Source organism: Rhizobium croatiense (assembly GCF_019793465.1).
Classification (GTDB): domain Bacteria; phylum Pseudomonadota; class Alphaproteobacteria; order Rhizobiales; family Rhizobiaceae; genus Rhizobium; species Rhizobium croatiense.
Genome location: NZ_JAILYJ010000001.1, coordinates 230,008 through 287,678 on the forward strand (window position 1 = coordinate 230,008; position 57,671 = coordinate 287,678).

Here is a 57,671-nt window from a genome sequence, read left to right on the forward strand (position 1 = left end):
ACCGGGGCCATGATGGTCTACGGTCTGAAAGCCAAGCCCCTCTATCGATCACCCCAAATGATGGGAGGGGCTGCATCCATACGCACTCCATCCCGTGCGTATGCCAACTGCCTGTCAGCCTGCCGAAGGCTATCTCGAGCGGTCCACTTTAGAACCTTCGGCAGGCGACTTTTGCATGGCGCATTAATGCGCGCCGTCTGTGCAAGCTGGCTAATCGTTTCATCATCGGATAACCATCAAAAACAGCTGCGCCAAGGCTTGCCAAGTGCTGCCGGCTCTGTCAGTTCCTGCCGACCGGCCAGGAAAGTCCGACCGATGGGCATTATCGATAAAACATTCGAAATCTTCGTTTTTCCGGCACCTGCCAGGTTCGGTCTCGACTCGAATTCGCCTGGCCGAACACCTTTCGACGCCCCCATCCGGTCGAAGCCTGTCCGCTGCGCCGCCACGTGCTGCGCTGAGCCCGCATTTTCGCTAATATGCGCCGAGGCCTCGCACTTCGTTTCATCCAACAGGCCCTGACCAAGCGAGGAGGAGAAGGATAATGACAGCGACTGCGGCCAGAAAGAGGGACGTACATCATCTCGACCGCCGTGCAACCATGCCTTGCGCAGTGTTCGGTCAGGAGAATTGACGGGAACAGCATGACGGAAAACAGCGCAAAGCCATTCTCCTTCCGATTCCATGGTTCGTCCTTCGACAACATGGTGGAAACGCTCGGCGGTGCATTCGGCGCGTTTGATGCCGAGCCTGTCGGCCGCGCCAAAGACTTCCATTGGGGATTGGATTTTTCGGTGGCGGGCAGCGCGGTCCTGCTGACCGGCTATCATGAGGCCGAGTTCCAGTTCAACATCGAGCCGACCGTCAGCACGGCGGAGTATTTGTCGCTCGTCGTCCCGCGCCGCGGCGGCATGGGAGTGACCTATGGCGCGCGCAAGGCCGAGGCCGGGCAAGGGAAATTGCTGCTCTACAACAATTTCGAACCCGATAGCGTTCTCATGCATGGGCAGGGGAATGTCATCGACGAACTGCTGATCAACTGGCCCGTTATCCTCCAGACAATCGGTCAGACTTTCGAAATGCCGTTCAGTGGATCGCTCGACCTGCTGCCGGAACTGGATCTATCGACGCCGGTTGGCCGGACGATCGGCAATCTCACCGAAACGATCATATCGGGAATGCGCGACGACGGCCCCTTGCTGCAGTCGCCGATCGCCATGGCGCACATGACGCAGGCGCTGGCCGATCTGGTCGTGCGCATGGTGCCGCACCGGCTATCGCATTTCCTCGACAAGGGGCCGGCCCTGATCGCCCCGAGGCATGTGCGCAGGGCTATCGAGTTCATGCAGGCCAATATCGATCAGCCTATCACCATGCCGAAGGTTGCCGAAGCGGCCGGCGTCTCGAGCAGGGCGCTCGAAACCGGTTTCCGCGCCTTCAAGGGAACGTCTCCCGCCGCCTATCTGCTGATGCTTCGCCTGCGCGCGGCGCGCCAGGATCTGCTCGACCCGGAAAGCAAGGAGACGATGAAGGCCGTCTGCCTCAAATGGGGCTTCTTTCATTTCGGCCGCTTTTCCGCGGTCTATAAAACGACCTATGGGGAATACCCCTCAGACACGAGGAAGCGCGTGAGCCGTCGATAAGCCGGCCGGTATCGCCGACATCGCAACGCGCTGCAACATATTGCGCGACCTGCTTCAGGACTTCGCCAATCTGTAGAACGCTCGCATCGTCCTCGGATCCCGCTTGACGATCTCAAGCGTGTCATCACGCTCGGCGAGCGCGTTGAGTTCCCGCAGCACGAGCGCATGCGCGATCCCCAGAGTGCGTGCGAAAGAGCGGCTGTCAGATGCGATCATGAGTTCCGCAGCGACGAGCAGGCCGGCCTGTATCGACGTCAGCCCGGCATCCCTGTCTTGCGCTGCAGCGACAAGGGCGAGAAATCGGCGAGCGTCGGATGCCTCTTCGCTCACGCGGCATGTCGCCGACGGAAGGAAACCATGATCGATTTCGAGGTCGGCGTATCGCTTTCCTCGCCGGCGCTGCCAAGCGGCACGAGCACGTTCAGCTCGGGATAATAGCCGGCGATGCTGCCCCGCGGAATGTCGTAGGGCACGAAGCGGAAATCCCGTGCGACGCGCTCGATGCCGTCATCATGCTCGCCAACCACATCGACGCGGTCGCCGGCCTCGGCATTCATCGCCTTCAAGTCCTCCGGATGAATGAAGATGACCTGCCGCTCTCCGTAGACGCCGCGGTATCGGTCGTCGAGGCCGTAGACCGTGGTGTTGTATTGGTCGTGCGAGCGGAACGTCTGCAGGGCGAAGCGTCCCTCGCCTTTTCGCGCCCGCTGATGCACCGTCTGTTCGGGAAGCGCCTGGGAGGAGAATGACGCTTTGCCTGTGGACGTCTGCCAGTCCCGATGGGCGGCGGCATTGCGCAGGTGGAAACCGCGCGGCTTGCGCAGGCGCGCATTGTAGTGTTCGAAGCCGGGAATGGTCGCCTCGATATGATCGCGGATGCGATCGTAGTCCTCGGCAAGTACCGCCCAGTCGACCACGGAAGAGCCGACCGTCGCTTGGGCAATGCCGGCGATGATGGCGACTTCCGAGAGGAGATGCGGTGAGGCCGGACGATTGATGCCGGCGGAACCATGCACCATGCTCATCGAATCCTCGACGCTGACGAGCTGGGAATTGCCGGCGGCGTTGAGGTCCATCTCGGTCCGTCCGAGGCACGGCAGGATAAAGGCCGTCTCGCCAGGCATCAGATGCGAATGGTTCGGCTTGGTTGCGATATGCACCGCCAGTTTCAGCCGCCGAAGCGCTTTCTCGACGAGTGCGCTGTCGGGCGTGGCGCGGGCGAAGTTGCCGCCAAGCCCGATGAAGGCCTCGGCCGAGCCGTCGAGCATCGCGCCGATCGCGCCGAGCACATTGTGGCCGTGCTGGCGCGGAACGGTGAAGCGGAAATGCGTCTCCAGCGCATCGAGGAAATCGTCCGACGGCTGTTCGTTGATGCCGACGGTTCGGTCGCCCTGCACGTTGGAATGGCCGCGCACCGGGCAGAGGCCGGCGCCGGGCCGGCCGATATTGCCGCGCAGGAACATGAAGTTGGCAATCTCTCTGATCGTCGCCACCGAATGCAGATGCTGCGTCACGCCCATCGCCCAAGTGCAGATGACCCGTTCGGCAGCGATATAGACATCGGCGGCCCGTTCGATCTCCTCTCGGCTCAACCCCGACTGGTCTTCGATGTCGGCCCAATTCGTCGCCTCCACAGCTGCGCGGTATTCGGCAAAACCGGCGCAGTGTTCGACAAGAAACGCATGGTCGAGAACCGGCGGCAGACCCGCGGCGACGGCTGCGTCTTCCGCAGCCAGCACGGCCTTTGCCATTCCGCGCACCGCAGCCATGTCGCCGCCGAGTTGCGGCTGGAGATAATGGCTGGCGATATCGGTCGAAGCGCCCCGGAGCATTTCGATCTTGTCCTGCGGATCGGAGAAGCGCTCCAGGCCGCGCTCGCGGATCGGATTGAAGACGACGATGCGCGCGCCGCGAAGTGCCGCCCGGCGCAGATCGCCGAGCATTCTCGGATGGTTGGTGCCTGGGTTCTGCCCGATCACGAAGATCGCGTCGGCCTCTTCGAAATCCTCCAGCAGAACGGTGCCCTTGCCGACGCCGACCGCCTGGCGCATGGCGATGCCGCTGGCCTCGTGGCACATGTTGGAGCAATCGGGAAAATTATTGGTGCCGTAGACGCGTACGAACAGCTGATAGAGGAAGGCGGCCTCGTTGCTGGCCCGGCCGGACGTATAGAACTCCGCACGATCGGGATTATCGAGGCCCTTGAGGATGCTGCCGATCTCGGCAAAGGCATCCTCCCACGCCACCGGCAGGTAGCGGTCGCTTATCGCATCGTATCGCATGGGGTGGGTAAGGCGGCCGTTGAGCTCAAGCTCGTAATCCGACAGCCGGCGAAGCTGCGATACCGTTCTTTCCGCGAAAAAGGCCGGCGTTGCCCGCTTCTCCGTCGCCTCCCAGGCGACGGCCTTGACCCCGTTCTCGCAGAACTCGAACGACGATCCGTGTTCCGGGTCGCCCCAGGCGCAGCCCGGGCAGTCGAACCCATCCGCCTGGTTTGCCCTTAGCATCGTTCGCGCCCCGGCGATCGGCATCCCGCTTTGAAGCAACTGCTTGCCGCAACTCTTCAAAGCGCCCCAGCCTCCGGCCGCCGCCGATTTCTTCCCAATGAATTTTGTGTCCATGCGCCCGTGTATTGTCGAAGCGGGACAAACATCAAGGCCATACAAGCGATGGTTTGATAGAAAAATCCTATCGAGCGCCCCCGAGTCGGGGGAGGTGAACAGGATTTCGGACTAACCGGTTTCCTTCAGCGCATGCCCGTTCTCGCGGGAATGCGCCAGTATGCGGTTGCGACCTTGCGTCTTGGCCTCATAAAGCGCGGCGTCAGCCTCGGCCAGCAGCCGGTTCGGACTGGCCCGCAGCGTTGCCCCTGTCGCGCAGGATATGCCGATACTCGCTGTGACCCGCCCGAATTCGCTGCCGGAATGAAGGATATTCTCCTTGGCCAGGCGGCCGGCGAATTGTTCGGCGACGATCATTGCCCCCTTGGCGCTGGTATCGGGGAGAAATACCACAAATTCCTCGCCGCCGTAGCGCGCGACGATGTCCGCCGGCCGGCTGACTGATTGGCGCAGACATTTGCTGACGACGCGCAGGCACTGGTCGCCGGCCGGATGCCCATAGGTATCGTTATAGGCCTTGAAGCGGTCGATATCGACCATCAGCAGGCTGAACGGCGTGTTTCTCCGGGCGCTGCCGGCGGTCTCGCGCGCGAAGATTTCATCGAAGGCGCGGCGATTGACGATGCCGGTCAGCCCGTCGGTTTCGGCCAGATTCCTCAATTGCTCGGCCGAGAGCCTGAGCGCGATTTCCGCCTGTTTCGTCGCCGTGATGTCCGATACGACAGCCATCGCCGTGCCATCATCTGCCAGTCGCGTCCGGATGCTGCGCCAGTCGCCGTTGTGGAGCTGAACCTCTTCGTCCTTATTGCTGTGCAACGTCGCGCTGGTCAGCTTGATCCACTCTTCCGGATCACCCTCGACGACGCCCGGCCGCTCGCCGGTTTCGACGACACGGCGCAGGATGTCGCTGATATGCGCGCCGACCACCCGGGCATCGCCAGACAGCGGAAAGGCGCTACGGTACTGATCGTTGCAAAAGACCAGAAAACCCTTGCTGTCGTACATGGCGATACCATCGGACATGCCGGCCATTGCATGCGACAAGAGGTTCTTGCTTTCACGCAATTCCCGCTCCAGCGCCGTGCGTTCAGTCACATCGCGTGTCACGCCGGCAAGGCCGATCACTCGGCCCTGCCTGTCCCGGAGCGGCACCTTGGAGGCAAGCAGGATTCTGCCTTCGATATATTCGGTGGAATCGATCAGCGGCACCCCGGTGTCTATGACCTGCTGCTCGAGATAATAGAGTTGCTCGGCGAGCGGTCGCGACATCAGATTGAAATCCGACAATCCGATCATCTCAGCCGTCGTTCTGAACCGGAAGAGGCGGGTCATGTTTTCATTGACGGTGATGAACCGGCTGTTTCGGTCCTTCACATAGAGATAATCGGGCGATTGCGAAAACGCCGTGACCAAAATGCTGCGTTCCAGCTCCCATTGCTGCGTTTTCAAGAGCACGAAGCCGCCCAGCACGGTTGCCAGACAATTCAAAGCGGTGAGGGGAAAACCGACGCCGGCCAGCACATGAGCGGTCACGAGAGTGGGTAGCAGAGCCATGGATAGGACCAATGCAACGCCAAGGGCGAGGCTCAGCAGCGCAACGTCCATGAGCACCGGAGATCTCTTGCGGGTCCAGAAATGACCGGCCACGCCGATGCCGGCGGCAACAGCCATCGTGATGATCCCGTCGACCATCGCCGTGCCGCCGACGGCAAATCGAAAGGCCATCGCCAGCGATGCGGCAAAAGCCGCCGCGATCGGCCCGCCGAACATGCCGGCCAATACAAGCGGCGAAAAACGCAGATCGATATGGATGCCCGGATGAAACTCAACGGCCAGCAATATCGATCCGATGGAGGCGCCGCCGGCAACAATCCCGAATGCGATTTTTTCCTGGTTGAAGGAACGGCGCTGAAACTGGATCGAAAAAAGCGCCCACAGCGAAATCGCCAGGCACACGAAAGAAAGGTTGCCACCGAATTGCGTCCAATTGCCGTTCACCGCGCTGGATCCACCTTCCCAAACCATGTAACGAAGCTGTTATACGACGATACTGGTTTGAGCTTCGTTAAATCGGAAGGTAACGAATTCTGCGTAGTGTTCCACTTGTGTGCGAACATCTCAATTGTCGCCGCAAGGGCTCGTCGGCGCGCGCGGCCGCAATGCGCGGCATCGGCGGTCGCCAATCCCCGTACCAGACGCATGCCGAGCTGCACCGTGCCGGTTTTTGCCCTCCACCTTCTCGGGCGTGCAATCCCAACGCGACAGACCAGCCGGACTTCCACGCCATCCTCCCGGGCATCACGAACGATTTGGGCCGGCGGATAAAAACCGGTCGGCCGACTGCGATCAGTACACTTGCACGCCGCGCCGCCCCAATTCGTCGAAGATATCTTGCGTGGCCGGCTTCGGCGAAAAGCGGCCTGCCTCTTTGAGCGCCGGCAGATCGAGCAATGCATCGACGTTTTCGGACGGGACGTTGATGCTGACGCGCTCGAGCTTTTTCAGCGGAACGAGGGCGCGGATATCGACCTTGTCGATCATAGAGTTGACTGAAAAGTCTTTCAGGTTGGGGCAGAAACGGATACCGGAGAGATCCTTGACATCGAAGGCGTTTTCCTCGCCGCTCCAGAAATACCACGCGAACGGATAGATCGCCGGCCCGCCATCAAGCTCAATATCCTCGACGGAGGCCAGCAGTTCCTCGGTTAGCGGATAGCGGATCAGATAATCCAGCGCTTCCGGAATGAGTTCGTAGCCATCTTTTTCCAGATCGACCGCACGCCCGAGCACATGGGTCGCCAGCTGTTCCGGTGTGCCGAGATCAAGCAGTTTCGCATAGAGAAGCGAGGACAGCACCGCCAGCTTCAGGTTCGGATCCGAGAAAGGCGCGCCGGGAGCGCCGGCCACAGCCGGGTAAGGCGGAGCGCTCGGCTCTGCATATTCTGCTTTTGGATTGAAGATGGCGATATTATAGACCTTGTCGAACGTGATGCGGACGGACAAGGTGCCTTCCGGCAGCTGCTTCTTGCCGAAACGTGCACCCCCACTCGTAGCACTTTCCTGACCGATCTCCATATCCGGCACTTTGGCGCGGAGGTCGGCAAGCGATATCCCCATAGGAATGTCAGCAATGGTATGCATGAAGCGGGAATTGTAATCGACCCTGCCGATCAGCCCTTTTCGGTCGATCCGCACGATGACGCCATGGGTGTTTTCGAGAATGTCGATCACGCCGCCCTTATGCGGCGCCGGCGTGCGCCAAACAGAGCCCATCGCCTTTTCGACCGCCGACATCGGCATACCGGGCCGTAGCGCCGCAAGCGCTGCAACATCCACCGGTTCCTTCGACGCCGCCATGCCTTTACCTCCTGCTGCCAGGGACAGCGCAAGTACACCCGCGCCAATCAGGAATTCCCGCTTTCGCATGAACCTCGCCTCTCGCCGAGCAGACACTGTTTGTGCCGGGGGTTTTCTACCGGCTTTCCCAATTTTTTGAAAGCAGTGCGGTCTCACTTGCCTGGATCTAACGGGCGGAGGCGATGCTTGGGCTGAAATAAAGCCCGACGAGCAGAGCCAGCACCGAAATGGCGATGATATCGACAGCCCGTGTAGGAGCGCCATATTATCTGCCACGTCGCGATAAGTGAGAGCCTGCGGGAGCGTTCGCGGTCGAATCAAACCTCAAACAGGACGATCACTCTTACCGGTGACAGGCAAATCTAGGGTAGTTGCAGTTGACATGAAGACGCGACACTGGGATCGCAGGGGAGACGGCGGGCTCACCTTTACGGAACTCGGGTTTGGCACGGCGCCGCTCGGCAATCTCTATCGAGCAATCACTGATGACGCGGCGAGCGCCGTATTGGATGCAGCCTGGCGACACGGCATCCGCTACTTCGACACCGCGCCGCTTTACGGGCTTGGTCTCGCGGAAAGGCGGGTCGGCCGTTTCCTTGCAACGAAAAAGCGCGAAGACTTCGTGGTGTCGACAAAAGTCGGCCGGATCATGAAGGTCTGCCGACCCGAACAGCGGACCGGCATCGGCAAATTCTTCGATACTCCCAGTCGCCGGGAAGTTTTCGACTACAGCTACGATGGCGTCATGCGATCGTTCGAAGCATCTTTCGAGCGCACCGGTCTCGACAGCTTCGATATTCTGTTCGTACACGATCTGGATGTCTTCAATCACGGCACGCAAGCAGCCTGCGACCACTATGTCGGGCAATTCATGGCCGGTGGATACCAGGCAATGATCTCGCTGCGCGACCAGGGAGTCGTGAAGGCGATCGGTGGCGGTATAAACGAGTGGCAGATGTGTCAGGCGCTTGCCGAACGGGGGGATTTCGATCTGTTCTTGCTTGCCGGACGCTATACTCTGCTCGAGCAGGAGCCGTTGGAATCCTTTCTCCCCATGTGCGAAGCCCGCGATATCGGCATAGTGCTCGGTGGCCCGTATAATTCCGGCATCCTGGCGACGGGGCCGATTGCCGGCGCACAATACAATTACTCCGACGCCCCTTCCGAGATCGTCGACAAGGTCCTTCGAATAGAGCAGGTCTGCCGGAAACACGACGTCGCCCTGGCAGACGCGGCGCTCAACTTTCCGCTCTTCCATCCGGCTGTCGTTTCCGTCATCCCGGGTGGCCAGTCAGTCGATCAAGTGGCGTCAAACGCCCGCGGGCGCAGCACACCTATCCCTTGCGCGCTGTGGCAGGACCTGAAAATGCTTGGCTTGATGCGCGCAGACGCGCCCGTCTGCGAGGGGTCGAACAGAACGCGCTGACCTACCCGTCCCTGGCGCTCGTCGGACCGCAAATCTTTCCGGCGGCCCAATTGCCACGCTGCCGCCTATGAGCGGCGCCGACGCCAGCTTTGCCAAAGCAAGACCATCCAGGGCAGCAAGGTTTAAAAATGTCCTTCGGCGCCGCAGAGCGGCGTGTTTTGACCATGATCCGCCAGCCTGCAGCCAGGGCGTCGGATTATCGCCGCCGGTTCGATGCGCAGCCTGGAGCACCGTCCCGGTCAGTTCCTCCTAATCGACCCGCTTCAGGTCTTTGGGAACGCCATATCCCGATCCATCGTACCGCAGCCGGTGTTTGCGGATCGTCGTCTTATCTTCGCTGTTGCAATCATTATCCGTTCCGACCCTATTGACGGATGTCGTCGTTTTCTCGGTAACAACGATGTCGGCAACCGCGTCTTTCGCCGATGGGACCATCGAAAGGGTGCGCGTGGTTTCGCTAAATTCACCGGCGCAGACGGTATCCCATTCTCCGCGACTTTCGCGAACGACAATGTTGTCGAGAACCGGCTTTAGCCGATCGCCTTCGATCGAAAAAAGCCATAAGGTCGTTTCACCAAATGGATTGGCGCGCGAGCTGCCATCCAGCGAAACACGCAGGCCGAAAGCCGTTCTCTTCGGCGCGAGCTGATAGCGTGCGGTATCGAAGGCGACGCTTCGTACACGAAAGGCGTCGTCGGACATAAGGCCGTCAAGACGCAGCCGCTGCCCTACTTGCAGGTTGGTGCTGTCGACGACGAGCAGTTCGATATCGCCTTCGTTTTCCGAATCCGACTGCTCCGTCATCAACGGAACCGCAATCAGCGTCAGCTGGGGCAGAGCCGGCCAAACCCGGCAGATCACCGCATGCGGATCGCCATCAACACTGTCGCCCTTGGATAGCGTGATGGTTGCCCCCTCGAACAGAAGAGTACCATCGCCGGCATTCGTCGCGCTCGGATAGGCCCGCCGAATGATGTCTGCCGCACGGCCGGCGCATTCATTCTGCCCCGCCAATGCCGCCGGAGCGCCGAGCCCGATCAGGACGATCGATGCGGAGAACAAGGTTCGGACGTTCGAAAACCGCTTCATATTGATCCTCAGCAAAACCGGCCATGCAAAGCGTGACCTGCAGCATACGGATCGCACCAAAGCCAGGCGCACGTCAATTCTCACCGGCTCACCTCCCTTCGCAGAGGGCGTGTCTGGACAGTTGCTGATCGGCCTCCAGATCGACTTTGGAGATCGGCTAATCAAACGTCAGCCAAGGAACTCCTTGCACCAGCCGGCCTCATGCTCGCAGGCATCGCCGAAGCGGGCGATCTTCTTGCCGCCGATATTGGTAACCGACGATTCACTGGTAATGCCGGCTGTCGTCGGAACGCCGGTGCACGTGCATTTATCGCCTAACGTTGCGATTGGCATGCCTTCGACGCAGACGAAAGACTGAGATGTCGCAGACACCGGCCCCCGATATGCGGCCGCAGACCGGGATTAACCATCGGGCAAACACGCATATGGCCCTTGAGAGTAACCGGACTGCCAACAACGTGGAATTCCTCGTCTTCGAAACCGCTTGCGATATTGTCAGTCTTGCCTATGACCCCAACCTCAGAGCATCAGCCTCCAACTGTTCTGACAAGCTTCGGTGGAAATACCGTATTATCCATGAGTTGCATGCGGTGCGCCTGGGCCAGGATTGCCATATGGGGAAGAGCTTCATAAATCTTAATACTGTCAGCAGTCCGGTTACCATTTGCCGCGCGCCTCAAGAAATTCTTCTGCGGTCATGTTTCGTGCACTAACCCCTCGGTTATCTCGGCGATCCGATCTCGCGCACACGTTCGAGCTGCTGACGGCCCCGCGTAACGCCCCCATCGCTCGCGTCCATTGGCAAGCAAATTCATTTAATATCACCCATTTTCAGAGATCAGGGTGTTCAATCCGCTCCCATTCATTCCCGTCGAAGCGAAAGATATCCTTCTGGCCGACAACCCAAAGAATATCGCCGACAGCCCCCGCATAGAAAATATATTCACCGCGCAGCTTCGGCAGCGCGGGAGAAAAACGGCGCAGATCTGATGTGCCGGGGGCGAGTTCGAACAGGCCGCCCGGTCGAACGCTCGAAGGCAATATCAGCTTGCCTCGATAAGGCGTGATCATGTGAAAGAGATTGAGCTGTTGACGCAGATTGATCGGCGTGAACCCGCGTGCGTAGCTGCCGTGCAGCAGCAGGCCTTCGCGTCCGCAGATCCAGACGCTATCCGCATGCTCGATGTGGATGCCGGTCAGCGCGCCTTCCTCAAGGTAGACCTTGAGTTCATGAAGCGCCGATCCGTCCCAGAAGTAGAGAACCGGCCGGGTTCCTTCTGATCCGCAGACATATATCGCATCCTCTGAGGGGCCTTTGATCGCGTTCAAGGAAATATTCTTGGGCGCTTGTTTCTGAAACTCCGTCAGCCACGAGAGGTAATTAGGATCATCGGTGCGAGGTCGCCCTTCCTTCCGCTTTTGATAACTGACCATGTCGAACAGCAATTTATCGGTCAGCAGACTCCAGTTTTCCCGACCTTGTCGCCGATAAATTTGCCCGCCCTGGCCACATGCATAGAGTTTGTCGCCGACCTGGGTGATCGCGGACATCCGTCCATATCCTTTGGCGTCGGCGACCCAGGTTCCCGCGCCGGGGATCTTTTCGCGAAAGTTTCCTTTCCACCAAGCATGGTAAACGTCACCCTCAGACGACAGGTAGGTGAGATAGTCCGTCGTGGCGTCGATTTCCGGATTTCTGAACAAGTTGATATCCTGCATATGGAAATCGAAGTCGTCGAAATACCATTGTTCTCCGATCCGGGCATCGTGTTCAAAGCGGAAGATGCGGGATTCCGGAGCATACACGTCAGATCCAGTCATGACGGCATTAACCACGACGACATCATCGGAGCGAGCACAGGCGCGAGTGAATTCTATGGCGCTGTTGGCGCTCTTAAGGTCTTGCATTTGCACCTCTCTTGGCACCCGTCTGCAACGCGCGAAGCGTGTCACCAGGTAAGGGCGGATATTGTTTGGCACGCAACAACTGGTTGGGGTCCCTCCCCGCGAACTCACCATTTACTGCGGAAAGGATCTGCGCGGCGCAATCCGGCCGGAGGGCAGTCATCGCGTCGATAGAGGCATCCTTAACATCATCCAAAGTCGCGGTGAACGGCGGATTGGAGTTTCTCCCGAGCGCCTCGATCGCGCCGTCGGCCAGATGGGCCTCATGGTGTTCAGTTCCTTGCGTCCTTGCCTGCCCGACGACGCACATGCTCTGCCCTTGCCAGAAACCAGGCATATTCGGAATGCGTTTCTGACCGACGATCGCCTCCTTACGGGTGCCGTAGCGCAAGGTCCAATCAGGCACGATATGGTGGGCCTGCATTCCGATGCTCTTGCAGATCGGCTCCATTTTTTCGTAGGTGTCGATGCGGCATCTTCGCTTTTCACGCTCCTGCTCCACCCGGACATTTTCAGGAAGCGGCAGTGCCGCAGGCGCTCGCCGCTCGCCGATGCGTTCCGCGTTTTTCCGCAGCTGTTCAGCGCTCGGCCACGGCGCCTCAAGCAGATCGGCGAGATCATCTGGGTCCATCGTGCGAAAATCGAGCGGCACGCCAGCCTTTAATGAGAGGATGTCATTTGCGTTGAGGATGGTCGCATTGCCGGAGAACCATTCCCCCATATGCCAGGGCAAATTTCCGATTTGCTGCGCTTGAGGCGACGTGATGGGAACTTGCCCTCGCAAATGGTCCCCGATCGCCCGCGCCATTACGCCATCCGGCCCGACATACCATCGTCCGGCCATGTCGCCGAGTTGGTAGCCGGCTTGCGCAAGGCCGAGCAAACCGAGCACACGTCCCGCTCCCGTCGGCAAAGGCCGTCCGAAGGTTCCTCGACGTTGATAGACGTTATCATTCGCGGCTGGCGGAAAAGGTCGGGTCGTTTGCGGCCGCTGTGGCTGTGGCAGCGGCCTAGCCTGTGTGCCCGGTCTCGGCTGCGCATTTCCCCCGGATTGCTGCGGAGCGACCTTGCGCAAAGCATTTCCGGCATCAGCATATTGAGCGCCCATTATCAGGGGCTCGGGTGACGCGTCGCTCATGACCTTCCCTTGGTCACTGACGTTCCAGCGCAGCGAGCCGGGGATAGGATCGTCGTCTTCCGGCGGTGCGAATGTCTCGGTACCGCGCACGAAAATCGCTTCACCTTGCGTGTTGCGGTTGTTCATCCAGAACCGGTCGAGATGACGAATGACGTGAGAACCCTCGGCTCGAACCTGGTCCGCGTGCTCGATCGGCTCGCAAATGTCTTCCACTGTGCCTGATTTGACGCCTCTTCGATTGCCTGGAGCATCGCCATGGACATGCGTGGTGCAGGAACGCATGACCATTGCTTTCTTGCCGGTAAAGCGGACGGATGGCGTATAGCCTTTATCGTGCCCGCAATAGTCGACGATCGGATACGGGATGGGAACAACCGAGGAGCCGACCGGCGTCAGGCATACATCCGGCGACAGCGAGACAATCTTTGCCTCGTCAAGATCACGCAAACCTTCGCGCGGCTGCTTCGTCGTCCAGGGCGCCGGGTAGTCGGGCTCGCCGACATAGTTGTCGCGTGGGATGCTCATGCCACTACCTCACCGGCATCAGCATCAACCGCCGCTTTGACTTGGACCCGCGTCAACGTAAGCGATGTTTCGCCTGCCTCCTGAAGGGGAAAGCGTGCCCGCCAGGTCAGCATCACTCGACTGTCGTTCCGCCAGTCGAAATGCACACCGTCCAGAGAGAGCAGATACCACTCATCGCGCTCATGACCGGCACATCGGACCCCCAGCGAGATTCCCGGCAGTCGCCCTGCGGCTAGGGCGAAGCTAGGGTGCAGATGATCCAGCTGGTAATCTTCGTCTCCGGTCAGATGCGGAATTGCGACGAGATCGGGATGAGCGGATTGCCAGAAGCGCGCATCGAAATCCTTCGGCAGAAGCGGGTGGCGTTCGTTGAGCCAGGCCTCGTCATAGGTGCCGGCGTGTTGCTGGCGGGACCGCCACCAAGGCGACACCAGACCCAGCCCCTGCGGCTCGACCTGCTCCCGCCAATTCAGCGTCTCTCCGGGCAAGGTGATTTGCGGCGCGGCGACGGGGGCTTGATCTGAAGGCATGTCGAGATTGACGATGCCGCAACCGAGCGGATTGCGCGCTTCGACATCGGCGGGCGTTTCGGTTTCCGGATTTCCCGTACCCGGAATTTGCCCACCATAAGCCTTGCTCCAGCAAATCTGCACTGAAGATGCTGGCTCGGCTTCAGTGAGTTGCCAATCCGTCAGCACGCGCCTTGCTTGTCTTGCCGAAAAGCCCGCCCATTTTTCCTTGATGACCGGGCGCCAGAAGCGCGCGCCATGGACGTCAAGCTTTTTGGAAAGCTCGCCGACGCGCAGGCCGACCTGCCATGACGGCGCTGGAGTGCCGCCCGGCGCGTGGGCATTGCCGAGGAAAGTGATGTCGGTTCCGACCTTCTCCGGCGTGAGATCGGTCTGGCGCAAGAGGGGGCCGGCATGGGGATCGCCGTCATAGGCGTCCTCCCATTGGAAATCTTCCTGTTTCGGAGCGATGGCGAGCGCCTCGCCCTGCCGGTGAACGAAAGTTCCGCGAACCGACACGACGCAATCCAGATCCCCGTTCGCGTCGAACTGCCGGAAAGCAATAGCCGGAAAGGGAAGCCGGTTGATCAGTTCCAAGTGATCGTCCTCCTCAGTTCAGGTCGATCGGCTTGCCGCGCATCTGGAAATGTTCGGTCGCAACGAAGTTGAACGTCTTGCCGAGGATGATCACTTCGCCGTTGGCTTTCATGATGAATTTGGAATCGCCGCATTCGATGACAAATTCCTCGCCGACCGCGATCTTCTTGAACTTGCCGACGCTCTCCAGCGAGGTCTGACCGACATTGGTGACCTTGCTCATGCCGATCTGCTCGGCCCGCGCTATGCCGATCGTGTCGGATTTGAAGGCGCCGACGATTGTGTTCATGATGCCGGGCATTGGGAAAAGGCCCGAAGCCGCATCGCCAACACCCGTGCCGGAACCGGCAAGCGCCGTGCCCGCATCCGCTCTTGGCGACGGTCCCGACACCACGCCCTCGCGGCTGGCCAGCCCGCCAGCGCCGAGAAAGCCGAGCGCCGAAGACGCAACCGTGCCGGCGAAGGCCGCAAGCCCTGCCCCGCCGCCGCCTGCAATTTGCCCGGTCTGGGCCAGGAGCCCGGCGGTATGTCCGGAGAGACCACTGACCGCCCCCATCAGCGCCATCGCCATCGGCCCGGTGCCGCCGACGACGGTGTTCATCGAGCCGCCTACCTCGTGTTTCTGATTGCCACCGACTTCAACCGTCCGGTTGGCGCCGATCGCCGAGACCTCGTGCCGGTCGACGCGCTTGGTGCGGTCGTTCAGCACGCGCGTGGTCTGGTCCTTCTGCGCGTGGAAGAACATGTTCTCCTGGCCGGCCTCGTCCTCGAAGGTCATTTCGTTGAAGCCGGTGCCTTTATGCGTGTTCGAGCGCATGACCATGCGCGTCTTGTTGGCCGGCAGGTCGTAGGGAACCGTGTTGCTGGGATTGGGCACCACGCCTGTCACCAGCGGCCGGTCGGGGTCGCCGTCGACGAAGGCGACCATCACTTCCATGCCGATGCGCGGGATAACCTGCGCGCCCCAGGTGCCGCCGCCCCAGACCTGGCTGACGCGCACCCAGCAGGTGTCGGAACCGTCCTTCTTTGCTTTGCGGTCCCAGGGGAACCACAGCTTGATGCGGCCGTATTGGTCGGGATGGATCTCCTCGCCGGAGGGGCCGGCGACGATCGCCACCTGCGTGCCCTCGATGCGCGGCCGCTTCGTCTCGCGGTGCGGCGTCATCGGCACCCGCGACGGCACCGCCTCGAAGGTGTTGGTGTATTCCGGCTCGTTGCTGTTGGTCTCATAGGAGCGGTCGACGACCGTATGGGTCGCCTTGACCACCACATGCTCCTCATAGACGTGGTCGGGATGAGCGACCTCGTAGGGGGTGAAGCGGCGTCCCGCCTCCAGGATGCGGGATGTAGAACCGCCGAAGACCCGGTCGTGATCGGCTTCGGAGGCCTGCATTCTCAACTTCTCCGCCCGCTCCGCCTCGGCAACGGAAGAGATGCGCGCCGGATATTCGTAAAGCTCCCGCTTGGTCGCCTCGGGCATCTGCACGAGCGACGGCGTCATGGTGCCGGGCACCATGCGTGGGGTTTCGAAGTTCCAGTCCGCACCGGCCCGCTGGCCCGGCACATAGGAATAACGCCGGCTCCACTCGGTGATGTGATTGCGGTCGGCCGAGCCCTGCGCCAGGCGAACCCGACCCTCCCCCTGCGCCGAGGGCGACGGGCCGAGCCAGGATCGGGCGCTGTCGGCGACATGCAGCTTGTGTTTGCCGTCCTCGTGGGAGAACCAGTAGAACAGGCCGTCCTCTTCAAAGCGGCGGGTGAGATAGGCAAGGTCGGTTTCGTTCCACTGCACCGAATAATGCTGCGGCGGTGGTGGCGTGATCACGCCCGACGTGTCGGGCGCCGGAATGCCGTGCTCGGAAAACAGCGTCTCGACGATGTCGATCGAGGTCTTGTCCATCCAGATGCGGCAGTCGGAGCGGCGCGACAGCAGCCACATCTGCGGCCGCAGCACCATGGAGTAGGAGCGCAGCCCGCGGGTGATCGGCGGCCCCTCGTTGAGTTCGGTCACCAGGCCGTTGAACGGCCGGCGCACGGCGCCTTCGCCATCGCCCTGTTGCACTTCCACGGAGACATCCATCAGCCGGCCGATCAGCTCCTCCGGCTTGACCGACGGCTTCTTGGCGCGCGCGGAAACCTTGATTTCGAAGAGCGAAGAAATGCCTTCATCGATCGCCACGCGCTCCGGCAGAAGTTGGTCCTCGCCGAGCGGCGAGACGATCTTCAGAATGCGGTTCGCCTGGATGAAGTCGGCGGCAAGGGATTGCAAATCGTCCATAAGGTCACGTTCCGTATTGGAAAGCCGGATTACTGCTGCTGTTGCGGCCGGGGATGGGTCTTGAAATACTCCGCCAGCGCCTGGAAATATTGCCCCAGCATTTGGCTATTGGCCTGGTCGGACACGCGCATGTAACTTTCGACGAGCGCGTCGCGCTTGGCCTTTCCGCCTGAGCTCTCATAGAATTCCGTCAGCACCGACAGGTCTTCGGGCGGCAGGGTGGCCAGCACGAAGGTCAGCCGCGCCTTTTCGTCCGCCCGCGCCATGTCCTTGGGAAGCGGCTTTTCGTTTTCGCTTCTCGCACGCAGCGACGCGATCACGGCTTTCATCTCGGACTGCAGCTTGTCCTGCGAAACCGAGGCCAGTTTTCCGGCATCGGCGCTGGAAAGGGCCTCCAGGGACAGATACATGGCTTGCCAGGTGACGGCACTTTCCACGGCAAGGTCCGGGCCGGCCATCAGATCGGCAAGCGCTTTGATACACGGACCTTTGTCAGGGTCGGCAAGGCGTGTTTCGATCTCCTTCGCGCCGGCCTGGTCCTGCGCCTGGTACATGCGCGCGACCTTTGACTGCCCCTCGTGCCATGCCGCGGCCGCTTTGGCGAAAGCCTTGGGATCCACGGCATCGCTGCCAGCTTCAGCGACGGCTTTCGAGATTTCGGCAAGCATGCCGTCGGCGTCGAAGGAAGACCGCGCAGCGGTCTCGAGCAGCGGCTGCGCATCCGAAGTGGGAACGCTCCGGTCGGCGGCAGCTTTGGCGACGCTTTCGACCGCGGCGGGCGTGGCGGAGAGGCGCGACGACACCGCTTCGATCTGCAGCAGGGATTGATCGGTCGAATCAGACGCGCCGACCATGGCGGCAGCGCTCGCGGCCATGACACCGACGATCGTCACCGCGGCCAGCGGCCATCGCATGCGCCCCAACAATCCTTGCTTGAGAAGACCGGTCAACAGCATCGGCACCGCCTTAGATCATCCTGACATCGGTGAGCTGCTTCGGCCGCGCATCGGCGGAAAGCCGGTTGATGATCTGTTCCGCCTTCACCATCTGGGCGCCGCTGGTTGGGTCGATAAACAGCTTTTCGACAGAATTCTGCTCCGGGTAGAAAGAGGAATTGCCGGTGAAACGGCTGAGCGTATTGATGCGTTCGCGGACGACCGATCCGATATTGTCGTATTCGATACGCTGACCGGGATCGTAGGGCTGGAAGGGCCGGCCCGTCAGGCGCGGCGAAATGGATTTCGGATAATCGGTTGCCGAGGGCAGCTGCGGGATGGCCTTCTTGCTGTATTCGATGTCGCGGCCGATGCCGCCAACGGTACCGCCGGTGGAAGGCGCATAGGTCACGAGCTTGTCGGAATCCAGAACCGCGCTCATGTAGAACAACAGCTCCATCTTCTGGGAGAGGCGGTTTTCGTCCACGCGCCGGCTTTCGGGCGGATTGCAGAACGGCGTCTGACCGACAAGATCGGCAAGCCTGGATTTGCCAGCTTCGCTGATCGTATTGTCCTGCTGCACACCCCTGATGAATTCGTGCACGCAGACGTGGTTGATGGCGATGAAATCGTCGATCCGCGTCTTGAAGTTGAGGGCAGTCGGCGCAGAGGCGACCGGCGCGCTGCTCGTCAGTTTTTCCGCAGCGCTGGTCACCTGCTTGTTGGCGAGCTTCTTGGCTTCGTCGAGGACGCCGCCGAGCGCAAACATCACCACCTTGTTGCTGGCGGCGGCATGCATGACGTTGAAGGTGCGGTTGAGATTGTTGTTGCAGATCACGCTCAACGCGGCGCGGCCGGCCAGCACGCGCACCGAGGTCGTCGCGAAGGCCGCCATCATGATGCTGCCCGTCAGGATCGAAGCGGAAAACACGAAGAGCTCGGCCAGCATGCGGTCGCGGGCTTCCTGGGCCTTTGTGGTTTTCTGAAAATTATCGATGGCGAGATCGTAGGCCCTGACATAGGGACTGGAAACGTTCGCCTCCCATTGGGACTTGTACTTGGGGAGTTCTACCAGAATATCGTTCAAACGCTCAGTTGCAGCCGACACGATCATCTCCATTTGTCAAAGCGCGAGGACGTCTCTCAACTCATCTGCGGAAACAGCATGTTTCAGCGCCTTCCCCAAGGCAGGGGGAAAATTGCCGGAAACATGGAGTTACAGTGCCAGCCGCAAGGCCGGCACTGCCGATGTCGAGAGGCTTAAGCGGCCTTGGTGGTGGCGAGATCGTAGGACGCGATCATCGGCGACTGCGGCGAGTGCTTGTCGTCGTAAGGCGTGTACTTCACTTCCATCTTGGTGAAGTTCAGCTTGATCGTCTCAACCGGGCGGTCGCCGTTGGAATCGATCGAGTAGCTGGCGATCAGCGTGTTCTCGAGCGAATACTCGATATAGGTGTCGCCGGGATTGCCCGTGGTGACGAGATGGATGACCGAGCGCTTGCCGGTGCGGCCCGAGCAGGCCTCCTGGAAGAGCTTGGTCGACGAGGAGTCGCTGACCTTGGTGAGGATCACTTCCGAAACGGTCGGCTCGGAAGCTTCGCGGTTGGCCGCAGAACCAGCGGAGGTGTTCATGTTGCGGGACACGTTCCAGTGGATGGCTTCGATGTCCATCCACTTGCGATGCTGCTCGTGGGTCGCATCACCCTGGATACCGTCGATCTGAAGATAAATCGGCATTCTGTAAGCTCTCCTATTGGCGGTTGAGTGCCTAGTTGCGTCTAAGGCGTAGTCGCCTTTCTTCGTCCTGCTCCCCGAGTGCGTTTGCGGCTCGGGGCTACTTCATCCGACAACCGGCTTTCCCCCGGCGTGCCGAATTCCTGCGGGGCGTCCTCTTCGACATCGAGGCCGAAGCGTTGCCCATCGTAACCGATGGTGATCCCCGTAATTTTCTTCCCGGCCGCGACGGCATCGAGGAAAAACGTCGAAAGAACAGGCAGGAGGTCGCGCGCGATCATGACCTCGATGGCGCGGGCGCCCATCTCGCTGGTGCGGGCGCGCGAAATCAGCGCGTCGCGGGCTGCCGGCGACAATGAAAGTGTGGTCCCGTAAGTGGCGGCAACCCGTTCGCGGATACGGCCGATTTGGATATCGACAATGCCCGACAGCGTCTCGGGCCCGAGCGGCATAAAGGGCAGCACGGTCGTGCGGCCCAGGAAGGCCGGCTTGAAATGCTTCTGCAATTCCGGCAGCAGCATCGCTTCCAGCGCTTCCGCCTCCGGCATCGTCTCGGGATCGGCGGCAAGTGATGCGATCATTTCCGAACCGGTATTGGCGGTCATGACGATGGTGGTGTTCTTGAAATCGATGTCGCGGCCTTCGCCGTCGCGCAGCGTTCCCTTGTCGAACACCTGGTAGAAGATTTCCTGAACGCCGGGATGGGCCTTGTCGATCTCGTCGAGCAGCAGCACGCCATAAGGCCTGCGCCTCACCGCCTCGGTCAGCACGCCGCCTTCGCCATAACCGACGTAACCGGGCGGCGAGCCGAGAAGCATGGAAATCTTATGCTCCTCCTTGAACTCGGACATGTTGATGGTCGTCAGGTAGCGGCTGCCGCCATAGAGCATGTCGGCCAGCGACAGCGCCGTTTCGGTCTTGCCGGTGCCGGACATGCCGACCAACAGGAAGACGGCCGGCGGCCGGCGCGGATCGGAAAGTCCGGCGCGCGAGGCCCGCATGGCCGAAGCGATGCGTTCGATCGCAGCGTCCTGGCCGAGCACCCTCTCCTTCAGGCGGGCATCGAGCGTCTTGACGGTTTCGATCTGGTCCGCCAACAGCTTGCCGACAGGAATTCCGGTCCAGCGGGCAACGATCGATGCAACGACCTCCTTGTCGACAACGCGCGGCAGCAGGGCCGTTTGATCCGCCACCGCCGCGAGTGTCCGTTCAGTCACGGCAAATGCGGCGCGCGCGGCTTCAGCTGTCATGGCCTGCGGCGGGAAAGGCGCGACATTCGTGCCGTCGCCGGCGCTGTCCGCCGGCGCCAACGGGACGATGGCCTCGTCCGGCGAGAAGAATTCCTCCAGCCGGTCGGCCTCCCGGACGAGCCGGTTTTCTTCCTCGAATTGCGCCCGGAGCGCTTCGATCTCCGCAACGATCTCCTGTTGCTTGCCGGCGATTTCGCTAAGCCGGGCGGCCTTTTCCGGTGTCTCGGGTTCTCGCGCAAGCCAGTTCGCCTCGGTTTCCAGGAGATCGCGCTCGTCGGTGAGCTGTTTCAAAGCCTCCGGCCTCGTCTGGCGAGCCAGCGCCACGGCAGCGGCAGCCGTATCGATCAGGCTGATGGCCTTATCGGGAAGCTGCCGGTCCGGCAGGTATCGCGCCGAAAGGCGGACGGCGGCGACGATCGCCTCGTCGCGAATGCGCACCTTGTGATGGGTTTTCAGGCTTTGCGCCACGCCGCGCAGCATCCGGATTGCGGCCTCTTCGTCCGGCTCGCGGACATGCACGGTCTGGAAGCGGCGGGTAAGGGCAGCATCCTTCTCGATGAAGCGCTTGTATTCGCTCCAGGTCGTTGCCGCGATCGTCCTGAGTTCTCCGCGCGCCAAAGCCGGTTTCAGAATATTTGCGGCATCGCCTTGCCCTGCCTGTCCGCCGGCGCCGATCAGCCCGTGCGCCTCGTCAATGAACAGAATGATCGGCTCCGGCGACGTCTTTACCGCGTCGACCACGCCATGCAGGCGCCGTTCGAACTCGCCTTTGACGCCGGCGCCGGCCTGCAGAAGGCTCAGATCCAGCAGCAGCAGCTTCACATCCTTCAGCCGGGCCGGAACATTGCCGGCGGCGATCTCCAGTGCGAGCGCTTCGGCCACCGCGGTCTTGCCGACACCCGCCTCGCCAACCAGGATCGGATTGTTCTGCCGACGGCGCGTCAGGATATCGATCAGCTGCCGCAACTCAGCGTCGCGGCCGACAACAGGATCGATGCGGCCCGCGCGGGCGTCCGCCGTCATGTCGTGCGTGTAGAGCCGCAGAAATTCATTGCCTGCCGATGTCGCGGTGGGCACGGAAAGCTGGTCCGACGGGCCAGCGGCCGCCTTCTCCAGCAATTTGTCGAGCATTGCCCGGTCGAGATTGCGTATCGAGGGGGCAATGCCGCGGACAACCACCCGCAATGCCGAATCGCCGGTCAGGGCGGCGAGCAGGTCGGCCAGCAGCACGACATTACGGCCGCACTGCAGCGATGCAACCAGGAAGGATTCCCGGCCAAGGGCCAGCAGGTTGGCGGAGAGCGCCAGCGCGGCGCCGGCCTCGCGCGGAATGTCGGCGATCGCCGCGTCCAGCTCCGTTCTCAGCATTTCAGAGGAGAGCTTGAGCTCTTCGAAAACGGCCGAAAACGCCGCAATATCAAGAAGGGAGCGAAGCCAGTGAGCGACATCCACGACGGCGTGCTGATGGCGCACGGCGAGCGAAGCCGCTGTCTCAAGTCCGACACGTAAGTTGGGCTCAAGCGTTCTTATCAGACGATTGAGATCGATATTCGACATCCGCAAGTCCCGTTTATTCGACGAAATTCAGTGCGTCCTCGTGATGCGAAGCAACAACTAGGGCGCTCATAAACCCTTGTCCAGAAGAAAAAGGACTCTATTTTTAAAAATGAGCATTACAGTAGTCGTCATAAATCCGTCATCATCGGGAGATGGTTGACAAGCCAATACAAGCCGCACAAAATGCCGACCCTGCCGCAGTATGTTTAGATTTTTGGGGTATTTAACAGCGTGAATGTCAGAGAAATCATAGATCCACTTGAACAAAATTATCCGTGCGGAGAAAACGTTCGGATCAATACTGCATCACGTGAAATATACTATAGAATTAAAGACGCCAGAAACGCCGCGCGTACAGCCGAACGTAGTATTTCACCGGGCGACGTTATTACGCTTGCACCAGCTTGGCACGATGTTAGCAATCTTGGATTGCAAATCCTTTCTTCCCAGAGCAAGGACATAGAAGTATTGGCCTGGCTCGCCGAAGCGCAGCTGCGGCTGCGCGGCTTCTCAGGATTGCGCGACGTATATGTTGCAACCGCGTCGCTTTTAGACAAGCATTTCGACACTTTGCACTCGATCGGAGACAGCGATTTCGAGGAGCGGTTCGCTCCCTTTGCGGGTCTTAACGGCGTGGGCGGCGAAGGAACGCTTATCCAGGCTATTCGTTTGACTTCGTTGATCCCGGACGGAAAATTCGCTCAGTTTTCGCTCTGGGATTTCCAGCTTTCGCAGCGGTCGAACGAAGCCGAGCGGCGCAAGGAATTGCAGCAGGCGGCGGCAGAAGCCGGTGTCGCACAGATGTCGGCCCATCTCAGGGTGGTGACAGAGTGCATCGCCGCTTTCGACAGCATGATCGAAATACTTGATCAACACTGCGGGGATCAGGCGCCGCCGAGCTCGAATACACGCAATGCTTTGCAGGAAGCGGCATCTGCAATCCGGATGCTCGCCGGCATCGAGGCTCCCTCGGCCATCGCCGAAACCCCTCCCTCGCAAGGCTCGGAGCCGCTGCCGGCAACCGATATCGGTGAGTCCGAGGCCGTCCGCATGCGGCCCGTCGGCGCGGAGTTGATTCGTTCACGCGAAGATGCCTTCGAACTGCTCGCTGCCGTTGCGCGCTATTTCCGTCGCACCGAACCCCATTCACCGATCTCCATGTCGATCGAGACCTTGGTGCGCCGCGGCCGCATGGATTTTTCCGAGCTACTTGCCGAGCTCCTGCCTGAGCAGCACACGCGCAATGCAGTGCTGACGGCGGCCGGCATACAGCCCGCAACCGACAAGGGAGGCTAGCGGCCTGAGGGCCCTGCCCGGCCGCAATCTGGAGCATCCGCAATTCGTAATCCGCCGATGAGACGAAGGAGAGCCTCGATGGCAAGTGTACATGAGAAACTGGAACGGGTTCGCAAGCCGCGGGTCCATATCAAATATGAAGTCGAAACCGAAGGCGCGATGGTGGTGAAGGAGCTGCCTTTTGTCGTCGGCGTGCTCGGTGACTTCTCCGGCAATCCCACCCAGCCGCTCAAGGCTTTCGGCGAGCGCAAGTTCGTGCAGATCGACCGCGACAATTTCGACGACGTCATGCGCCGCATGACGCCGGGCCTCACGCTCTCGGTCGAGAACACCCTGGAAAAGGACGGAACGGAGCTTCCGGTTTCGCTGAAATTCGAAAGCATGGCCGATTTCGAACCCGGCGCGGTCGTCGATCAGGTGCCGGCGCTGAAGGCCCTGCTCAACGCCCGCAACCAGCTGCGCGACCTGATGAGCAAGGCGGACCGCTCCGAGGAGCTCGAGCGCCTGCTCGAGGACATCCTGCAGAACAAGGCCGATCTCTCGCAGCTGGTGGCCCAGCTTGGCGGCGGCAAAGCCGGAGAGGCGAAGGACGTTCTGAACTGAGTGCCTGGGATCGCGGGCCGATCGCGGCCCGCGCGAATTCCTGAAGAGTCGTTGTCCGGCAGCGGCCCCTTTGAAGGGAACCCCTCATAGCCCGAGGGCCGCCGCTTTCGCAAAAAAGGATCGATAGATGACCGCCGAAACGCAATTGCAGACAAAGGAAGACGTAGGCTTCGCACCCGATGAGAACCTGCTCTCGAAGGTCGTTGCGGCAACCCGCCAGACCGAGCCCGACCGTGCGCAGGATCTTCTGCGCACCCTGACCGATCAAGCCCTGAAGGGCACCGTCACCTATGATCGTAACCTGACGATCACCTTGAACAACGCCATTGCCGAGATCGACAAGGCGATCTCGAGCCAGCTCGCGGCGATCATGCAGTCGCCGGAATTTACCAAGCTCGAAGGCGCCTGGCGCGGCCTGCATTATCTCGTCAAGAATACCGAGACCAGCGCCAACCTGAAGATCCGCGTGCTCAACGCCTCCAAGCGCGACGTCGCCAAGGATCTCGCCAAGGCCGTCGAATTCGACCAGTCCAGGCTCTTCAAGTCCGTCTACGAAGACGAGTTCGGCACACCGGGCGGCGAACCGATGGGCGCGCTGATCGGCGACTATGAATTCGACAATTCCTTCGACGACGTCCAGCTTCTGCAAGGCGTCTCGATGATCGCCGCCGCCGCCTTCGCCCCGTTCATCTCGGCGGCCAGCCCCCGCATGTTCGGCTTCGAGGATTTCCGCGAGCTGGCAAAACCGCGCGATCTGGAAAAGATCTTCGAGACGGTCGAATACGCCAAGTGGCGCAGCCTACGCGACAGCGATGATTCCCGCTTCGTGACGCTCGCCATGCCGCGTGTGCTCGCCCGCATGCCCTACGGCCCGAAGACCAGCCCGATCGAGGAGTTCAACTTCGACGAAACCGGCGGCTCCAAGACCGGCGAACTGCCGCACGGCTCCTATTGCTGGATGAACGCGGCCTATGTGATGGGCACGCGGCTGACCGAAGCCTTCGCCAAGAATGGCTGGTGCACTGCCATCCGTGGCGCGGAAAACGGCGGCAAGGTCGAAGGCCTGCCGATGCACATCTTCTCCAGCGATGACGGCGATCTCGATCTGAAATGCCCGACGGAAGTCGGCATCACCGATCGCCGCGATGCCGAACTCGGCAAGCTCGGCTTCCTGCCGCTCTGCCACTACAAGAATACCGACTACGCGGTGTTCTTCGGGGCGCAGACGGCGCACAAGCCGAAGCTCTACGACCGGCCCGAGGCAACCGCCAACGCCGCCGTTTCAGCCCGCCTGCCCTATATGATGGCGACCTCGCGCTTTGCCCATTACCTCAAGGTCATGGGCCGCGATAAGATCGGCTCCTTCATGGAGGCCGAGGATTGCGAGGCCTGGCTCAATCGCTGGATCTCCAACTATGTCAACGCCAATGACGACGCCGGCGAGGAGTCGCGGGCGAAATATCCGTTACGCGAGGCAAAGGTCACCGTCCAGGAGATCCCCGGCAGGCCGGGCGCTTACAACGCCGTGGCCTGGATGCGTCCGTGGCTGCAGATGGAGGAATTGACGACCTCGCTGCGCATGGTCGCCCGGATTCCTTCGAAGAACTGATGAAATCAGAGTCCGGCGCGGCGGTTTTCCGCCGCGCCAAGCTCTTGCGAAACATTTGGTCAGGTCGACGATGGGTTCCAGCACTGAATGGCGGCGCCGGGCGGATCAGCTGATTACGCTGATCGACGAGGCGCTGAACAGGCAAGTCAATGCCATCCTCCACCATCCCGATTTTCAGGCGATGGAGGCGAGATGGCGTGGCCTTGCCATGCTCGTGCGCGAGGCAAGCCGCAGCGGCGAGGTGAAGGTGAAGCTTCTCAGCGTCAGCTGGCGTGAGCTCGCGCGCAGCATGGAGCGTGCCAACGATTTCGACCAGAGCCACCTCTTCGAACTGATCTACAGCCGCGAGTTCGGCATGCCGGGCGGCGAGCCTTTCGGAATGCTGGTCGGCGACTACCATCTGTCTCCGCACGATCCCGCCGACGGCGATCCGGTCAGCACGCTGTCGCAGATCGGCATGGTGGCGGCTGCCGCCTTCTGCCCCTTCATCGCGGGTGCGGCGCCGCTCTCGATCGGGCTGGAAGACTTTCACGAGCTGAACCGGGTCAACGACTTCTCCTGGCTTGCCACGGAGACGGACCGCATCCGCTGGAACGGTCTGCGCGCCCGAGAAGATTCGCGGTTCCTAGGGCTTGTCGCGCCACGCATCCTGATGCGCTCGCCGCTTGCGCCGCATGCGCGCGATCGCAATGACGGCTTTCCCTTCCGCGAAAGCATTGCTGCCGATGGCAGTTCGCTGCTCTGGGGCAATGCCGCTTTCGCCTTTGCGACAGTCGTCATTCGCAATTTCATCGCGTCCGGCTGGTTTGCGGAGATCCGCGGCGTCACGCAGGATGCCGTCGACGGCGGCTTGCTGAGTGCAGGCGAATTGCCGCCTTATGATTTCGGCACGGAGAGCAACGGGCTTTCCGCCCAGGCGCCGGTCGAAATCCAGCTGACCAGCGGCCAGGAGCAACAGCTGTGCGATCTCGGCATCATCCCTGCCGCGACCACCTATCTCTCCTCTTCGGCGATCTTCAATTCCAATCAGTCGCTGCATGCACCGCCGCATTATTCCAACGAGCATGCACGCCAGAACGCCCGCCTCGCCGCCATGCTGCAATATGTGCTCTGCGCCTCGCGTTTCGCGCATTATCTCAAGGTCATCATGCGCGACGAAATCGGCCAGCTCTCCGATGCGATCTCGATCGAGCGCAAGCTCATGGACTGGCTGACCGCCTATACGCTCGGCAATGACGATGCCGATATCGCGCTGCGCACCCGTTTCCCGCTGCGCTCGGCCGGCATCGGCGTCGCCGATATTCCGGGCAAGCCCGGCAGCTTCTCCTGTACGGTCCGGCTGCAGCCGCATTTCCAGCTCGATGACGTTGCCACCAGCTTCCACCTTATCGCCGAGACCGCAACCACGGGCCAGATTCTGAGCCGCCCGGTCGCCATACCCGAGAGGATGTCCGCATGACACTTTCCGCCAGCATCGCCCGATCGCTCAGCGACAACGCCCTCGAGGACGCGCTCGAGGAGGTCAAGACGCATCTGAAGGGCAAACCATCGGATCAGGAGGCGCGGCATCTCTATATCGATCTTCTCGTTCTTGCCGGAGAATATGAGCGGGCGGACAATCAGTGCAGCCTTGCCGCCACCCTCTCCCCCGACGCGACGATGGGTTTCGCCTTGCTGCGCAACGAGCTTCGGGCGATGGCGGCGCGCGACGCCTGGTTTGCGAGCGGCGGCGTGCCGGAGTTTCCGCAGGGACCGAGCGAACTCGATAAGCTCGCCGTCCGCCTCGGCATCGCCCATCGTGATGGCGATGCCGAGGCGGCGAAGACCGCGCTCGCTGCGCTCGACGAACTCAGAAGCGAGCGCCCGCTGATCTGGAACGACAGGGCGGTCTCCGATTTCCGCGACCTCGACGATCGCACGCCACACGCGCTCGAAGTCATCATGACCGGAGGCGGCTATCTCTGGATCGACTTCGCCAAGATATCAGCCCTGTCGATCGAGCCGATTGCCCGGCCGCGGGATCTCGCCTTCCGGCGCGCCGAACTGACCCTGATCGACGGCGCAGCCGCGTCGGTGCTTCTGCCGGCGGTTTATCATGGCACCGGCAAGGATGCGGCGCTCAGGCTCGGACGCGAAACCGAATGGGTCGAGGAAGCGAGCGGCATCACCACCGGCCGCGGCCAGCGCTGCTTCCTCGCGGGCGACGAACTCGTCTCCTTCCACGACACCCAAAGTCTGGAGATCGTGCCGGCAAGCTCTGCCGGCAGGCAGGTCGCGCATGGTTGATCCGCTCGAACGCTACCGGCTGCGCGACCGGGTCCTGTCCCGGTCGATCCTCGACAGGCTGATCGACCAGGCTCCGGATCGCGCCGTCGATCCGCCGACGAGCTTCGTCGACCAGGTCCGCGAGGTCAGGGAGGCGATCCGCCGCGATCTCGAAGCGCTGCTCAATACGCGGCGCTGCCCGACGACGCCGCCGACGGCCCTTTCCGAATTGCGGGACGCGCTGGTGAGCTATGGCGTCGACGGTATCGTCTCGGCAAATCTGATGACCGACCAGGCGAAGCTCAAGCTCGCGGAAGCGATCGAGCGGCGGGTTGCGCTGTTCGAGACGCGGCTTGCCGATATCAGGGTGACGATCCTGAAAAGCCGGACGATGACGGAGCGGGCGTTGCGCATGCGCATCCAGGCGACCTTCCGTCTGCATGAGGGCATGCCACCGATCAGCTTCGAATCGACCATCGATCCGTCGACCCAGCGTGTCCTCGTGGAGGCGGCGCATGGCTGAAGGTTTCCTGCACCGCTACAATGAGGAATTGCTGGCACTGCGGCGACGGGCCGCGCGCTTTGCCGACGCTTTCCCCAAGATCGCCGGACGCCTGCGCATGACCGGTGACGTCGCCGACGACCCGCATGTGGAACGCCTGATCCAGAGTTTCGCCTATTCGGCGGCGCGCGTGCGTCAGAAGCTCGACGACGAATTTCCCGAACTGACCGACGGCCTGCTTGAAACGCTCTATCCGCATTATCTCGCACCCCTGCCCTCGATGAGCATCGTCAAGTTCCGCCCAAGCGACACGCTCGCCTCCGTCCAGACCGTGCCCCGCCACACGGAGGTGCTCGCCGAGCCGGTGAGAGGCGAGGCCTGCCGCTTCCGCACCACGCAGGACGTCGAGATGGCGCCGATCGAGATCGCGGGCGCTGTGCTTTCCGGCCAGCCGATCAATGCGCCGCTTTCGTCCTATGCCGGCGTTGCCGGCTGCCTCAAGCTCTCCATCCGCTCTCTCGATGCCCGAAAGCCCCTGGGCAGCCTCGGCCTGAGCCGGCTGCGCCTGCATATTCCCTCTGCCTGGCAGCAGGCCGTGGCGATCTACGAACTGCTTGCCAACCACACGCTCGGCATCGCGCTTGCCAAACATGCAGACGACCGTTCGCCGACCTTCCTGCCGGCAGGGAACCTGAAACCCGTCGGCTTCGAGCCGGAACAGGCCATGCTGCCCTATCCGGCGCCGAGCTTCATCGGCTACCGGCTGCTCACCGAATTTTTCGCTCTGCCGCGGAAATTTCTTTTTCTCGATATCGAAGGGCTCGAATCCTGGCGAGGGGAAACGCTGGAGCTCTTCGTTTACCTCAAGGAAAGCGACGCGAAGCTGGAGCGGGCGGTTTCGGCCCGCGACTTCGCGCTCAACGCCACGCCTGTCGTCAACCTGTTTCGCCAGGTCTGCGAGCCGATCGCCATCGATGGCACCCGCACGGAATACCGTCTCCTGCCGGATGCGCGGCGTCAGAAGACCCGCGAGATTTACTCGATCGACCGCGTGTTGCTGACCGGATCGCGCGGCCAGGAGGAATTCTGCCAGCCCTTCTTCGGACGATCGCAACGGGCAGGCGCGAGTGCGACCTACTGGCAGGCCTCTCGCCGTTTCGACGAAGACGACAGGACCAGCGATATGGATATCGCCTTCGTCGATCGGCAGCGCCGGTCGGCCGGCCCGGTCGATGCGGTGGCGAGCGTCGATACGCTCTGCCTCAACCGCGACCTGCCGGAACAGCTTCCCTTCGGCGGCGGCCACCCCTTGCTGCATCTCGCCTCCGGCCATGAGGCGGTCGCAGGCGTCGAGGCGCTGATCCCGCCTACACCGTCGGTCAGAATGAACGATCAGGATGGCCGGAACTGGCGACTGATGTCGCATCTCCTCCTCAATCATCTGTCGCTGTTCGACAATGAGGGAGCCACATTGAAGGACATCCTGTCGCTCTACGCCTTCCGCGATAGCCCCGAGACCAAGCAGTTCGCCGATGCGCTGGTCAGGATCAAGGCCGCCAATTCGACCGCCCGTCTCGGCAGCGGCGGCATGGTGCCCGGCACCGAGATCGCGCTGGAATTCGATCCGGCCGCCATCGACCGGCCGTCGGCCTTCCTGTTCGGCAGCGTGCTCGACCGCTTCTTCAGCCTCTACACCTCGGTCAACAGCTTCACCCGGCTCACTGTCGGCATGAAGGGACAGTCGAGGCCGATCGCCCGCTGGCCGGCGCGCGCCGCCGAACGCCCGCTTCTCTGAGAAAGGACCGCCAGTCGATCATGGACATGCAAGCCGCCAGCAAGCCAGACGCGCTTACCGACCTGCTCGAACGCGACCCCGGCCGCTTCGAGCCGGTGACGGCGTTTCGTGTCGCGCAGGCGTCGGTGGGCGAAGGACGGCTTGACGTCGCCTCCCATGTCGGTGTCTCGCCGGCGCCGCTTGCAATCAGCGGATACAGGCGCAAGGCCGGCCGCGCCACCGTGCGCAGCGCGCTTGCCAGCCTCGTCGGCGCGCTCGGCTCCATGCCATCGGCCTATAACGAACTCGTCATGCGCGAGGAGCGCAACCGGTCGCGGGGGTTGGCGAGCTTCTTCGATCTCTTCGGCGCGCGCATGGCGGAGCTCTTCGCCGACGCCTGTGAGAAATACCGGATTGCGAGGCGCCTGCGCTGGGGTGGTGCTTCGGCAAGCAACGCCTTCGTCACGACGTTGCTCGCGCTCACCGGTTTCGGCACCAAGCGGCTCGTCGAACAGAGCGGCGTCGACGAGGAGTTGATCCTGCGCTTTTCCGGCTTCTTCGCGGCGCGCAACCGCAATACCGTCAACCTCCGCGCCATGCTGACCGAATTCAGCGGCCTGCCGGTGGAGATCGAACCGTTCCGCGGCCGCTGGCTGAGCATTCCGCCGGAAGAGCGCAGCCAGATGGGCCAGCCGCAGGGCGTGCAGCTCGGGGTCAATGCCACGGCCGGTGCGGCCGTCCACGATTTCAGCGGCGGCTTTCGCGTCGTCATCGGCCCGCTCGGTTATGCCGATTATCTCACGCTTGCGCCGGGCGGACGGGCCATCACCGAACTCTTCGCCCTGACCCGGCTCTATGTCGGCTCGGCGCTCGAATTCGACATACAGGTCGTGCTGAGGAAGGACGACGTTCCCTTCTGCCGGCTCGGCCAGGCAGGCGATCCGCCACGTCTCGGCTGGAACAGTTGGGCGAGGGTCGCACCGGCGGCAAAGGACAGCGGCGATGCGATCATCGTCGAACGCCTGTCGGCCGAGATGCGGTGAGGAGGCGAGGATGCGGCTCGAACTGAGAGAGATCACCGGCGACGCGGCGACAACGGCCGGCCGGCCGAAATGGTTCTTCGAACGCGGCCGGCGTACGCTTGGCCGGGCGCCCGATTGCGACTGGCAGCTGCCGGAGGACAGGCGCTCGATTTCGAAGCTTCATTGCATCATCGAGCGCGACCGCGACGGCTTCCTGTTGCGCGACCAGAGCGCCAACGGCTCCCGCGTCGACGGCGTTGCCGTGCATGAAGGTCAAATCGCCCGGCTTTCCGACAGGTCGCGGCTGGAGATCGGCGGACTTGCTTTTTCCGTCCACATCTCCGGCGACAGGGATCGCGAGATCGAGGACCCCGATGCCGGGCTCGTCTTGAGCGACGAACCGTTGACCATTTCCGCAATCCTTGCCGACATCGCGCCGGGCGGCCATACCGCAAACGGCATTCTCGGTGAGCGCACGGCCGATGGTTGGAGCCTTTCCGAACAGACCGGCAAGAAAGGCGCGGCGTCATCCCGCAATGTCGAGATCGGCTGGAGCGGCCCCCCGGAGATTCGCACGATGACCCAGCTTCTGCCGGAAGACTGGAATTCGGAGGAGACCGAGTACGGCAGCCATCTGGAACACGGCTCTGCCACCCATGTCGCAGCCCCCATCGCCCAGCGCCGGGCCGCGCCGCTGACCGACATCGTCAACGACAACGACCCGCAGCCCGAATCCGACGGTTTTCCGGCGCTGATCATCGGCCGGCCTGCAGCCCTCGCCGACAGGCTGGAGCCATTGCTCGGCCGGCTCGAGGAGGCTGTCGAAAGTGCCTATGGCGTCTTCGAGATGAATGCACCGCCCTCCGGCAGCCAGCCGGGCTTCCCTGACAGGGAGGAGGCACTGCTTGCCCGCATCGAGACCCTGCTCGGCCAACAGCTCAAGCTCAGTTCCGCGCTCGTCGCTCTCGCCCAGGCGGCGGGCCAGCTGGAGCCGCGCAGCCTGGAAGCGCGTGTCGAGACGGGCGGCTGGCGTCGGGACCGGAACTACTGGCGGGCCTACCGGGCGCAATTCGAAAAAGACGGCAAAAGCCGGTCGATCCAAGACATTTTTCGCGATGCCATGATGGCCGCGATCAACGGCAGAGACACAGGGCCTCGTCCGCAAGACAGCCAGGAAGGACAAGACGCGCATCATGAGGAATGAGAACCGGGTGGCCTGGAGCGAGGGCATGTTCCTTCGCGTGCAGCATTTTCAGCAGGCGGACCGCTGGACCGAACGGCTCGTGCGCACCGCCACGCATGGGCTGGCGCCCTATCCCTGGGGGATATCGGAGATCGGCATCGACCGCGGCGCGCTGGCGATCGGGCAGTTCGCGCTGTCGAACCTGCGCGGCGTGTTGCCCGACGGGACGCCGTTCGAAGCGCCTGTCGATGCCGACCTGCCGCCGCCGCTCGATTTCGACGAGAACACCAAAAATGCGATCGTCTATCTGGCGCTTCCCGCCCGTCAGCCGGGCAAGGCCGATGTGGCATTGAATGGCGGCGCCGCGCGCAACAGCGTCCGGCTCGTCGCATCGCCCTACGAAGCGCCCGACGCCAATGTCGAAACCGATTTCATGGCGCCGATCGATGTCGGCCGCCTCAGCCTGCGTTATCTCCGGACCGGCGACGAGCTTGCCGGCTATGAGTTGATCGGGCTTGCCCGCATCATCGAAGTCCGTTCCGACAGGGCTGTCATTCTCGATTCCGATTACATCCTGCCGAGCCTCAACTGCACGGCCGCCGGCCGGCTGAACGAATTGATCACCGAGCTTCTCGGCATCGTGCGCCACCGCGCCGAAGCCATCGCCGAACGCATCGGCGATCCCACCATCCGCGGCACGGCGGAGGTCGGCGACTATCTGCTCCTGCAGATCCTCAACCGCGCCGATCCGATGCTGAAGCATATCTCGGCCAATGCGACGCGCATCCACCCGATCGTCTTTTACGAGCACTGCATCCAGCTCGCCGGCGAACTCGCCACCTTCACGACCGAACGCAAGCGCGCCAGTGACTTCCCGCCCTACCGGCACGATGACCTGAAGGCGACCTTCGCTGCCGTCTTCGACGATCTGCGCGCGTCGCTTTCCTCGGTGCTCGAACAGGCGGCGGTCGCGATCGAGCTTGCCGAACGCCGGCATGGTGTCAGGATCGGCACGATCAACGACCGCACCCTGCTTCGCGATGCCGGCTTCGTACTCGCGGTCCGGGCAGAGATGCCGGCCGAGGACGTGCGCCGCAAGCTGCCGGCGCAGATCAAGGTCGGCCCGGTCGAACGGATCGCCGACCTCGTCAACGTGGCGCTGCCGGGCATTCCCGTACGGCCGCTGCCGGTGCTGCCGCGCCAGCTCCCCTATCGCTCCGGCACCATCTACTTCGAACTCGACACCAAGAATCCGCTCTGGAAACAACTCGATACCTCCGGCGCCATCGCCGTGCATCTTGCCGGCGATTTCCCCGGGCTCGAAATAGAACTGTGGGCCCTTAGAGAATGAAGAACGAACCCGCTTCCAACTGGCAAAGCTTGCCGACCATCGTCGAACTCACCGAGGATGGCGTGAAGAAAAAGCAATCCGCCCGCAAGATGGCGGAGATGCTGGACGACGTTCTTGATTTTCCCGAAGGCGAGAAGGCAACGGGACCGGCGGGAAAGCCTGCGACGGGCGGAGCATCGGTCGAAACACTCGTCCGGGATTTCCGCTTCGGCGCCGAAGACGTGCCGACCCTGGTGCGCTCGGCCGCACCGCTGCTCAACCTTGCCCATGGCCTGCGCTACACGGAAGAGCAGCCCGATATCGATGAACTGAGAGCCGTGGCGATCGCGGCTGTCGGCCGCTACGAGCGGGATCTCGCGAGCGCGCGCATCAGCCCCGAACGGGCGCGCGCCGCTCATTACGTCGTCTGCGCGACGGTCGACGACGTCGTGCTCAGCAAAGCCTGGGGCGTGCGCGCCGGCTGGGCGCGCTCTGGCCTCGTTTCCACCTTCCATATGGACGTGACCGGCGGCGAACGTGTGTTCGACCTGCTCGACCATTTCCACCAGAGCCCCGGCGCCAACAAGGACCTGCTGCTCCTCATCTATCTCTGCCTGTCGCTCGCTTTCGAGGGCCGCACCCGCGTTTCCGCGCGCGGCGCGCTGGAGCTCGCCCGCATCCGCGACAGCCTCTATAAGACACTGCTCGGCCAATACGGGGTCTTCGAGCGAGAGCTTTCCCCGCATTGGAAGGGGGTTTCCGCCCGGCACCAGCCGCTGCGCACCGCCGCCGCCCTTTGGACGCTGCTTTCCGTCCTGACGCTGATCCTGGCGTTCGGCTACCTGTTCTTCACGCTCTCGCTGAACCGCGCCTCCGACGGCACTTTCGAGCGCCTTGCCAACCTGCCGCCACGCGAGACGCCAAGCGTGCTGGTCAAGGTGCCGGAGCCGCCGCGCGACCCTCCGCCTGTTGTCGTCGCGCAAACGCCGCCGCCGCCTCCGCCGCCGCAGGTGAAGCCGCCGAGCCGGCTCGACAATCTGCTCGCCTTCCTCCAGCCGGAGGTCGAGAAGAAACTCGTCACGCTGTCGGATTCGAACGGCAGGCTGCTCGTGCGCATCAGCAATTCCGGCCTGTTTGCTACCGGCAGCGCCGAGGTCAGCGAGAAGTTCCACGATCTGCTGCAGCGGATCGGCGGCGCCCTCGCCGCGGAGAAATTCCGCGCCGTCGTCGTGGGCTATACGGACAATGTGCCGATCCGCACGATCCAGTTCCCATCCAACTGGCACCTGTCGGAAGCCCGGGCCAAGGCGGTCGGTGAGATCCTGGCGTCGTTCACCGGGCCGGGCGCGATCCTGACCGAGGGACGCGCCGACAGCGATCCGATCGCCGGCAACGATACGCAGGAGGGCCGGGAGATGAACCGTCGCACCGAGATCCTGGTGCTGACCGATCCGAGCGAACGGCTGAGTGACGCCGGTTTCAAGACACCGCCGATCGAGGCCGAAAGACCGAATGCACCGGCTGCCGCCGCAGGAGGCGCTTCGCGATGAATCCCTTAAGTTATTTCTACACGCTACGCTCCTATGTAGAGGCCTATGCCGGCCTTCTCGGCCGCCGCTTCATCTCGATCATCTGGGTGGCGGCGATCTGCGTCGTCATCTGGTTCTATGGCTATCTCGCCGCCTATGGCGACTTCAAGCCGCTGGCGAGCACCTCGGCGCGGCTGACGCTGATCGGCATCGTGCTCGCTGCCTGGCTCGCTTACCTCCTCTTCACCGTGATCCGCGATCGCCGCCGCGACAAGCAGCTCGTCGAAGGGATCGAGCGCGACGCCGAGGCCGAAGCGGCGGCCAGTCAGCAGGCTGAGATCAGCGAGATCCACGGCCGGCTGAAGGAGGCCCTGCAGCTCCTGCGCCGCATCACCAAGCGACGCTTAGGCTATCTTTACGAGCTGCCATGGTACGTGATCTTCGGCGCACCGGGTTCCGGCAAGACGACGGCGCTTAGCAATTCCGGCCTCAAATTCCCGCTCGGCGATGCGCTCGGCAGCAATTCGGTGCAGGGCATCGGCGGCACGCGCCACTGCAACTGGTGGTTCACCGACGAGGCGATCCTCATCGATACCGCCGGCCGTTACACCACGCAGGACGATCTGAACGGCACCGCCAAGGCCGGCTGGGAAGGCTTTCTCGGCCTCTTGCGCAAATATCGCCGGTCGCAGCCGATCAACGGCGCGCTGGTGACGCTGTCGATCGGCGATCTCTTGACCCGCGATGCCGAAGCGCAGCGCGAGGAAATCAGAGCGATCCGCCAGCGGCTGTCGGAGCTCGACGAACTCCTGCATGCGCGCGTGCCGGTCTATCTGCTCCTGACCAAGGCCGATCTCCTGACCGGCTTCGTCGAGTTCTTCGACGGCTTCAACAAGAGCGACCGCGAGCAGGTCTGGGGCACGACCTTCGGGCTCGACGAGAGCTACAAGGCGGTGAACCTCCCGGAACGCTTCATGGAGGAATTCACCCTGCTCCAGCAGCGCGTCGACGCCATGCTGATCGAACGCCTGCAGCAGGAGCCCAATCCAGAGCTGCGCGGCCGCATCTTCCGCTTCCCGGCCGAACTCGTCTCTTTGAAAGAACGCCTGCAGGAGGTCGTGACCGAGCTTTGCTCCGGGTCGAAACTGGTGGAAGCGCCACTCTTACGCGGCATCTATTTCGCCTCCGGCACGCAGAGAGACGAGACGGTTGCCGTCCCCCGGACGCGGCGCAGCTATTTTCTCTCGCGCCTCTTCAAGGAGGTGATCTTCGGCGAGGCCTCGCTGGTCGCGCGTGACAAGCGGCTTTCCGGCCGGCAGCTGCTGTTCCGCCGGGCTGCCTACGCCGCTGCTGTGCTGCTGCTTGCCGTTGTGCTGACGAGCTGGACAGCCACCTACATCCAGAACACCACGGCGCTCGCCGCCGCCGAAAGACGCATCGATGCCTATGAGCAGCTGGTGCGCGGCGTGCCGGTGCGCGACGTTTCGGATGCCGACTTCCTGCGCATCCTGCCGGCGCTCGACAATCTCGCCGCCGTCAGCACCGATTTTTCCAAGACCCGCCTCTGGCCGGTGAGCCTCGGCCTCGACCAGGAAGGCAAGGTCGCGAGCCGCCAGCGCGAGGCCTATCAGCGGGCGCTGAACACGCTGCTCCTGCCGCGCATGCTGGTGCAGCTCCAGAAGGAGATGACAGAGACCACCGACGTCACCCGCACCTTCGACGCGCTGAAACTTTACGGCATGCTTGGCGGGCTCGGCCCGATGAATGTGGATTTCGCCTCCCTGGAAGCGGAAGACATGTTCACCGGGCTCTATCCCGACGAAGGCCGTGCCGCGGCGCGTAACGCGCTGATCACCCATGCGGGAGCCATGGCGCGCGGCGTGCTGCCGCCGATCGAGCTCGACAAGACGCTGATCGCCAAGGCGCGCGAAATCATCCGCTCGCAGAACATCGCCAGCCGCGCCTATGAGATCCTGGCGGAATACCGCGCCTCGCGCGCCCTTCCCGGCTGGAGCCCGGCCGGCGCGCTCGGTCCGCTCGGCGAACAGGCATTCGAGCGGACCTCCAAGGCGCCGCTAGGCGAGAGCATCCCCGGCCTTTTTTCCGCGACCGGCTACCGGACGGTCGTTCTGCCCGAGATCAGCGAGGCCGCGCGCGAGGCGCTCGACGAGCAATGGGTTCGCGGCGATCCCAATTCCGCCGGCGTCACGGTCGACACCGTCGCCCAGGCCACACTTCAGCTCTATTTCGACAAGTTCGATCAACGCTGGTCGACGCTGTTGACCGATATCAGGGTCAAACCCTCGCAGACGATCAGCGATGCGGCGGAGACCACCCGCATCCTGGCCGGCAAGCCCGGCCCCGTCGAGGCGATCGCGAACTCGATCGCCGCGGCCACCGATCTGCGCGGCCCCGGCGCCGAGATCGCCTCGGCTGCAGGCGGCAGTTTAACCGACTCAACCATGGCTCTGAGCAGTGCCGCCAATGCGCCCGATCCCTTCAGCAATCTGCGAGAGGCGTTGAAGGCGCCGGCCGGCCAGTCGCCGCTTCCCGACCAATCGAAGGAGGCGCCGCGCTCGGAGATCGGGCAGCTGGAACCGATCCTGCAGAGGGTACAGGAGCAGCTTTCGCGGGCGACGACCTCCACCGCCGAAGTGGCGAAGGTCTTCGACGTCGACAGCCAGCTGACCGACGCCAACCAGGACTTGCTGCAACAGGCCCGCAAGCTGCCGGCGCCGGTCGATACATGGATGGCAGGACTCGCCGCCGATGTCGGATCGCTGGCGGTCAAATCCGCCCGTTCGCGCATCAGCGACGCCTGGGCCGCCGAGGGTGCCGGCTTCTGCTCGAACGTTGTCGCCGGCCGTTATCCCTTCGATCGAAAATCCCCGCGTGACGTGGCGATGAGCGACTTTGTCAGGCTGTTCGGACCGGAAGGCCTGTTCAAGACCTTCTTCAAGGAGAAGCTCGAAGCCTTCGTCGATACCAGCGCTTCGCCATGGGGCTGGAAGGGCACCTTCGGGGCGGCGAGCATTCCGAGCGCGGCGATCGCCCAGTTCGAGAATGCCGACAAGATCAATCGCGCCTTCTTCCCGGCCGGCAGCGAGAACCCGTCGATCACGATCAACATCAAGCCGGTGTCGCTGACCGATGCCGCCAGCGCGGTGATGCTGGAGATCGAAGGCGAACGCGTCGTCTATTTCCACGGGCCGATCCAGTCGAAATCGATCACCTGGCCGTCGACGGAAGCGAGCAACGCCTCGCGCATCGCCTTCCAGCCGGGCGGCTGGCAGCAGGCCTTGACGGAGAACGGCGACTGGTCGCCCTTCCGGCTGTTCGACGATGCCAGCGTCACCATACAGGGCGACGATCTCTTCCGGGCAAAATTCCAGCAGGACGGGCGGGCAGCGGAGTTCGACGTACAGTTCGGTTCGGTGCTCAACCCATTCCGGCTGGAAGCGCTCGGCGCCTTCTCATGCCCGGCACAGTTCTGAGCGGGCTGATATGAACGAGCGCGCCACCCTCGAGCGAAATCCTGCTGAAACCGACAGGATCGGCTTTTACGGCAAGCTGCCGAGCCATGGCGATTTCGTTTCGATGGGCCTCGGCCATAGCTTGCAATCTGCGCTCGATGCCTGGATGCAGGCCGGGATGCAGGCGGCGCAGCAGGAACACGGCGAGGATTGGAAACGCCGCTTCCGTTCGATGCCGGCATGGCGTTTCATTATCGAGCGCGGTCTCTGGGGGCCGGCAACCGTTGCCGGCGTGCTGCTGCCCAGCCTCGACCGCGTCGGGCGCAGTTTTCCCCTCGTCATCGCCGCGCAGCTTCATGGCTTTGTCGAGCATCCACGCCAGCTCTATCTCGACGACACGTGGTTCACGGCGGCCGAGGCGATCGCCGAAAGCTCGGCCAAACGGGATTTCGACATCAACCATTTCGCCGCAAGCCTGAAGCGGCTGCGGACCCTGCGCCCGGCCGACCTCGCGGAAAACGAGATACTGCAGAACGACGCCTCCAACCGCGGCACGCTCTGGTGGCGGATCAGTCCCGAAGAGCGGCGCGCCAAAGGCTTTCGTCTCAGCGGTGCCCCCGAGCCGGGGCATTTTTCCAAACTGCTGCATGACAGCTCCCCGGCCGCTTCGGCAGGCCCGCAAGCCGAAACGACGGAGACACCGCGTCCCGTCGGCATCGAAGCGCATCATCCTCTCGTCTTGCGGCACAGTCATGCCACGCACGCCGGCACGCGGCTCTCGGTCAATGCCGATGCGTTGCTCGTTTCTGAAACGCCCTCGCTATTCGCCGTTGCCGATGGCGTCGGTGACAGCAACGCTGCCTCAGATGTCGGCAAGATCGCGGTTCATGTGCTGGCCGAAACCGTCAAACAGCAGACGATCGAAGCTCTGGTGCAGGAGATCAAGGGCAAGCTCGGCCGTGCCCACGGCCTGCTTCAGTCGGCCTATCTTTCCGAGACTCGCGAGCCGGCGGCCGCCAGTATCGTCGTGCTGGCCACGCTGCAGGAGAGCTGCGCTCTGCTCTGGGCCGGCGATGCCCGTTGCTATCTTCTGCGGGACGGCATGATGCGCTGCCTCACCCGCGACCATGTGGAGATCGGCCTGCGGCGCACACTGTCGCGCGCGATCGGACTGCGCGGGCATCTCGTTCCGGAAGTCCTCTCCGGCGGATTGCAAGTCGGCGACCGGCTCCTGCTTTGCAGCGCGCCGCTGCCGAGCGCCCTGTCCGAGCGCAGCATCGCCGAAATTCTCCTTTCCGCAACAATCGAAAAAGCGGCCGACATCCTCGTTCAGGAGGGACTGATCGCCAATTGCCGCGACAACCTCAGCGCCATTGTGATCGACGTGAAGACCGATGAGCCATGACCCTCCGGAAGCGGCTTTCGAGGAGATCGCGCGGCGCTTCTCGCATCTCTGGCAGGCGTTGAATGCGGACAAGGCGTATTCGCCGGACACCCGAAAGATACTGATAGACAGGGTCCGGGATGCACTTGACCGGGGCGAGGCCCGCCTCAGTGAGTTGGATACCGCAATCATTGCCAACAGCTTCGTGCTGGAGAAGCTGGTTCATGATGGCGCGGCCATCCAAGTCTACCGCGCCCGGCATCGCGATCTCGGAACGCTTCACGCGATCAAGATGCCGCGGCCCGAGCATGCCGACGATCCCGTGCTGAGGAAACTCATGCTGCGCGAAGCGGAAATCGGCATGGCGCTGCGCCATCCCCACATTGCCGCGACGCAAACCATGCTGCGTCTTGCCGACGGACGCCCTGCCCTCGTCATGGAATGGATCGGAAGCCGGCTTGCGGAGCTTTTGCAGCAAAGGCCGCTGTTCCCTGGCGACGTGGCCTCGCTCATGACATCGGTGTTTTCCGGCCTGGACGCGATCCATGCCGCCGGTTTCATTCATTGCGACCTGTCGCCGCTCAACCTCCTATCGCAAGGGAACTTCTCTCGTTTGAAGATCGCCGATTTCGGCGTGGCGCTCGAGGCGGGATGCCGGCATCGCCAATTCGATCTCGCTTTTGCCGGCCGGCCGGATTTCGCCTCTCCCGAACAGACGGCGGGCGAACGGCTCGACGGACGATCCGATCTCTACGCGGCCGGGCTCCTGCTGTCCCTGCTGCTCAGCCATTGCACGCAACACGACGAGAGGTTGGAGGCTTTGGCGATCCGCCTGTCCCAGCGGGATCCGCAAGACAGGCCGGAAAATGCAAAGGCCGCCTTGCATCTGCTCGGCGGCCCCGCGGAACGTCCAGTCGATTTTTAGTTGCCGCTCGAACCGGGGATCGGCGCTGCGGCCGTCGGCACGCTCTTCTGGTAGACGTTGAAGAGCTTGGCGAAGTCCACTAGGCTGGCATTGCTGGCGTAGATGATATCACCGTCCATCATCTGGAAACGCTGCATCAGCGCCAGATTGGAAACATCCTTCATATTGACGCGGTAGATCACCGGCTTGCTGCTCACCACGACCGGCGCGGCAGTCTTGGCATTCGCCGCCGCCACCTGCGTATAGACCGGCTGATTGCGCAGCACATAGAAATTGCTGGCATCAGCCCGGTCGTCGAGCAGCCCGCCCGCCCGGCCGAGCGCCTGGGCCAGCGTCAGCCTGCCCGGCTCGAATTCGAACTCGCCGACACTCTTGAAGGCACCGAAGGCGGTGAAGGTCGGTGAATCCTTGTCGACATAAATCTGGTCGTCCGGCAGCAGATAGACATTCTGCTTGCTGTCGTCGATGACGCGCTGCAGCGGCACGGTGGCGCGCTGTTTGCCACGCATCAGCGTGACGGTGGCCGATCCCGGATCGGAGGAAGCGCCGCCGGCAAGTGCCACCGCGTCGAGCACGCGCTCCTTGCGCGCGGTGAGCGGGAAGCGGCCGGCGGAGCGCACGTCGCCATTGACGGTGACGCCGCTGGAGGGTCTGTCGACCACGGTGACGACAGCCTGCGGATTGACGGCCGAGCCCTTCAGGCCGGTGACGATGCGCGTCTGCAGCGCCTCGGTCGAGGAATCCACCACGCGCTGTTTGCCGATGAAGGGAAGGGTCACGTTGCCGGTCGAATCAACGGTGAAGCGGCCGAGATTGAGGGTCTTGCTCTCAGTCGAGGAGAAAAGCCCATCCTCGCCGGGATCGAGAATCGTCACGTCGATGACGTCGCCGCGCCGGAGCCGCGTGTCGGCAAATCCGTTCGAGCGCATGACGCTCAGCCCGGGATCGCTGGCAGCATAGGCAAGCGGAGTAACGGCAACCTGGCCCATCGGCGCTTCCGACAACCTCACGACCGGGATTCGCTCGTTGGTTTGCGGTGAGGTGGCGTTGTAGAAACCACCGGCAGTTGGGCCATCCGATGGCCGGGCACATGCGCTGAGTACCGCGACAACGATGAACGGCGCCAACTTTCGCATCACGTATCCTTTTGGCAATATTGAGAGAATCAAAAAATAGCAACGGCAGACGACCGAGCAATACCAGTTACGCGCGAAAAATCAATTGTGACAGCTTAGAGGCAGACAGCTGTGGCTAATTGGCAACCATATGGAACCAAATCCTTCGCCCGCCTATTCGGTCGAGATTGGTTTGAACCCCTGCGAATGAGTAAAATGGCTGTGCACATCAAGCGAATCTACGAGCCGAAGACAGACGAAGACGGCACGCGCATTCTGGTCGACCGGCTGTGGCCGCGCGGGATAAGCAAACAGGATGCCGCAGTCGATATTTGGTTGAAGGATATCGCGCCAAGCCCCGCGCTGCGCCGATGGTTTGGCCACGATCCGGCCAAATGGACCGAATTCCAGCGTCGTTATCGGGACGAGTTGAAAAAGAATTCAGCGAGCGTCGAGGAGCTCGAGCGCCGGATCGGGCAATCGGACGCTACACTTCTCTATGCTGCGAAAGACCTGCACCACAATCACGCGATCGTGCTGCAGCGTTTCATCTGCAAGGACTGAAGCAGCTGTGACCGGCGCCGATGACAAGTCGTCGCCTTCCGTCAAAAAATTTCCGGGAACCTTTTGCGCCGCTCCGCATCCAATGCTCGCTTCCGAAGCGCGGCACCGTTGCCGCTGGCAAGCATTCAGTCACATGGACACAAGGGAGACAGATCATGTTGAAACGAATCTTGGGCGCCGCGCTCATGGCCGCATCTCTCGGCACAGCTTCGATGGCCGCCGATGCCAAGCCGACCGATCCTCAGATCGCTCATATCGCCTATACGGCCGGGCAGATCGATGTCACCGCTGCAGAACAGGCTTTGAAGAAGAGCAAGAATGCCGACGTAATCGAATTCGCCAAAACCATGGAGCGCGACCACAAGGCCGTCAACGAGCAGGCGCTCGCCCTCGTCAAGAAGCTGAAAGTGACGCCCGAAGACAATAACATCAGCCAGTCCTTGTCGACCCAGGCGAGCAAGGAACTGACGACACTGGGCGCGCTCGACGGCGCCGCATTCGACAAGGCCTATGTCGAAAACGAAGTCGCCTACCACCAGTCGGTCAACGAGGCGCTTTCCACGGTGCTGATCCCTTCGGCGCAGAATGAAGAGCTCAAGTCGCTCTTGGAAACCGGCCTGACCCTGTTCAAGCAGCACCAGATGCATGCCGAACATCTCGCTTCGACAATGAAGTAGGTTTGCGATGCGCCTGCTGACGAAATCGCTGCTGCTGTTTGCGCTACTTTGCACAGACAGCGGCATTGCCTTTGCTGCGGAATATCAGGTCAGCATCGCCGGAATGAAATTCAGCGCATCGCCGGCCGAGCTGCATGTCGGCGATGTGATCGTCTGGCGAAACGATGATATATTCAGGCACACGGCAACCGCGCGTGACAAGAGCTTCGATATCGACCTGCCGCCGAAATCGGAAGGCCGCATGACGGTCAGCAAAGCAGGAGCCGTCGATTTCTATTGCCGCTTTCATCCTGCCATGACCAGCAAACTGGACGTTCGGCCATAGGGCCGGGCTTCAATCAAAGACTATAGGCGGAGAATCCCCATGACAGCCATTCCGGTTCCGACCGAGCGACTTCGGCAGCAGATATCGGCACTCTCCGACGCCGATCTCGTACCCTTGGCGAAAATGGGCGACGAGCCTGCCATCCGCATCCTCGTTCAGCGCCACAACCAGCGCCTGTTCCGCACCGCGCGCGCCATTATCCGCAACGACGCGGAGGCGGAAGACGTCGTCCAGGCCGCCTATATCAAGGCATTCACCGGTCTGGCCGCGTTCCGCGGCAATGCGCAGCTTTCGACATGGCTCACCCGCATTGCGGTCAACGAGGCGCTTGGCCGCGTGCGGCGGCGAAAGAACACCGCCGGGCTTGAGGAAATCGACATGCAGACGACATCGCCGGGTGGCGAAATACTCCAGTTTCCCTCCTCCTTGTCGGCAACCGATCCGGAAGCCGAACTGTCACGGAGCCAGGCGCGGCATCTCCTCGAAAATGCGGTCGACGAACTTCCTGACGATTTCCGCGCCATCTTCGTGCTGCGGGATGTCGAGGGCATGAGCACCGACGAGGCCGCCGCTCACCTCGGAATAAGACCCGAAACGGCCAAGACCCGGCTGCACCGGGCGCGGAAGATGATGCGGCAATCGATCGAAAAACGGCTGTCCGGCGCCTTCTCGGCCCTGTTCCCGTTCGATGGCGCCCGTTGTGCTTTCATGGCCGATCGTGTCGTCGCCGCCCTTCGTCATGAGAAGTCGGAGACAGATTAAGCCGCGGAAGGCGGCATGCGACGCTTCAGCGCGAGGCGGGCAGGCCGTATATCTTCTCGATATCGTCGAGCATCAGATTTGCCGCGAGAATGCCGCCGGCCGTATTCCAGACGGCATCGCCGACAGCCTCGACCTTGCCCGCCTTGACGACTGTCAGGTTCTTCCAGAGCGGGTCGGACGTCCAGTCGGCCGCGGCGGCGGCCGTCTTGCCGTCACCGGTGTCATAAACCAAGTAGAAGAGCCGATCGCCTTCGAATTCGGGCATGCGCTCCTTCGTCACCTCGTCGGCGAATTCCATCCGATCCTGGTTTACCGGCCGCGCAAAGCCGATCTGGCTCAAAACATTGCCGGCAAAAGTATCCTTCAGCAGGATCCGCGTTCGCCCCGGCATGAAGCGCACCAGCGAGATCTTTTCGGCCTTTTTATCCCCCAGCGCCTTGCTGATCGCGGCGACGCGGTCGTCATAGGCCTTGAAGGCCGCTTCCGCCTCCGGCAGTTTTCCGACGGCGGCCGCATAAAGCTTCATGTTGCCTTTCCAGTCGCTTCTAATTCGTTCGGAAAGGACCGTGGGCGCGATGGCCGAAAGCTGCGAATAGATCTTCTCCTGCCGGAATTTTGTGCCCAGGATGAGATCGGGTTCGAGCGAAGCGATCAGTTCGAGGTTGACGGCCGACTCGTCGCCGACGACGGTTACGCCCTCCATCCGCTGGGCGATGTGGTCGTACCAGGGTTTGCCGAGCCAGGACCGCACGGCGCCGACCGGCTTGATGCCCATCGCCAACAGCGCTTCCGTTCCCTCGTTCGTCAGCACGACGATCCTCTTCGGCGCATCAGGCACGTCGGTTACACCCATGGCATGGGTTACTTCGCGCGCGCCGGCCGCAGTTACGGCGATAAGGGACAGAATGGCAACGAACGCCGCCAGCAGAATGGATTTCGTACGCACACAGGCCTCGAACTTGACAATTGAATGATTTTTCGACCAATCGGTTGGGTCATAAGATGAGATACATTGTCCACTTAAAGTCAAGCTGAAACTCGTGCGCTCTATCCCCCTCTCCACGTCTTCGCGGCCGATGACATTGCTGGCGATCGCCTTGCCGGCGATCCTCATCCTTTGCGTCGCAGCCAGTGTGGCACTGGGATATCGGCAATATTGGCCGGCTGCGATCTGGAACGCCATCTTCGCATTCGACGGATCGGAAAGCGCCGTCGTCATCACCACGCTGCGCATCCCCCGGGCTCTTCTTGCGCCGCTCGTCGGCGCCGCTCTCGGTGTCGCCGGCGTCTTGACTCAGACGCTGGCGCGCAATCGCATCGCCTCCCCCGACACGCTCGGCATCAATGCCGGCGCAGCTCTCGCGGTCGTGGCCTCCAGCGTCTGGCTCGGGATCGGCTCGATTGCCGGAATGTCGGTGGCGGCCATTTCGGGCGCACTGGCGACCAGCCTGCTCGTCTTCGGCGTCGCCGCCACTTCGGGAGGCTTCTCGCCGATCCGCATCGTGCTCGTCGGCGTGACCGTCGGCGGTCTGGCATATTCGATCGTCCAGATCATCCTGACCACCAACGAAGCCCAGCTCAAGGACCTGCTCTTCTGGCTGACCGGCTCGTTTGCCGACCGGCCGATCGCCTTTGCGATCGGCGGCGCACCCGTGGTCCTGGCCGGGCTGGCGGCCGCATGGATGCTCGCGCAGCCGCTCGACGCCCTGCAGGCCGACGATACGACAGCAGCAAATCTCGGCGTGCCGCTCGCCGTCGTGCGCTGGGCCGGGTTCCTGACTGTCTCGCTGCTGACGGGAGCTGGCGTCTGCATGGCCGGTCCGGTCGGCTTCGTCGGTTTCGTCGTGCCGCACCTCGCCCGATGGCTCGTCGGCCTCAGCCATCGCCGCCTCATCGTCACCTCGGCACTGATCGGCGCCATCTATGCGACTGCGGCCGATATTCTCGCGCGTTTCATCATTTATCCCGCCGAAGCTCCGGTCGGCGCGATCACCTCCACCGTCGGCGGCATCACGCTGCTCATCCTGCTTAAACGGAGAGCCGCATGACCTCGCCTGTCCGGTCGCTCGCCGCCTCCAGAACTCCCCTGACGCTCGCGGCGATCGTCCTCCTGTTCGTCGCTGTCGCTTCGACCGGCGTGGCATTCGGCTCCACCTGGATCCCGCTTGCCCAGGTTTGGGACGTCCTTCTCGGCGCCGAGATCCGCGGCAAAACCGTCATCATCCTGCAGTTCCGCCTGCCTCGTGTCGTGATCGCTGTTCTGGCGGGCGGGGGCTTTGCGGTCGCCGGATATCTTCTCCAGCGCGTCACCCGCAACGAACTCGCATCGCCCGGCATATTGGGCGTCGTCGACGGCGCCGCGCTGGCGGTCGTCTGCTTCCTTGCGGCGCTCTCCAATGAGTCGAACGCGCTCGTCACCTCGGTCGCCTATCAGCCCGTCGCCGCGGTTGCCGGATCGATTGCGGCGATCTTCGTCGTCTTCGCCTTTGCCGGCCGCCAGGCGGCCTCGGCGATCCGTCTGCTTCTGTTCGGCACCGCCGTTGCCGCGGTGCTCAAATCGCTCACCGTCATCGCCATGCTTGTCGGCCCGGTCTACCAGGCAGGACAGGCCGCCCGCTGGATCGCCGGCGCAGTCAACGAGATCAATTGGAACGAGATCCGGATCACGGCGATCGGCATGCTCCCGCTGACCCTCGTCGTGCTGATCGTCGCCCGCAGGCTGCCGCCGGCCGACCTTGACGAGATGTCGGCCAGAAGCGTCGGCCTCAACCTGCCGAGCTTCCGCATTCAAATCTTCGTCCTTGCCGCGGCCATCACCGCACTTTCGGCCGCCTTCGTCGGCGGCGTCGGCTTCATCGGTCTGATGGCGCCGCATCTGGCGCGCCGGCTGATCGGGCGAGGCGTCCATTTCGGCCTGATCGGCAGCTTCTTCATCGGAGCGTCGATGCTGGTGGGCGCGGATCTTATCGTCCGGTTGCTCTTTTCGCCGACGGAGGTGCCTGCCGGAACGGTTCCGGCCGTCATCGGCGCTCCGTATTTCCTCTATCTCCTGATGAGAAACCAGCGCCATGGCTAGTGCGACCACCACCGGAAACGTCATATCGATCGAGGGGCTGAGCCTGGATTATGGCAAGGTCAACGTCCTGCATTCCCTGTCACTCGCCATCCCCAGGGGCAAGATCACCGTGCTGGCGGGCGCGAACGGCTGCGGCAAATCCACCCTGCTGAGAGCGATCCGCAGGCTGCACAAGCCCAGCAAGGGCGAGATCCTCCTTGAGGAACTGAGCCTTCACAGCCTCGGGGATAAGGCGCTCGCCAGGAAGATCGGGCTCTTGACCCAGAGTCCTTCAGCCCCTGAGGACATGACGGTGCAGGAGCTCGTCCGGCTTGGCCGCTATCCGCACCAGACGCTGCTGCAGCCCTGGAACGCCGGCGACGCGGAAGCGATCGAGCAGGCGATGGCAGGCACCGGCGTCGGGCATCTGCGTGACCGCAGGCTGGGCTCGCTCTCGGGCGGGCAGTTGCAGCGCGCCTGGATCGCCATGGTTCTGGCGCAGGAGACCGACATCATCTGCCTCGATGAGCCGGTCAACCATCTCGATCTCGCCCACCAGCTCGAATGCCTCGAACTGGTCGACCGTCTCAAGCAGCAATTCGGCAGAACGGTCGTCCTCGTCCTGCATGACCTCAATCTCGCGGCGCGCTACGGCGACACCCTGGTTTTTCTGAGGGGCGGCGAGATCGTCGCCACGGGGGCGCCCGCCGATCTGGTCACCGAGGCGATGGTCTCCGACGTCTTCGGCGTGCAGGCAAGGGTCATAACCGATCCTGTTCACGGCCGGCCGCTCTGCATCCCGCTGCGCCTTGCCGAGACCTCATCCGAGTAGGCGGCCTCGCCGGCAAGGAGCGCGCCGACCAATCATTCCGCTGTCACCCCTCGATAGACAACTGGCAGAGCTCACCGGTCAATCTGTCGAGTTCGTGCAGAACCTTTTGGATGCGGGCGCGTGCCTGGAGCATCTGATCAATGTCGGAGCCTCCGGATGGTCCGGCTGCGGTCTGCAGGTCATGAGCATTCGACGTGATATCGGAGACCGGATTTGGGAACTGGATGATTTCAGCCATTCTCATTCATTATTTTCATTGTGCCTGGGAGGATGGAAACTCTCATGTCTCCAGGATGCGGCGTGGGTTCATTGCCGATCGACCGGAACGTCTTCGCTTTTCATTTCAATGTGTTGCGCTCGTCCCTGCACCCAGTAAACGCCTTGTCAACCTTAACAAACTCCTACTTTTGCCCCTACTGGCGGCTCAGTTCCAAGCTTTGCTGCGCCGATCGGACAGCGTTGCGAAATTCGGATAACGCAACCGTCAACTTTGAGAACCGTTCAGTCTCTGCAGCTTAAGAACCGGCAAAATGCGGAAATCCCGGCCGCTTGCCATGCTTCGAAGCGAACTCGCAAGCGGTCGTTCTTTATCCGCGCGGCGTTATAGGCGCCCTCCTGCAGACTCGCCCATCGAAGAGCCCAGCCAGAGGGCCATGATTTCCGTCTTCGGCAGGGCTTTGCTGTAGAGGAAACCTTGCGCCGTCCCGCATCCGTTTGCGGCAAGGAAGGCTGCCTGCTCGGCGGTTTCGACGCCTTCCGCCACTACGCTCTGGCCGAGACAGCGCGCGATGGAGAGGATCGCCTTCACCAGTTCCTCGTTGCGCTTGTCGGCGCTGTTGATGAAAGACCGGTCGATCTTCAGCGTGTCGATGGGAAAACGGGCCAGATAGTTCAACGCCGAATAGCCCGTGCCGAAATCATCGATGGCGATCGAAAATCCCATGCTCCGAAGCTCGGAGAGCATCTGCAGCGTTTCATCCTTCTGATCCAGAAGCAGGCTTTCCGTGATTTCGATTTCGAGCCATTCCGCGCGGCAGCCTGTGTTCTCGAGAATCTCGGCGATCGACTTTATCAATCCGGCGGACTGGAACTGCTTGACCGACAGGTTGATTGCCACCTTGTGCGGTATCCCGCCGTCGGCATTCAGCTCGGCGGCCGTCTGGCATGCCTCGCGCAGCACCCATCGGCCGAGCTCCACGATCAGCCCCGTGTCTTCCGCGACCGGAATGAAGCGGACGGGGGGAATCATGCCCATCACCGGGTGACGCCATCTCAACAGGGCCTCGGAACCGATCATGGCGCCGCTGTCCAGGAGCACCTTGGGCTGGTAGTGCAGCTCCAGTTCACCGCGCTCGATGGCACGGCGCAAATCCGATTCCAGCCGCATGCGCTCTTCGGCGCTCGCCGTCAGGTCCTTTGAATAGAAGCGAAAGCTGTTTCGCCCCGAGCGTTTGGCGAGATACATCGCGGAGTCGGCGTATTTCACGAGATCGTTGACGTCAGCGCTGTCATCGGGATAGAGCGCGATGCCGACGCTGCATGAGATGAATACTTCCTTGCCATCCAGCAGAAAGCCTTCCTTGAACCTCTCGAGGATCGTGCCGGCAATCCGGCCGAGGTCGTCGCCCTGGCGGATGTCCGGCAACAGGATCGCGAATTCATCGCCGCCGAGACGGGCGACGGTGTCGTAGTCGCGGACACTCGCCTTGAGGCGGGCCGCCGCCTGGCAGAGCAATTGATCGCCGACGGGATGCCCCATCGTATCGTTGACCACCTTGAAGTGGTCGATGTCGATCAGCGCCACGCCGGCCCGCTGACCGCGCGACACGGCTGATGTGATCATCTGCCGCAGCCGGTCGTTGAACAGCGATCGGTTCGGCAAGGAGGTCAGGGGATCGTAAAAGGCCATCTGGTGGATTTTCTGGCGCGAGACGTTCAATTCGGTAACGTCGCGTGCCACACCGAGAACCCCGACGACGCCTCCCCCTGCATCCACGACCGGCACCTTGCGTGTTTCAAGAAGAACAGATTGCCCGTTCTCCCGGGAAATGACCCATTCCTCATCGCTGAGGATGCATTCTCCAGCCTCGAGAGCCGCCTTGTCCGATTCCCGAAAAAACCGCGCCCTTTCGATGTCGAACAGCTCGAAATCCGTTTTCCCGACAACGTCGGCTTCCGCCAATCCCGTCAGCCGCTCGAAGGCGTGGTTGCACAGCAGGTAGACACCGTCCATGTCCTTGACCCACACCATGTCGGGCATGGTCCGAAGCACGCTGAGCAACTGCATTCGCACGAGGTTGATGGCGTCTTCCGCCTGCTTCCGCTCGGTAATGTCGCGCGACAACGCCAGGAGCGTGGTCGCGGCAGCAGGATCGGCGCTCGGCCGTCTGGCCACGGAGAGTTCGAACCACCGCATCTGACCGTCCGGCAAGCCGATGCATATGCATCGGCCGTAGGCAACGCCCTCTTTGCCGGCCTCGCGCAACGCCTCCATGGCGATGGCGGCCTGATCGGGCGCAAGGACGTCGTTGACTGTCCTGCCGAGTAACATCTCCTTCTGCTGGGCCAGCAGTTCCGGATTTCGTGTCCAGACCTGAAGATACCGGCCGTCCTCATCCACCTCGAAGAGGACGTCGGGAATGGCGGTGATGATCCCCTCGGCGAATTCAAGCGCCTTCTTGAGATCCCGCTCCGCCCGCTTGTGCTCGGTAACGTCGACGATGGCGCCGATCGCGCCGGCGGCATCGCCATCTTTCCCCGACAACGCCACCTTGTTGACGACGACGTCGCGCACCGTCCCGCCCGCCGTGGTGATCTTGGTCTCGCAATCGCAGGCTCCACCCCTTTCCGGCAGAGCCGCGTCTTGCGCCAAATGCCATTCCGCCTGATGTTCCGGATTGAGATCGGCGTCAGTTTTCCCGATGATCTCCTCGCGCGCATGGCCAAGCAGGTTCTCGAAGGCCCTGTTGCAGCCGAGGTAACGCCCATGCCTGTTCTGGTAGAAAACCGGAAGAGGAAAGGCGCCGAGCAAGGCTTCGAGCAGGGCTTCCCGATCGATTGCCGCGTTCTGATGCTGCTCTCCGTTTCGCCCGTGGTCATGCCCCCGCGCAGGAAGGGCCGGCTGCTGAAGCGACTGGGACAAGGTCATCGTGGATCTCCCTCAACCATGGGAAACAACCAGATGTCTCATTCACCCGGTCGAGAATCTTTAGCAAAGGCCGCCCAAGTCATTTGAGGGGAAAGTTATGGCCTGAAGATCGGATCGCAAAGGCACCGGTCCGCCGCGATCCGAGCATGTCGGCTTGGCATTGGATATTGTGGTCAGAAAATTAAGAGATCGCTGTGGTCTTCGGCAGCTCAGCAATTTTCGACGCGCGAACCGGATCGGGTCGGCGCATTATGGATATTCATAATTCTCGTGACCTCAAACGCTGCGTCCGGGCCGGGCGATTGGATCGGAAGACAGCCGAGTGACTATCCGTTGACGGCTGGACGACGATCACGAGATCGGTTCGGCCTGCACGTCAGCGACGTGAACGCCATTCTCCCGGCCCGCCGCACCCGCCGCGCGGGGCCGGGCCATGATGGCCGATATCTAGCAAATGATTGTGAAGCAATGTCCCGGAGGCCGCTCGGCCGGGGCTGTCTTGTTCCGACGAAGCGCGAATGGTGGGGGTTCGGATTTGGAAAATACGGTGATGCCGTCCGGCGAGTCCCATTCCTCCGTAGCGAAATATATCCGCTCCATCGGGCGCCATTACGTCCTCGCCGTCGTCGTCATGACAGTTCTGATCGGGGCAACCTTCCTGACAGTCAAGGTGGCTCTCGATCGCGCTCGGCGGCGCCCGATGGGAGGTGTCTCTCATCTTCAACGACATCGTCTATCACAAGTTCGGGCCGGAAGGTTATGCCCGGCTGATGAGCGGCGATACAGAGCTGGTGCAGGACCCGCGCATGATCGAGGCGCTGGATATGCTGCTGCGCCTGTCCGATTATGTGGAGCCGATCGAACAGCGAAAGAACAAGACATGGGCTGACGCGACTGCGGCGGTCGGCCAGGGCAAGGCCGGCATGCAGTTCATGGGCGACTGGGCCAAGGGCGAACTTGCAGCGCGCGGCTACAGCGTCGACAAGGATTTCGACTGCAGCCTCGTTCCCGGCACCGCCTATTTCATGGTGATCGATGCCTTCGCCTTCCCGCTGACCAACCGGGACGGCACAGCGCAAGCGCAGCAGGCTTTCGCGCGCATGTGCGCGATCGGAACAACCAGCTTGCTTCATCCGGATCAAGGGTTCTTTGCCCGTTCGCACCGATGTCGATCCATCGGGACTCGATCGCTGCGGCAAACTTGGATTGGAGATGATCAAGGCGCATAAGGGCGAAGTCAGCGCCCAGTCCCAGGCCATGCCGACACAGATGTCGGAAGGGCTGGATCGCCGTGGTCGGCGACTTCCTCAACAACAGGAACATGTCGCCGCAAGAGGTTCAGAAGCGCTTGCACGATCTGCTGATGCAGCGCTGAAGGTCGCGGACGGCCGGCACTGCAGCACGGCACGACTATCCATAATTCGCAGAGATGTACGATAAGCGCAGCAAATGGCGCGCCGCCCGTGCGCTGGCGGCTGGAACTCACAAGATTTAACAAAGGCTTAAGCTTCGTTGAAACATCTTGCCATCACGATTTTCATTCCGGGCGTGTTGGTGGTTTTTTGAAGTCAGTTTTTTCATCTTCATTGGGTCGATGCTTGCACAGGCTTCGCGGTCTCGGAAGCGACAGAACCGGCAATGTCGCGATCGTCGTTGCCCTCAGCCTGGTGCCGATGCTCGTCGCAGTCGGCGCGAGCTTCGACTACATCCGCAGCTACAATGTCCGGCAGAGGATGCAGAGCGACCTCGACGCGGCCCTGATCGCCGCCGTCAAACAGATCGACAATGTCGAGGACGCGGACGCTCTCAAGACGAAGGTTTCCGACTGGTTCCACGCACAGGTGGACAACAGCTACACGTTGGGTGAGATCGAGATCGATACGGCCAACCACAACATCACGGCGACGGCGAGCGGCACCGTCCCGACCACCTTCATGAAGATCGCCAACATCGAGACCGTCGACGTCAGCGTGGCGAGCGCCGTCAAGGGACCGGCCACCTCCTATCTCAACGTCTATATCGTCATCGACACGTCGCCCTCGATGCTGCTGGCGGCAACGACATCGGGCCAGGCGACGATGTATGCCGGCATCGGATGCCAGTTCGCCTGCCACACCGGCGACGCGCACACGATCGGCAAGAAGAAATATGCCAACAACTATGAATACAGCTCGGAAAAGAAGATAAAACTGCGTGCCGATGTCGCCGGCGACGCCGTCCGCGAAGTGCTCGACATGATCGACGAATCCGACGCCAATCATGAACGGATCAAGGTCGGACTCTACAGCCTGGGAGATACGCTCACCGAAGTTCTGACCCCGACGCTGAGCACGGATACGGCGCGTACCCGCTTGGCGGACGCGAGCTACGGCCTCACCAGCGCGACCTCGAAGGCCGCCACCTATTTCGACGTATCGCTTGCAACGCTCAAGCAGAAAGTCGGCGCCGGAGGGGACGGAACCACCTCAGGCTCGCCGCTCAAGCTGGTTCTCCTGCTGACGGACGGCGTGCAGTCGCAACGCGAATGGGTCACCGACGGAGTGGTATGGAGCAAGGGAAAGGCGATTTCCGGCTCATACTGGAACAAGGTCGCGCCGCTTAATCCCGAGTGGTGCGGCTATCTAAAGAACCAGTCCAACACCATGGCGGTGCTCTATACCGAATATCTGCCAATTACCTCGGACTGGGGCTACAACGCCACCGTCGGCTCGACCATGGCCAGCGCCAACTGGAAGAACACCTGGGGCGGCACCATGGACAGCGGCGTTTCGAGCAGCATCACGCGGCGGGACTACATCCCCTATGCGCTTGCCGGCTGCGCATCGTCGAAGAGCCTGTTCATCTCGGCATCGTCCTCGTCTGAGATCACGGAAGGCCTGTCGACGCTCTTTACCCAGTACCTCTCTTCCGTCCGGCTGACTCAATGACCGCAAGAAAACGCTTTGCGCCGTTTCGCCGCCTGCTCGGCGATCGCAAGGGGGTGGCCGCGATCGAATTTGCGATCCTGGCCCTGCCCCTGTTCATCATGATATTCGGCATTATCGAAGTGTCGCTGATGTTCTTCGTCAACTCCGCGCTGGACGCTTCGGTTCACAAGATCTCCCGGATGATCCGCACCGGCGAGGTCGCCTCGTCCAAGATCACACTGGCCGGATTCAAGAGCAAGATCTGCGACGACATGATTCTGGCCTTCAGCTGCTCCAGCGGTCTCGTCGTCAAGGTCAGCGTGCTTTCCGACCTGTCCTCCGCCACCAGCGCCGATCCTATCGACGACAGCGGCAACCTCACCGTCACCGAGACCTACGATATCGGCAAGGGCAGCGACTACATTCTGGTGCAGGCATTCCTGCCCTGGGGAGCCACCGTCAACTTCTTCAGCCTGTCGAGCGCCAAGCTCTCGGACGGCAGCTATCTCCTCGGATCGTCCGCTCTGTTCCGCAACGAGCCCTTCTGACATGATGATGAAACGAAGCCTCCCCCTTATCAGCTTCATCAGGTCCCGTATCCGCCGGCTCGCCCGCGACCGTTCGGCCGCTTCCGGCGTGGAATTCGCATTGGTGCTGCCGATCCTGATCGTGCTGCTGTTCGGCACCGTCGATCTCGGCCATGCCCTGACCGTCAGCCGCAAGATAGACGAGATCGCTTCCAGCACGAGTGACATGATCGCCCAGCAGAGCACCTGGACGAAGACCGACGTCGCTAAGCTTCTCTCCGGCGCAAGCTTCATCCTGCAGCCCTATGAAACCACCGGGCTGACCATTATGGTCACGGTCAACGATGTCGACAACAGCGGCAAGGCAACCATCAACTGGTCGGCCGCGTTCAACACCTCGGCGCTTGCTTCCGGCACGGCAAGCGCCATCGACATACCGAAAACGATACAGGAGACCGGGGTGCAGGTGGTGCTGACCCGCGTGCAATATCGATTGACGACGCCCGTCTCGGCATTCTTTTCAAACTTCACGGGAATGGACGGCTACAGCTTCGACCACCATTTCTTCACGCGTCCCAGGGTCAGCGACACGATCAAATACAATTGAGCCGCAGGCTGCCCGCCAATCAGACCGTTGTCGCCGGGCCGGCAATGATGCATTGCTTCGGCGCTCGGCGGATCGGCTTTTCCGGGGAATCGCAAAGCATGATCGTGAATATGAGGAACGTGAAATGACGGCCGGAAGAGGTTCCGGCGGCATACGGCAATTGTCCGCCGCCGCGCCGATCGGGCTGGCCGCGATCGCAAGTTCCCATGCTCCAGCCGCGGCGGCACGAGCCGGTCTTCACTGGTCGCAGGACCCGGCCAGCCCTTGCAGCTTCGTGGCGCCTGGCTGCGCAGCTATGACCTATCACTACAGCCTTTACTGAGTGGAACGAGGCTCACCCGGCGAGCTTGACGATGCCGTAGGGATTGAACTTGAACTCGTCCACTTCATAGGTGGAATCGAACGAGAGCCTGGCCCCGCGCGCCTTGAGTGTCGGCTCGAGCCCCTGCTCGGCAATCTCGTCGGCTACCGCATCCATAATGGCAACGACCTTCCTTTCACTACCGGCGGTCTCCGGCACATAGACATCAGGCAACCCGACGAGATGGAAGCCGACGCTCTCCAGATATCCGCGCGCCGAGAGCGGCCGCTTGGCGAAAGCGAGCCGGCCGATGCGCTGCTGGGCGAGCGGATCTGCCGCTTTCACCGCCTCCGCACCTTGGCCGATCAGCGCTCTCCATCGATCGAGGCCGTGAGCGATGCCGGCGCTTTCGCCTTTGACGGCAACCGCTCCCGCCGCGATCAGTCGCTCGACGAGTCGCAGCGCCGTCATCGACACCTTTACCGTCTCCGCCTGCGCCATGCTCGGCCCGAGCACATAGAGGACGGATTGATGATCGGCGACGGCTTTCTCATCCGCCTCATTCCACACATCTGCCTCGACCCGATCCCAGCAGACATCGAACGATCGGCTCATGCGATCATCCGGCTCTGCCTGCGAATAATCCTCGTCGACGCTGAATCCATCGGCGAAGTCCCGAATCGCTTGGGCTGCCGCCTCGGACAAGCGGCTGAGATCGCGATCCTTCCCGAGGAAACACAGAACATGCCGGGGCGTCACCGAGGACGCCTCCCCCCGGATCGCCGATTCCGAGCTCGCCTCCCCGGCGAAAGCCGGTTTCCAACCGATCATGGCCCAGAGGGACCCCAAGAGCGAGCGACGCAGAATATGCAAGATCGATGCCTCCGTTCGGTCATATGTTTACAGCCTCCGCTTGTAAACATAAGACACCCGAAACGAAAGCGGGATCATCGCCGCAAGCGATGCGTCGCGAGCGCGGGCAGCGCCCGCAAGGCGGACGTGATCAACTTCGACAGTATCGGGCATTCCACTTTTGCTGTGCGCTAAGCGCGCGGTTCCACTCGTCGGCTCTAGCCGCTTCTGTTATTCTTTGTCGGCTGCGTGTCGACTGATGACCATGTGTGTCAACAGCGTGTCGACCAAATCGGACCGCTGCGGGCTGCGGAGTAACGACGTGATGATCAACAGCATTGGATTCGTCGGCACCGGCGCAATCACCGAAGCGATGGTTCGCGGGCTTCTGGCCGCACCGGCCTACGCCTCCGAGATCCACGTATCGCCGCGGAGCGCGCACATTGGCGCGACATTGGCCCAGGAGTTCACCGCCGTCAGGATTGCCGGGGACAACCAGACTGTCGTCGATCGCAGCGACATGGTGTTCCTGGCGATCCGG

47 protein-coding genes and 2 pseudogenes (1 of these 49 running past the window's edge) are annotated in these 57,671 nt (G+C 62.1%); 28 read left to right on the forward strand and 21 right to left on the reverse strand.

Features of this window, described 5'->3' with window-relative positions:
* Positions 1-236 precede the first annotated feature (236 nt).
* Positions 237-776 carry a hypothetical protein gene (locus K6M89_RS01050; protein ID WP_246642312.1) on the reverse strand — a complete coding sequence of 180 codons (540 nt, stop codon included), beginning with the start codon at positions 774-776 and terminating at the stop codon, positions 237-239.
* Between K6M89_RS01050 and K6M89_RS01055 the strand changes: the two genes are divergently transcribed.
* The gene (locus K6M89_RS01055) at positions 705-1,643 is read left to right on the forward strand and encodes an AraC family transcriptional regulator (protein WP_246642301.1); all 939 of its coding nucleotides are present in this window, start codon (positions 705-707) and stop codon (positions 1,641-1,643) included. The two genes, K6M89_RS01050 and K6M89_RS01055, sit on opposite strands and share 72 nt — an antisense overlap.
* A 54-nt stretch (positions 1,644-1,697) precedes the next feature.
* Here K6M89_RS01055 and K6M89_RS01060 read toward each other — a convergent pair whose 3' ends face one another.
* The 5 genes and pseudogenes from K6M89_RS01060 to K6M89_RS01075 form a co-directional block, all read right to left on the reverse strand.
* Positions 1,698-1,973 (reverse strand): hypothetical protein, encoded by a 276-nt coding sequence (locus tag K6M89_RS01060; protein WP_222138107.1) that lies wholly within the window; start codon positions 1,971-1,973, stop codon positions 1,698-1,700.
* A complete protein-coding gene (locus K6M89_RS01065; RefSeq protein ID WP_222138108.1) occupies positions 1,970-4,264 on the reverse strand; it encodes an FdhF/YdeP family oxidoreductase in 2,295 nt (764 codons plus the stop codon). The genes K6M89_RS01060 and K6M89_RS01065 overlap by 4 nt, the downstream gene beginning before the upstream one ends.
* A gap of 111 nt (positions 4,265-4,375) precedes the next feature.
* Positions 4,376-6,289 (reverse strand): diguanylate cyclase, encoded by a 1,914-nt coding sequence (locus tag K6M89_RS01070; RefSeq protein ID WP_222138109.1) that lies wholly within the window; start codon positions 6,287-6,289, stop codon positions 4,376-4,378.
* 109 nt (positions 6,290-6,398) lie between these two features.
* Positions 6,399-6,606: pseudogene (locus K6M89_RS30870) on the reverse strand (hypothetical protein); the annotation flags it as partial.
* A gap of 4 nt (positions 6,607-6,610) precedes the next feature.
* Positions 6,611-7,885: a DUF7256 domain-containing protein gene (locus tag K6M89_RS01075; RefSeq protein ID WP_246642271.1), complete on the reverse strand. Its 1,275-nt coding sequence runs from the start codon at positions 7,883-7,885 to the stop codon at positions 6,611-6,613.
* A gap of 118 nt (positions 7,886-8,003) precedes the next feature.
* Here K6M89_RS01075 and K6M89_RS01080 point away from each other — a divergent pair, with 118 nt between their 5' ends.
* Positions 8,004-9,047, forward strand: coding sequence for an aldo/keto reductase (locus K6M89_RS01080; protein ID WP_222138110.1), 1,044 nt, complete (start codon positions 8,004-8,006; stop codon positions 9,045-9,047).
* Between the two features lie 249 nt (positions 9,048-9,296).
* On the opposite strand, the gene K6M89_RS01085 is transcribed toward K6M89_RS01080, so the two are convergent.
* The 10 genes from K6M89_RS01085 to tssH form a co-directional block, all read right to left on the reverse strand.
* Positions 9,297-10,136, reverse strand: a complete 840-nt coding sequence (locus K6M89_RS01085; RefSeq protein ID WP_222138111.1) for a PA3715 family protein — start codon at positions 10,134-10,136, stop codon at positions 9,297-9,299.
* A 168-nt stretch (positions 10,137-10,304) separates the two neighbouring features.
* The gene (locus tag K6M89_RS01090) at positions 10,305-10,508 is read right to left on the reverse strand and encodes a PAAR domain-containing protein (protein ID WP_313138494.1); all 204 of its coding nucleotides are present in this window, start codon (positions 10,506-10,508) and stop codon (positions 10,305-10,307) included.
* 459 nt (positions 10,509-10,967) lie between these two features.
* Positions 10,968-12,044 carry a hypothetical protein gene (locus tag K6M89_RS01095; protein ID WP_222138112.1) on the reverse strand — a complete coding sequence of 359 codons (1,077 nt, stop codon included), beginning with the start codon at positions 12,042-12,044 and terminating at the stop codon, positions 10,968-10,970.
* Positions 12,031-13,704, reverse strand: a complete 1,674-nt coding sequence (locus K6M89_RS01100) for a PAAR-like domain-containing protein (protein WP_222138113.1) — start codon at positions 13,702-13,704, stop codon at positions 12,031-12,033. Before K6M89_RS01100 ends, K6M89_RS01095 begins: the two co-directional genes overlap by 14 nt.
* Entirely contained in the window at positions 13,701-14,810 is a 1,110-nt protein-coding gene (locus K6M89_RS01105) for a DUF2169 family type VI secretion system accessory protein (protein ID WP_222138114.1), read from the reverse strand. Before K6M89_RS01105 ends, K6M89_RS01100 begins: the two co-directional genes overlap by 4 nt.
* Positions 14,811-14,823: 13 nt before the next feature.
* Complete coding sequence (gene tssI / locus K6M89_RS01110) at positions 14,824-17,088, reverse strand: type VI secretion system tip protein TssI/VgrG (protein ID WP_222138115.1); 2,265 nt, start codon at positions 17,086-17,088, stop codon at positions 14,824-14,826.
* Positions 17,089-17,117: 29 nt separating this feature from the next.
* A complete protein-coding gene (locus K6M89_RS01115) occupies positions 17,118-18,002 on the reverse strand; it encodes a hypothetical protein (RefSeq protein WP_246642272.1) in 885 nt (294 codons plus the stop codon).
* A 52-nt stretch (positions 18,003-18,054) separates the two neighbouring features.
* A complete protein-coding gene (locus K6M89_RS01120; RefSeq protein WP_222138116.1) occupies positions 18,055-19,131 on the reverse strand; it encodes a hypothetical protein in 1,077 nt (358 codons plus the stop codon).
* Positions 19,132-19,283: 152 nt separating this feature from the next.
* Positions 19,284-19,760, reverse strand: a complete 477-nt coding sequence (locus tag K6M89_RS01125; protein WP_009990920.1) for an Hcp family type VI secretion system effector — start codon at positions 19,758-19,760, stop codon at positions 19,284-19,286.
* A gap of 41 nt (positions 19,761-19,801) precedes the next feature.
* Positions 19,802-22,564 carry a type VI secretion system ATPase TssH gene (gene tssH, locus K6M89_RS01130; protein WP_222138117.1) on the reverse strand — a complete coding sequence of 921 codons (2,763 nt, stop codon included), beginning with the start codon at positions 22,562-22,564 and terminating at the stop codon, positions 19,802-19,804.
* A gap of 231 nt (positions 22,565-22,795) precedes the next feature.
* Here tssH and tssA point away from each other — a divergent pair, with 231 nt between their 5' ends.
* From tssA to K6M89_RS01200, 14 genes are all read left to right on the forward strand, one after another.
* Entirely contained in the window at positions 22,796-23,860 is a 1,065-nt protein-coding gene (gene tssA, locus K6M89_RS01135; protein ID WP_222138118.1) for a type VI secretion system protein TssA, read from the forward strand.
* A 78-nt stretch (positions 23,861-23,938) separates the two neighbouring features.
* On the forward strand, positions 23,939-24,463 hold the full coding sequence (gene tssB, locus K6M89_RS01140; RefSeq protein WP_064684020.1) for a type VI secretion system contractile sheath small subunit: 525 nt from the start codon (positions 23,939-23,941) through the stop codon (positions 24,461-24,463).
* A gap of 127 nt (positions 24,464-24,590) precedes the next feature.
* Positions 24,591-26,072, forward strand: a complete 1,482-nt coding sequence (gene tssC / locus K6M89_RS01145) for a type VI secretion system contractile sheath large subunit (protein ID WP_097581087.1) — start codon at positions 24,591-24,593, stop codon at positions 26,070-26,072.
* Positions 26,073-26,076: 4 nt separating this feature from the next.
* A complete protein-coding gene (gene tssC / locus K6M89_RS01150; RefSeq protein ID WP_313138576.1) occupies positions 26,077-27,531 on the forward strand; it encodes a type VI secretion system contractile sheath large subunit in 1,455 nt (484 codons plus the stop codon).
* On the forward strand, positions 27,528-28,358 hold the full coding sequence (locus K6M89_RS01155; RefSeq protein ID WP_222138120.1) for a type VI secretion system accessory protein TagJ: 831 nt from the start codon (positions 27,528-27,530) through the stop codon (positions 28,356-28,358). The genes tssC (K6M89_RS01150) and K6M89_RS01155 overlap by 4 nt, the downstream gene beginning before the upstream one ends.
* Entirely contained in the window at positions 28,351-28,860 is a 510-nt protein-coding gene (gene tssE, locus K6M89_RS01160; protein WP_222138121.1) for a type VI secretion system baseplate subunit TssE, read from the forward strand. The genes K6M89_RS01155 and tssE overlap by 8 nt, the downstream gene beginning before the upstream one ends.
* Positions 28,853-30,634 (forward strand): type VI secretion system baseplate subunit TssF, encoded by a 1,782-nt coding sequence (gene tssF, locus K6M89_RS01165; protein ID WP_222138122.1) that lies wholly within the window; start codon positions 28,853-28,855, stop codon positions 30,632-30,634. Before tssE ends, tssF begins: the two co-directional genes overlap by 8 nt.
* 20 nt (positions 30,635-30,654) lie before the next feature.
* Positions 30,655-31,656, forward strand: a complete 1,002-nt coding sequence (gene tssG / locus K6M89_RS01170; RefSeq protein WP_222138123.1) for a type VI secretion system baseplate subunit TssG — start codon at positions 30,655-30,657, stop codon at positions 31,654-31,656.
* A 10-nt stretch (positions 31,657-31,666) separates the two neighbouring features.
* Positions 31,667-32,839 carry a type VI secretion system-associated FHA domain protein gene (locus K6M89_RS01175; protein ID WP_222138124.1) on the forward strand — a complete coding sequence of 391 codons (1,173 nt, stop codon included), beginning with the start codon at positions 31,667-31,669 and terminating at the stop codon, positions 32,837-32,839.
* Positions 32,829-34,169 carry a type VI secretion system baseplate subunit TssK gene (gene tssK / locus K6M89_RS01180; RefSeq protein ID WP_222138125.1) on the forward strand — a complete coding sequence of 447 codons (1,341 nt, stop codon included), beginning with the start codon at positions 32,829-32,831 and terminating at the stop codon, positions 34,167-34,169. Before K6M89_RS01175 ends, tssK begins: the two co-directional genes overlap by 11 nt.
* Positions 34,166-35,698, forward strand: a complete 1,533-nt coding sequence (gene tssL / locus K6M89_RS01185; RefSeq protein WP_222138126.1) for a type VI secretion system protein TssL, long form — start codon at positions 34,166-34,168, stop codon at positions 35,696-35,698. The genes tssK and tssL overlap by 4 nt, the downstream gene beginning before the upstream one ends.
* Complete coding sequence (tssM, locus tag K6M89_RS01190) at positions 35,695-39,171, forward strand: type VI secretion system membrane subunit TssM (protein ID WP_222138127.1); 3,477 nt, start codon at positions 35,695-35,697, stop codon at positions 39,169-39,171. Before tssL ends, tssM begins: the two co-directional genes overlap by 4 nt.
* A 10-nt stretch (positions 39,172-39,181) precedes the next feature.
* The gene (tagF, locus tag K6M89_RS01195; protein WP_222138128.1) at positions 39,182-40,555 is read left to right on the forward strand and encodes a type VI secretion system-associated protein TagF; all 1,374 of its coding nucleotides are present in this window, start codon (positions 39,182-39,184) and stop codon (positions 40,553-40,555) included.
* Positions 40,545-41,459 (forward strand): serine/threonine-protein kinase, encoded by a 915-nt coding sequence (locus tag K6M89_RS01200; RefSeq protein WP_222138129.1) that lies wholly within the window; start codon positions 40,545-40,547, stop codon positions 41,457-41,459. Before tagF ends, K6M89_RS01200 begins: the two co-directional genes overlap by 11 nt.
* Here the strand turns inward: K6M89_RS01200 and K6M89_RS01205 are convergent.
* Positions 41,456-42,595, reverse strand: a complete 1,140-nt coding sequence (locus tag K6M89_RS01205) for a polysaccharide biosynthesis/export family protein (protein ID WP_097581098.1) — start codon at positions 42,593-42,595, stop codon at positions 41,456-41,458. The genes K6M89_RS01200 and K6M89_RS01205 overlap by 4 nt on opposite strands.
* A 195-nt stretch (positions 42,596-42,790) precedes the next feature.
* On the opposite strand from K6M89_RS01205, the gene K6M89_RS01210 reads away from it, so the two are divergent.
* The 4 genes from K6M89_RS01210 to K6M89_RS01225 all read left to right on the forward strand — a co-directional run bounded on the left by K6M89_RS01210 (position 42,791) and on the right by K6M89_RS01225 (position 44,902).
* The gene (locus tag K6M89_RS01210) at positions 42,791-43,138 is read left to right on the forward strand and encodes a DUF488 domain-containing protein (RefSeq protein WP_222138361.1); all 348 of its coding nucleotides are present in this window, start codon (positions 42,791-42,793) and stop codon (positions 43,136-43,138) included.
* Between the two features lie 155 nt (positions 43,139-43,293).
* Positions 43,294-43,815: a DUF4142 domain-containing protein gene (locus K6M89_RS01215; RefSeq protein WP_222138130.1), complete on the forward strand. Its 522-nt coding sequence runs from the start codon at positions 43,294-43,296 to the stop codon at positions 43,813-43,815.
* Between the two features lie 7 nt (positions 43,816-43,822).
* Complete coding sequence (locus tag K6M89_RS01220) at positions 43,823-44,140, forward strand: cupredoxin domain-containing protein (protein ID WP_222138131.1); 318 nt, start codon at positions 43,823-43,825, stop codon at positions 44,138-44,140.
* A gap of 39 nt (positions 44,141-44,179) precedes the next feature.
* On the forward strand, positions 44,180-44,902 hold the full coding sequence (locus tag K6M89_RS01225) for an RNA polymerase sigma factor (RefSeq protein WP_222138132.1): 723 nt from the start codon (positions 44,180-44,182) through the stop codon (positions 44,900-44,902).
* A gap of 25 nt (positions 44,903-44,927) precedes the next feature.
* Here K6M89_RS01225 and K6M89_RS01230 read toward each other — a convergent pair whose 3' ends face one another.
* Positions 44,928-45,848, reverse strand: coding sequence for an ABC transporter substrate-binding protein (locus K6M89_RS01230; protein WP_312038655.1), 921 nt, complete (start codon positions 45,846-45,848; stop codon positions 44,928-44,930).
* A gap of 94 nt (positions 45,849-45,942) precedes the next feature.
* Here K6M89_RS01230 and K6M89_RS01235 point away from each other — a divergent pair, with 94 nt between their 5' ends.
* Genes K6M89_RS01235 through K6M89_RS01245 form a run of 3 tightly spaced genes read left to right on the forward strand, consistent with a single transcriptional unit; the run spans position 45,943 to position 48,789 of the window.
* A complete protein-coding gene (locus K6M89_RS01235) occupies positions 45,943-46,950 on the forward strand; it encodes a FecCD family ABC transporter permease (protein ID WP_313138501.1) in 1,008 nt (335 codons plus the stop codon).
* On the forward strand, positions 46,947-47,978 hold the full coding sequence (locus K6M89_RS01240; RefSeq protein ID WP_222138135.1) for a FecCD family ABC transporter permease: 1,032 nt from the start codon (positions 46,947-46,949) through the stop codon (positions 47,976-47,978). The genes K6M89_RS01235 and K6M89_RS01240 overlap by 4 nt, the downstream gene beginning before the upstream one ends.
* Positions 47,971-48,789, forward strand: a complete 819-nt coding sequence (locus tag K6M89_RS01245; protein WP_222138136.1) for an ABC transporter ATP-binding protein — start codon at positions 47,971-47,973, stop codon at positions 48,787-48,789. Before K6M89_RS01240 ends, K6M89_RS01245 begins: the two co-directional genes overlap by 8 nt.
* A 43-nt stretch (positions 48,790-48,832) precedes the next feature.
* Here the strand turns inward: K6M89_RS01245 and K6M89_RS01250 are convergent, their stop codons facing one another.
* The gene (locus tag K6M89_RS01250; protein WP_222138137.1) at positions 48,833-49,027 is read right to left on the reverse strand and encodes a hypothetical protein; all 195 of its coding nucleotides are present in this window, start codon (positions 49,025-49,027) and stop codon (positions 48,833-48,835) included.
* A gap of 363 nt (positions 49,028-49,390) precedes the next feature.
* Positions 49,391-51,937, reverse strand: coding sequence for a sensor domain-containing protein (locus tag K6M89_RS01255; RefSeq protein ID WP_222138138.1), 2,547 nt, complete (start codon positions 51,935-51,937; stop codon positions 49,391-49,393).
* Positions 51,938-52,611: 674 nt separating this feature from the next.
* On the opposite strand from K6M89_RS01255, the pseudogene K6M89_RS30875 reads away from it, so the two are divergent.
* The 4 genes and pseudogenes from K6M89_RS30875 to K6M89_RS01275 form a co-directional block, all read left to right on the forward strand.
* Positions 52,612-53,312 (forward strand): annotated as a pseudogene (locus K6M89_RS30875) (extracellular solute-binding protein); the annotation flags it as partial.
* Positions 53,313-53,499: 187 nt separating this feature from the next.
* Entirely contained in the window at positions 53,500-54,864 is a 1,365-nt protein-coding gene (locus K6M89_RS01265; protein WP_222138140.1) for a TadE/TadG family type IV pilus assembly protein, read from the forward strand.
* Positions 54,861-55,391 (forward strand): TadE/TadG family type IV pilus assembly protein, encoded by a 531-nt coding sequence (locus K6M89_RS01270; RefSeq protein ID WP_222138141.1) that lies wholly within the window; start codon positions 54,861-54,863, stop codon positions 55,389-55,391. Before K6M89_RS01265 ends, K6M89_RS01270 begins: the two co-directional genes overlap by 4 nt.
* A 1-nt stretch (position 55,392) precedes the next feature.
* Positions 55,393-55,977, forward strand: coding sequence for a TadE/TadG family type IV pilus assembly protein (locus tag K6M89_RS01275; RefSeq protein WP_222138142.1), 585 nt, complete (start codon positions 55,393-55,395; stop codon positions 55,975-55,977).
* 334 nt (positions 55,978-56,311) lie between these two features.
* On the opposite strand, the gene K6M89_RS01280 is transcribed toward K6M89_RS01275, so the two are convergent.
* Positions 56,312-57,151 (reverse strand): hypothetical protein, encoded by an 840-nt coding sequence (locus tag K6M89_RS01280; RefSeq protein ID WP_222138143.1) that lies wholly within the window; start codon positions 57,149-57,151, stop codon positions 56,312-56,314.
* A gap of 304 nt (positions 57,152-57,455) precedes the next feature.
* Here K6M89_RS01280 and K6M89_RS01285 point away from each other — a divergent pair, with 304 nt between their 5' ends.
* Positions 57,456-57,671, forward strand: partial view of a pyrroline-5-carboxylate reductase gene (locus K6M89_RS01285; protein ID WP_222138144.1) — the 5' portion only. It continues 567 nt past the right edge of the window; only the first 216 of its 783 coding nucleotides appear in the window; the start codon lies at positions 57,456-57,458; its stop codon lies off the right edge, out of view.

Coding starts and splice junctions, on each gene's coding strand:
- K6M89_RS01055 (WP_246642301.1), top strand. CDS start 705: ATGGTGGAAACGCTCGGCGGTGCATTCGGCGCGTTTGATGCCGAGCCT.
- K6M89_RS01050 (WP_246642312.1), bottom strand. CDS start 776: ATGGAAGTCTTTGGCGCGGCCGACAGGCTCGGCATCAAACGCGCCGAA.
- K6M89_RS01065 (WP_222138108.1), bottom strand. CDS start 4,264: ATGGACACAAAATTCATTGGGAAGAAATCGGCGGCGGCCGGAGGCTGG.
- K6M89_RS01070 (WP_222138109.1), bottom strand. CDS start 6,289: ATGGTTTGGGAAGGTGGATCCAGCGCGGTGAACGGCAATTGGACGCAA.
- K6M89_RS01075 (WP_246642271.1), bottom strand. CDS start 7,885: ATGGCGCTCCTACACGGGCTGTCGATATCATCGCCATTTCGGTGCTGG.
- K6M89_RS01080 (WP_222138110.1), top strand. CDS start 8,004: ATGAAGACGCGACACTGGGATCGCAGGGGAGACGGCGGGCTCACCTTT.
- K6M89_RS01085 (WP_222138111.1), bottom strand. CDS start 10,136: ATGAAGCGGTTTTCGAACGTCCGAACCTTGTTCTCCGCATCGATCGTC.
- K6M89_RS01095 (WP_222138112.1), bottom strand. CDS start 12,044: ATGCAAGACCTTAAGAGCGCCAACAGCGCCATAGAATTCACTCGCGCC.
- K6M89_RS01100 (WP_222138113.1), bottom strand. CDS start 13,704: ATGAGCATCCCACGCGACAACTATGTCGGCGAGCCCGACTACCCGGCG.
- tssI (WP_222138115.1), bottom strand. CDS start 17,088: ATGGACGATTTGCAATCCCTTGCCGCCGACTTCATCCAGGCGAACCGC.
- K6M89_RS01115 (WP_246642272.1), bottom strand. CDS start 18,002: ATGCGATGGCCGCTGGCCGCGGTGACGATCGTCGGTGTCATGGCCGCG.
- K6M89_RS01125 (WP_009990920.1), bottom strand. CDS start 19,760: ATGCCGATTTATCTTCAGATCGACGGTATCCAGGGTGATGCGACCCAC.
- tssH (WP_222138117.1), bottom strand. CDS start 22,564: ATGTCGAATATCGATCTCAATCGTCTGATAAGAACGCTTGAGCCCAAC.
- tssB (WP_064684020.1), top strand. CDS start 23,939: ATGGCAAGTGTACATGAGAAACTGGAACGGGTTCGCAAGCCGCGGGTC.
- tssC (WP_097581087.1), top strand. CDS start 24,591: ATGACCGCCGAAACGCAATTGCAGACAAAGGAAGACGTAGGCTTCGCA.
- K6M89_RS01155 (WP_222138120.1), top strand. CDS start 27,528: ATGACACTTTCCGCCAGCATCGCCCGATCGCTCAGCGACAACGCCCTC.
- tssE (WP_222138121.1), top strand. CDS start 28,351: ATGGTTGATCCGCTCGAACGCTACCGGCTGCGCGACCGGGTCCTGTCC.
- tssF (WP_222138122.1), top strand. CDS start 28,853: ATGGCTGAAGGTTTCCTGCACCGCTACAATGAGGAATTGCTGGCACTG.
- tssG (WP_222138123.1), top strand. CDS start 30,655: ATGGACATGCAAGCCGCCAGCAAGCCAGACGCGCTTACCGACCTGCTC.
- K6M89_RS01175 (WP_222138124.1), top strand. CDS start 31,667: ATGCGGCTCGAACTGAGAGAGATCACCGGCGACGCGGCGACAACGGCC.
- tssK (WP_222138125.1), top strand. CDS start 32,829: ATGAGGAATGAGAACCGGGTGGCCTGGAGCGAGGGCATGTTCCTTCGC.
- tssL (WP_222138126.1), top strand. CDS start 34,166: ATGAAGAACGAACCCGCTTCCAACTGGCAAAGCTTGCCGACCATCGTC.
- tssM (WP_222138127.1), top strand. CDS start 35,695: ATGAATCCCTTAAGTTATTTCTACACGCTACGCTCCTATGTAGAGGCC.
- tagF (WP_222138128.1), top strand. CDS start 39,182: ATGAACGAGCGCGCCACCCTCGAGCGAAATCCTGCTGAAACCGACAGG.
- K6M89_RS01200 (WP_222138129.1), top strand. CDS start 40,545: ATGAGCCATGACCCTCCGGAAGCGGCTTTCGAGGAGATCGCGCGGCGC.
- K6M89_RS01205 (WP_097581098.1), bottom strand. CDS start 42,595: ATGCGAAAGTTGGCGCCGTTCATCGTTGTCGCGGTACTCAGCGCATGT.
- K6M89_RS01210 (WP_222138361.1), top strand. CDS start 42,791: ATGGCTGTGCACATCAAGCGAATCTACGAGCCGAAGACAGACGAAGAC.
- K6M89_RS01215 (WP_222138130.1), top strand. CDS start 43,294: ATGTTGAAACGAATCTTGGGCGCCGCGCTCATGGCCGCATCTCTCGGC.
- K6M89_RS01220 (WP_222138131.1), top strand. CDS start 43,823: ATGCGCCTGCTGACGAAATCGCTGCTGCTGTTTGCGCTACTTTGCACA.
- K6M89_RS01225 (WP_222138132.1), top strand. CDS start 44,180: ATGACAGCCATTCCGGTTCCGACCGAGCGACTTCGGCAGCAGATATCG.
- K6M89_RS01240 (WP_222138135.1), top strand. CDS start 46,947: ATGACCTCGCCTGTCCGGTCGCTCGCCGCCTCCAGAACTCCCCTGACG.
- K6M89_RS01245 (WP_222138136.1), top strand. CDS start 47,971: ATGGCTAGTGCGACCACCACCGGAAACGTCATATCGATCGAGGGGCTG.
- K6M89_RS01250 (WP_222138137.1), bottom strand. CDS start 49,027: ATGGCTGAAATCATCCAGTTCCCAAATCCGGTCTCCGATATCACGTCG.
- K6M89_RS01255 (WP_222138138.1), bottom strand. CDS start 51,937: ATGACCTTGTCCCAGTCGCTTCAGCAGCCGGCCCTTCCTGCGCGGGGG.
- K6M89_RS01270 (WP_222138141.1), top strand. CDS start 54,861: ATGACCGCAAGAAAACGCTTTGCGCCGTTTCGCCGCCTGCTCGGCGAT.
- K6M89_RS01275 (WP_222138142.1), top strand. CDS start 55,393: ATGATGATGAAACGAAGCCTCCCCCTTATCAGCTTCATCAGGTCCCGT.